The organism is Nonomuraea aurantiaca, assembly GCF_020215705.1.
Lineage (GTDB): Bacteria > Actinomycetota > Actinomycetes > Streptosporangiales > Streptosporangiaceae > Nonomuraea > Nonomuraea aurantiaca.
On the sequence record NZ_JAIWNB010000002.1, the window covers coordinates 227,558 to 284,375 of the forward strand.

50 protein-coding genes (2 of these 50 cut by a window edge) are annotated in these 56,818 nt (G+C 70.7%); 31 read left to right on the top strand and 19 right to left on the bottom strand.

Annotated elements, in window-relative coordinates:
- Positions 1-793: the 3' portion of a family 78 glycoside hydrolase catalytic domain gene (locus tag LDL49_RS06785; RefSeq protein WP_225290059.1), read on the top strand. 1,790 nt of this gene lie to the left of the window's left edge; 793 of the gene's 2,583 nt are visible here — the last part of the coding sequence; its start codon lies beyond the left edge, outside the window; the stop codon is at positions 791-793.
- Between the two features lie 132 nt (positions 794-925).
- Positions 926-2,623, top strand: a complete 1,698-nt coding sequence (locus LDL49_RS06790) for a DUF4434 domain-containing protein (protein WP_225290060.1) — start codon at positions 926-928, stop codon at positions 2,621-2,623.
- An 82-nt stretch (positions 2,624-2,705) separates the two neighbouring features.
- Here LDL49_RS06790 and LDL49_RS06795 read toward each other — a convergent pair whose 3' ends face one another.
- Positions 2,706-3,839 (bottom strand): PLL family lectin, encoded by a 1,134-nt coding sequence (locus LDL49_RS06795; protein WP_225290061.1) that lies wholly within the window; start codon positions 3,837-3,839, stop codon positions 2,706-2,708.
- Positions 3,840-4,099: 260 nt separating this feature from the next.
- Positions 4,100-5,224 (bottom strand): NAD(P)/FAD-dependent oxidoreductase, encoded by a 1,125-nt coding sequence (locus LDL49_RS06800; protein ID WP_225290062.1) that lies wholly within the window; start codon positions 5,222-5,224, stop codon positions 4,100-4,102.
- A gap of 214 nt (positions 5,225-5,438) precedes the next feature.
- On the opposite strand from LDL49_RS06800, the gene LDL49_RS06805 reads away from it, so the two are divergent.
- Together LDL49_RS06805 and LDL49_RS06810 are read left to right on the top strand one after the other, a co-directional pair.
- On the top strand, positions 5,439-6,767 hold the full coding sequence (locus LDL49_RS06805; RefSeq protein ID WP_225290063.1) for a GlnX family signal transduction membrane protein: 1,329 nt from the start codon (positions 5,439-5,441) through the stop codon (positions 6,765-6,767).
- A complete protein-coding gene (locus tag LDL49_RS06810) occupies positions 6,764-7,564 on the top strand; it encodes a transporter substrate-binding domain-containing protein (RefSeq protein WP_225290064.1) in 801 nt (266 codons plus the stop codon). Before LDL49_RS06805 ends, LDL49_RS06810 begins: the two co-directional genes overlap by 4 nt.
- Here LDL49_RS06810 and LDL49_RS06815 read toward each other — a convergent pair.
- From LDL49_RS06815 to LDL49_RS06830, 4 genes are all read right to left on the bottom strand, one after another.
- Positions 7,561-8,571 carry an ABC transporter substrate-binding protein gene (locus LDL49_RS06815; protein ID WP_225290065.1) on the bottom strand — a complete coding sequence of 337 codons (1,011 nt, stop codon included), beginning with the start codon at positions 8,569-8,571 and terminating at the stop codon, positions 7,561-7,563. The two genes, LDL49_RS06810 and LDL49_RS06815, sit on opposite strands and share 4 nt — an antisense overlap.
- A gap of 231 nt (positions 8,572-8,802) precedes the next feature.
- The gene (locus LDL49_RS06820; protein ID WP_225290066.1) at positions 8,803-9,906 is read right to left on the bottom strand and encodes a Gfo/Idh/MocA family protein; all 1,104 of its coding nucleotides are present in this window, start codon (positions 9,904-9,906) and stop codon (positions 8,803-8,805) included.
- Complete coding sequence (locus LDL49_RS06825) at positions 9,903-10,646, bottom strand: sugar phosphate isomerase/epimerase family protein (RefSeq protein ID WP_225290067.1); 744 nt, start codon at positions 10,644-10,646, stop codon at positions 9,903-9,905. Before LDL49_RS06825 ends, LDL49_RS06820 begins: the two co-directional genes overlap by 4 nt.
- A 160-nt stretch (positions 10,647-10,806) precedes the next feature.
- Positions 10,807-11,706, bottom strand: coding sequence for an arginase family protein (locus tag LDL49_RS06830; protein ID WP_225290068.1), 900 nt, complete (start codon positions 11,704-11,706; stop codon positions 10,807-10,809).
- Between the two features lie 29 nt (positions 11,707-11,735).
- On the opposite strand from LDL49_RS06830, the gene LDL49_RS06835 reads away from it, so the two are divergent.
- The gene (locus tag LDL49_RS06835) at positions 11,736-12,272 is read left to right on the top strand and encodes a CGNR zinc finger domain-containing protein (RefSeq protein WP_225290069.1); all 537 of its coding nucleotides are present in this window, start codon (positions 11,736-11,738) and stop codon (positions 12,270-12,272) included.
- Positions 12,273-13,396: 1,124 nt separating this feature from the next.
- On the opposite strand, the gene LDL49_RS06840 is transcribed toward LDL49_RS06835, so the two are convergent.
- The 7 genes from LDL49_RS06840 to LDL49_RS06870 all read right to left on the bottom strand — a co-directional run bounded on the left by LDL49_RS06840 (position 13,397) and on the right by LDL49_RS06870 (position 22,504).
- Positions 13,397-13,720, bottom strand: coding sequence for a hypothetical protein (locus LDL49_RS06840; RefSeq protein WP_225290070.1), 324 nt, complete (start codon positions 13,718-13,720; stop codon positions 13,397-13,399).
- Between the two features lie 73 nt (positions 13,721-13,793).
- Entirely contained in the window at positions 13,794-15,194 is a 1,401-nt protein-coding gene (locus LDL49_RS06845; RefSeq protein WP_225290071.1) for a DUF2207 family protein, read from the bottom strand.
- On the bottom strand, positions 15,194-15,748 hold the full coding sequence (locus tag LDL49_RS06850; RefSeq protein WP_225290072.1) for a LemA family protein: 555 nt from the start codon (positions 15,746-15,748) through the stop codon (positions 15,194-15,196). Before LDL49_RS06850 ends, LDL49_RS06845 begins: the two co-directional genes overlap by 1 nt.
- A 153-nt stretch (positions 15,749-15,901) precedes the next feature.
- Entirely contained in the window at positions 15,902-17,155 is a 1,254-nt protein-coding gene (efeB, locus tag LDL49_RS06855) for an iron uptake transporter deferrochelatase/peroxidase subunit (RefSeq protein WP_225290073.1), read from the bottom strand.
- A gap of 13 nt (positions 17,156-17,168) precedes the next feature.
- A complete protein-coding gene (efeO, locus tag LDL49_RS06860; protein ID WP_225290074.1) occupies positions 17,169-18,308 on the bottom strand; it encodes an iron uptake system protein EfeO in 1,140 nt (379 codons plus the stop codon).
- Positions 18,301-19,152, bottom strand: coding sequence for an iron uptake transporter permease EfeU (gene efeU, locus LDL49_RS06865; protein WP_225290075.1), 852 nt, complete (start codon positions 19,150-19,152; stop codon positions 18,301-18,303). The genes efeO and efeU overlap by 8 nt, the downstream gene beginning before the upstream one ends.
- A gap of 127 nt (positions 19,153-19,279) precedes the next feature.
- Positions 19,280-22,504 (bottom strand): GH92 family glycosyl hydrolase, encoded by a 3,225-nt coding sequence (locus LDL49_RS06870; protein ID WP_225290076.1) that lies wholly within the window; start codon positions 22,502-22,504, stop codon positions 19,280-19,282.
- Positions 22,505-22,736: 232 nt separating this feature from the next.
- Here LDL49_RS06870 and LDL49_RS06875 point away from each other — a divergent pair, with 232 nt between their 5' ends.
- Positions 22,737-24,158 carry an acyl-CoA carboxylase subunit beta gene (locus LDL49_RS06875; protein ID WP_225290077.1) on the top strand — a complete coding sequence of 474 codons (1,422 nt, stop codon included), beginning with the start codon at positions 22,737-22,739 and terminating at the stop codon, positions 24,156-24,158.
- Positions 24,159-24,206: 48 nt separating this feature from the next.
- Here the strand turns inward: LDL49_RS06875 and LDL49_RS06880 are convergent, their stop codons facing one another.
- Genes LDL49_RS06880 through LDL49_RS06890 form a run of 3 tightly spaced genes read right to left on the bottom strand, consistent with a single transcriptional unit; the run spans position 24,207 to position 29,713 of the window.
- On the bottom strand, positions 24,207-27,059 hold the full coding sequence (locus LDL49_RS06880) for a helix-turn-helix transcriptional regulator (RefSeq protein ID WP_225290078.1): 2,853 nt from the start codon (positions 27,057-27,059) through the stop codon (positions 24,207-24,209).
- Positions 27,060-27,089: 30 nt separating this feature from the next.
- Complete coding sequence (locus LDL49_RS06885; protein WP_225290079.1) at positions 27,090-28,940, bottom strand: 2-isopropylmalate synthase; 1,851 nt, start codon at positions 28,938-28,940, stop codon at positions 27,090-27,092.
- Between the two features lie 2 nt (positions 28,941-28,942).
- Positions 28,943-29,713, bottom strand: a complete 771-nt coding sequence (locus LDL49_RS06890) for an AfsR/SARP family transcriptional regulator (RefSeq protein ID WP_225290080.1) — start codon at positions 29,711-29,713, stop codon at positions 28,943-28,945.
- A gap of 228 nt (positions 29,714-29,941) precedes the next feature.
- Between LDL49_RS06890 and LDL49_RS06895 the strand changes: the two genes are divergently transcribed.
- From LDL49_RS06895 to LDL49_RS06905, 3 genes are all read left to right on the top strand, one after another.
- Positions 29,942-30,871: a UbiA family prenyltransferase gene (locus tag LDL49_RS06895; protein WP_225290081.1), complete on the top strand. Its 930-nt coding sequence runs from the start codon at positions 29,942-29,944 to the stop codon at positions 30,869-30,871.
- A gap of 216 nt (positions 30,872-31,087) precedes the next feature.
- Positions 31,088-32,044 carry a sensor histidine kinase gene (locus LDL49_RS06900; protein WP_225290082.1) on the top strand — a complete coding sequence of 319 codons (957 nt, stop codon included), beginning with the start codon at positions 31,088-31,090 and terminating at the stop codon, positions 32,042-32,044.
- Positions 32,025-32,693, top strand: a complete 669-nt coding sequence (locus LDL49_RS06905) for a response regulator transcription factor (RefSeq protein WP_225290083.1) — start codon at positions 32,025-32,027, stop codon at positions 32,691-32,693. Before LDL49_RS06900 ends, LDL49_RS06905 begins: the two co-directional genes overlap by 20 nt.
- A gap of 63 nt (positions 32,694-32,756) precedes the next feature.
- Here LDL49_RS06905 and LDL49_RS06910 read toward each other — a convergent pair whose 3' ends face one another.
- Positions 32,757-33,722: an aldo/keto reductase gene (locus LDL49_RS06910; protein WP_225290084.1), complete on the bottom strand. Its 966-nt coding sequence runs from the start codon at positions 33,720-33,722 to the stop codon at positions 32,757-32,759.
- Positions 33,723-34,056: 334 nt separating this feature from the next.
- Between LDL49_RS06910 and LDL49_RS06915 the strand changes: the two genes are divergently transcribed.
- From LDL49_RS06915 to LDL49_RS06925, 3 genes are all read left to right on the top strand, one after another.
- Positions 34,057-34,905, top strand: coding sequence for a metallophosphoesterase family protein (locus tag LDL49_RS06915; protein WP_225290085.1), 849 nt, complete (start codon positions 34,057-34,059; stop codon positions 34,903-34,905).
- A gap of 2 nt (positions 34,906-34,907) precedes the next feature.
- Complete coding sequence (locus tag LDL49_RS06920; RefSeq protein WP_225290086.1) at positions 34,908-35,594, top strand: 4'-phosphopantetheinyl transferase family protein; 687 nt, start codon at positions 34,908-34,910, stop codon at positions 35,592-35,594.
- Between the two features lie 369 nt (positions 35,595-35,963).
- A complete protein-coding gene (locus LDL49_RS06925) occupies positions 35,964-37,475 on the top strand; it encodes an AfsR/SARP family transcriptional regulator (RefSeq protein ID WP_225290087.1) in 1,512 nt (503 codons plus the stop codon).
- Here LDL49_RS06925 and LDL49_RS06930 read toward each other — a convergent pair.
- Complete coding sequence (locus LDL49_RS06930; protein WP_225290591.1) at positions 37,391-39,001, bottom strand: FAD-dependent monooxygenase; 1,611 nt, start codon at positions 38,999-39,001, stop codon at positions 37,391-37,393. The two genes, LDL49_RS06925 and LDL49_RS06930, sit on opposite strands and share 85 nt — an antisense overlap.
- Here LDL49_RS06930 and LDL49_RS58255 point away from each other — a divergent pair.
- The 19 genes from LDL49_RS58255 to LDL49_RS07020 all read left to right on the top strand — a co-directional run bounded on the left by LDL49_RS58255 (position 38,948) and on the right by LDL49_RS07020 (position 56,107).
- The gene (locus tag LDL49_RS58255; RefSeq protein WP_308016099.1) at positions 38,948-39,082 is read left to right on the top strand and encodes a hypothetical protein; all 135 of its coding nucleotides are present in this window, start codon (positions 38,948-38,950) and stop codon (positions 39,080-39,082) included. The genes LDL49_RS06930 and LDL49_RS58255 overlap by 54 nt on opposite strands.
- Before the next feature lie 57 nt (positions 39,083-39,139).
- Complete coding sequence (locus LDL49_RS06935) at positions 39,140-39,919, top strand: 3-oxoacyl-ACP reductase family protein (protein ID WP_225290088.1); 780 nt, start codon at positions 39,140-39,142, stop codon at positions 39,917-39,919.
- A 123-nt stretch (positions 39,920-40,042) separates the two neighbouring features.
- Entirely contained in the window at positions 40,043-40,333 is a 291-nt protein-coding gene (locus tag LDL49_RS06940) for an acyl carrier protein (protein WP_225290089.1), read from the top strand.
- A complete protein-coding gene (gene fabZ / locus LDL49_RS06945; RefSeq protein WP_225290090.1) occupies positions 40,330-40,899 on the top strand; it encodes a 3-hydroxyacyl-ACP dehydratase FabZ in 570 nt (189 codons plus the stop codon). Before LDL49_RS06940 ends, fabZ begins: the two co-directional genes overlap by 4 nt.
- 3 nt (positions 40,900-40,902) lie before the next feature.
- Positions 40,903-41,967 (top strand): aminomethyl transferase family protein, encoded by a 1,065-nt coding sequence (locus LDL49_RS06950; protein ID WP_225290091.1) that lies wholly within the window; start codon positions 40,903-40,905, stop codon positions 41,965-41,967.
- Between the two features lie 29 nt (positions 41,968-41,996).
- Positions 41,997-44,294 (top strand): beta-ketoacyl-[acyl-carrier-protein] synthase family protein, encoded by a 2,298-nt coding sequence (locus tag LDL49_RS06955; RefSeq protein ID WP_225290092.1) that lies wholly within the window; start codon positions 41,997-41,999, stop codon positions 44,292-44,294.
- Entirely contained in the window at positions 44,291-45,040 is a 750-nt protein-coding gene (locus LDL49_RS06960; RefSeq protein ID WP_225290093.1) for a nitroreductase family protein, read from the top strand. The genes LDL49_RS06955 and LDL49_RS06960 overlap by 4 nt, the downstream gene beginning before the upstream one ends.
- A complete protein-coding gene (locus tag LDL49_RS06965) occupies positions 45,037-46,278 on the top strand; it encodes an NAD(P)/FAD-dependent oxidoreductase (protein ID WP_225290094.1) in 1,242 nt (413 codons plus the stop codon). Before LDL49_RS06960 ends, LDL49_RS06965 begins: the two co-directional genes overlap by 4 nt.
- Positions 46,275-47,141, top strand: coding sequence for an alpha/beta fold hydrolase (locus LDL49_RS06970; RefSeq protein ID WP_225290095.1), 867 nt, complete (start codon positions 46,275-46,277; stop codon positions 47,139-47,141). Before LDL49_RS06965 ends, LDL49_RS06970 begins: the two co-directional genes overlap by 4 nt.
- 35 nt (positions 47,142-47,176) lie before the next feature.
- Positions 47,177-48,082 carry an ACP S-malonyltransferase gene (locus LDL49_RS06975; protein ID WP_225290096.1) on the top strand — a complete coding sequence of 302 codons (906 nt, stop codon included), beginning with the start codon at positions 47,177-47,179 and terminating at the stop codon, positions 48,080-48,082.
- Positions 48,079-48,504, top strand: coding sequence for a holo-ACP synthase (locus LDL49_RS06980; protein WP_225290097.1), 426 nt, complete (start codon positions 48,079-48,081; stop codon positions 48,502-48,504). The genes LDL49_RS06975 and LDL49_RS06980 overlap by 4 nt, the downstream gene beginning before the upstream one ends.
- A gap of 1 nt (position 48,505) precedes the next feature.
- Entirely contained in the window at positions 48,506-49,366 is an 861-nt protein-coding gene (locus LDL49_RS06985; RefSeq protein ID WP_225290098.1) for an ester cyclase, read from the top strand.
- Positions 49,367-49,377: 11 nt separating this feature from the next.
- The gene (locus LDL49_RS06990; protein WP_225290099.1) at positions 49,378-50,166 is read left to right on the top strand and encodes an alpha/beta fold hydrolase; all 789 of its coding nucleotides are present in this window, start codon (positions 49,378-49,380) and stop codon (positions 50,164-50,166) included.
- Entirely contained in the window at positions 50,163-50,768 is a 606-nt protein-coding gene (locus tag LDL49_RS06995) for a 4'-phosphopantetheinyl transferase superfamily protein (RefSeq protein WP_225290100.1), read from the top strand. Before LDL49_RS06990 ends, LDL49_RS06995 begins: the two co-directional genes overlap by 4 nt.
- The gene (locus LDL49_RS07000; protein WP_225290101.1) at positions 50,756-51,751 is read left to right on the top strand and encodes a right-handed parallel beta-helix repeat-containing protein; all 996 of its coding nucleotides are present in this window, start codon (positions 50,756-50,758) and stop codon (positions 51,749-51,751) included. The genes LDL49_RS06995 and LDL49_RS07000 overlap by 13 nt, the downstream gene beginning before the upstream one ends.
- Positions 51,748-52,686: an ABC transporter ATP-binding protein gene (locus LDL49_RS07005; protein ID WP_225290102.1), complete on the top strand. Its 939-nt coding sequence runs from the start codon at positions 51,748-51,750 to the stop codon at positions 52,684-52,686. Before LDL49_RS07000 ends, LDL49_RS07005 begins: the two co-directional genes overlap by 4 nt.
- 2 nt (positions 52,687-52,688) lie before the next feature.
- Positions 52,689-53,867 (top strand): ABC transporter permease, encoded by a 1,179-nt coding sequence (locus tag LDL49_RS07010; protein ID WP_225290103.1) that lies wholly within the window; start codon positions 52,689-52,691, stop codon positions 53,865-53,867.
- A 53-nt stretch (positions 53,868-53,920) separates the two neighbouring features.
- On the top strand, positions 53,921-55,042 hold the full coding sequence (locus LDL49_RS07015) for an ABC transporter permease (protein ID WP_308016086.1): 1,122 nt from the start codon (positions 53,921-53,923) through the stop codon (positions 55,040-55,042).
- Between the two features lie 69 nt (positions 55,043-55,111).
- A complete protein-coding gene (locus tag LDL49_RS07020) occupies positions 55,112-56,107 on the top strand; it encodes a hypothetical protein (RefSeq protein ID WP_225290105.1) in 996 nt (331 codons plus the stop codon).
- Positions 56,108-56,168: 61 nt separating this feature from the next.
- On the opposite strand, the gene LDL49_RS07025 is transcribed toward LDL49_RS07020, so the two are convergent.
- On the bottom strand, positions 56,169-56,818 hold the 3' portion of the coding sequence (locus tag LDL49_RS07025) for a cysteine desulfurase family protein (protein ID WP_225290106.1). The gene runs 505 nt beyond the window's last position; 650 of the gene's 1,155 nt are visible here — the last part of the coding sequence; its start codon lies beyond the right edge, outside the window — the gene reads right to left on this strand; the stop codon is at positions 56,169-56,171.

Here is a 56,818-nt window from a genome sequence, read left to right on the forward strand (position 1 = left end):
CTACCACGCGTGGACCGCGCAGGTCGTGGCCGACACCGCCGAGCTGCTGGGCCGGGGCGAGGACGCGAAGAAGTACGGCGAGCTGGCGGCGGAGGTCCGGGCGGCCTTCCGCCGCGAGTACCTCTCGCCGTCGGGCCGCCTGGTCAGCGACACCCAGACCGCCTACGCGCTGTCCCTGCACCTCGGCCTGGCGGAGACGCCGGAGCAGCGGGCGCGGGCGGGCAAGCGGCTGGCCGAGCTGGTGGACCAGGACGACTACCGCATCGGCACCGGCTTCGTCGGCACGCCGCTGGTCTGTGCCGCCCTTGCCGCGGCAGGGGAGCACGACACGGCCTACCGGCTGCTGACGCAGCGCGAATGCCCCTCGTGGCTCTACCCGGTGACCATGGGCGCGACCACGATCTGGGAGCGCTGGGACAGCATGCTGCCCGACGGCTCGGTCAACCCCGGTGAGATGACCTCGTTCAACCACTACGCGCTGGGCGCGGTCGCCGACTTCCTGCACGGCACGCTCGCCGGCCTGGCCCCCGCCGCGCCCGGCTACCGCCGCATCCGCGTCGCGCCGCGGCCCGGTGCCGGTCTCACCCACGCCTCCGCCGAGCACGAGACGCCGTACGGCCCGGCGGCGGTGGCCTGGTCTCGGACGGACGGCAACCTCACGGTCACCGTCTCCGTGCCTGCGGGGACGACGGCCGAGATCGACCTGCCGTCCAGGGAGCTGGTGGAGGTCGGGTCGGGGATGCACACCTTCACCACGCCGTACCGCGATCCGGCCGACGACCCGGTGGCCTGAGCGGTCCGTGCCGCGGCCCCTGGGTTCGTCGCGCCGTCCTGGGGGTCCGGCCGGGCCACGATAAGGTGCATCGGGTGATCTAACGGGTACGACCGTTCTGGCCGCGAGCGGACACTCGCGCGAGGAGGTCATGTGGTATCCGGGTGGATCCTGCGCGGGTTCGCGGCCGTGGCGGTGCTGGCGGCCACCGTCGTTCCCGGGACGCGGGCCGAGGCCACGACACTTTCTTTGACGCCTGCCACGACACCCACTCCCACTCCTGTTGTGACGCCGGTCGACGCGGGCTGTCCGGCGCGGGACACGCGGGTCGGCGCGCCGTACGCGATCACCGGTTACTGGCTGGTGCCCCGCTCGGACCTGTGCGTCACGCGGCGGACGGTGGAGGCGATCCACGGGGTCGGCGGTGACACGCTCATCACGTTCGGCCCGCGCCTGGTGCCCAGCCGGGTCGACCGGGCGGGGCGGCTGCTGAAGGAGGGCGCGCCCGACCCCGACTTCACCGGCTGCGTCGAGAACGGGCAGACGTGCTACCGGGCCGCTCGGGAGGCGGTTCCGCGCATCCGCCGGGTCTACGGCTATGCCGCGAACGAGCTGTTCGGCGACGGCCTGCTGCGGTGTCCGGGCCTGGACCGGCGGATCGAGGTCGGCGAGCGGGTCTACTACCGGCTGCTGCTGGGCAGATCCTGCTCCCGCGGCCCGTACGACCTCGTGCTGATCGCCACCGACGGCGACGGGCTGGGCAACCTGATGGGGGAGGCGCCCGCGTACGGGATGAAGGTGTTCCCCGGGCTGCCCGCCGCGCCGCAGGACGTCAAGCGGCCGTGGCTGCCCGACCTCACGCACTTCGGCGCCGTGACCGCGCTCACCGAGCGGGTGCTGACGGACTATCGGGGCAGGTACGGGTCGTCGGCGGCGTTCGCCGGGGTGTACCAGTCGTTCGAGCTGGCGGTGAAGTCGCGGCCCAGCGTCGATCCGACCATCGAGCTGTACCAGGCCCAGCACGCCGTGGTGGCTGCCACGCTGCCCGGGAAGAAGATCCTGGTCAGTCCCTACTTCGACGCGCGCAGGGACAAGGGCTTCCCGCCCGAGCGGGTGGGGCCGGGGTTGCTCTCCATCGCCGCGACCGCGCATGGGGCGCCCATGGTCGTCGCCGTACAGGACGGGCGCGGGACGGGCAAGGTGCCCGTCTACGGCCGCGACGAGGTGGACGCCAAGGTCGATCCCCGCCTGGTGCCGATGGTGGGAGACGTGACCAACCGGCAGGCGTACTACGGCTCGACCTACGACTATCTCCAGGCGGCGGCGCGGTCACGGCCGCCGGGGGTGGAGCTGTGGATGAACGCGGAGGCCTTCGAGCCCGCCCCGGTGGCCGGCGAGTGCGGCCGGGCCGACCCGCTGCCGCTGCGCGGCCGGACGACCAAGAAGCGGCTCGACGCCCAGGTCATGGCGGCCGGCGAGGCCGTGACCAAGGTGATCTCCTACGGCTGGGACCCGTTCCTGACCTGCCGGCTCAACTGGATGACCCCGTCGTTGAGCGACGACCTCCACGCTTCCTGGAACGCGCCGCTCATCGTCGGCGCGACGAGGAACGCTACGGGGATCGCGATCACCGGCCGCAACCTCGCGGGCGGGACGATCAAGGTCCAGTACGCCCGCGCCGGGGCGGGGATGAAGACGGTGACCGTCGCCCAGGGACCGGACGAGGCCGGTGCCGCCTGGGTCCCCTTCACCGCGCCCACCGATGTCGATCCCCGCCGCCCGTTCCTCTACATCACCGCGGTGAACGGCACCGGCCGGTCCAGCACCAGCGCCTACGTCATCCCCTCGTAGAGGAACCCGCCCCAGCTCCTGAGGCAGGCGGCCGCCCTGTTGAAGACCTGAGCGATATCCGGCGACGTCGCTCAGGTCGGCCCTATTGCTCCCAGTTCTCGCAGACGAGCCCGTCTGAGGTTCGCATGAAGGCATGGGTCATCGGAGCTGCCGCAGGCGAGGTGTGTGTGTTGGTGATGCCGATGCCCGCGTCGATGATGTGGCCAGTCGAATTCCCGTGATCCTCCCAGACCGGCTTGGCGCCGTCCCACCGGCAGACCCAGACGGAGTTGTTGCCGTCGGTCACGAAGACCCGTGCGTATTGGGAGGCGTTATTCGGGTCCGGGACGCTTATCGCACCCAAAGCGATATTGGCGTAGTGGTCACTCGGCGGGGCGCCCAGCTCGAACCAGGTGTCGTCCTGACAGGCCCAGAGGTCGCCGGTCGATGCGCTCAGGACGAAGGAGCAGGGCCGCGAGAGCTGCCCAGGGCCGCTCTTGATGATCGCCGCGCCGGCTGGTTGACTGATCACCGCGGGGTACCGAGGGTGACCAAGGGCGGTCCATCGTGTGGACACCATGTCCGTGATACCGAGCCACAGCTGCCCGTCGCCGCCCCACACATAGACCTGCAGGGTCTGCTCGCCGGTTCTCTCGTCCGGGACGGCGAGAACTCCCATCGAGGAGCCGATCGCGACGCCGGGCGAACCCAGGTTGTACCAGAGCCAGGACGACCCGTTCCACCAGTTCACCCACCCATTGCCGTCGCTGCCGGTTACGACGGCGAAGGGGGCGAGATCCAGCGTGGGCTTCAGCGCGAGCGTCACCGCACCGAGGCCATTGAAGATGTCGACGCCCGCCGGCTGCCCCTGATCGGACCAGAACCAGTCCAGGCCGTTCCACCAGCGCACCCAGAGATGTCTGTCTTGCACGACGAACGCGTAGGGTCGATGCCCATTCGGGTTGTCATCGAGAGCGATGACACCAACGGGCCGGTCGACCTTTCCCCCTTGGTCGACCCATTCCCAGTTGCCGGCGGGAGTTTTCCAGAGAATCCACAGATGACTGTCGTCCGCTCGCACGAATACGAAAGGACGGGAGGCTGCCGAGACGTTCCTGTCCACGACCGCCACCGCACCGATTCCGTACGTCACCCCAGGGCCGGGCTTGCCGCGAAGAGCCCAGTACCATAGCGTCGGGATGGAGGCGCCGACCCAGGGCAGCGAGGCCACCGCCATGGCTCCGAGGCTGCTCCCCAGAAAGGTTCTGCGAGAGAGCCCTGGCACGACGACGTCCGCTGGGAATCGTCCGCCGCTATTGCCGCCGTCGGATAACGCAGGCTGGTCGTCGGGTCGTTGCTCGTTTGCTGACATGATCTTTTCCTCTCGCGATCTGAGCGCAAATGTCACGGCAATTTGAACGCCAGTCGCTTGACGCGCGATCGGTAGCGAATTGCAGCACCAAGACCGTCCAGTTTCCTTTTCGCGGGCGTCCGGATTTACTCCGTCCGGGTGAAGCGGCCAGGGCGGAAGTCCTCCAGGAGCGGGTGCCCGGTGCCGGTGAGCACCTCGTAGGCGGTGAGCTCGCCGGCGATCAGCCCCAGCGTCGCGCCCGAGTGGGTGAACGCCACATGGCATCCGGGCACCGACTCCAGCTCGCCGAAGACCGGCTCGCCGTCCGCCGGTATGGGTTTGCGGCCGAGTCGCCACGACGCCGCCTGGAGGGTGACATCGCCCTGGAGCAGGGCGGACGCCTCGGCGACGAGCTCCTTGACATACTTCTCGTCGATGGAGCAGGAGCCGTCGTCGTGCTCGGTGATGTGCTCCTCGTACCAGCTGTGGTCGATCGCGAACGTCGACCCGGGGTGGGGGCGCATCGCCGCGCGCGGCGTGTTCAGCACGGTCACGACCTCGGTCTCGACCGGCTCGGTGATGACGAGCATGGACAAGGGGGACGCGTCCGGCAGGTCCACGCCGAGCTCCGCGAGCACCGCCGGGGTCTGCGCACCGCAGGCGGCCACGACGGCGTCGCCACGCCACGACGTGCCGTCGGCGCCGCGCACTCCCCGTGCCCGGCCGTCCTCCACGAGCACCGAGCAGCGGCCCGCGCCGGTGACGAGCCGGCCCCCGCGGCGGACCAGCTCGTCCGCGAGCTCGCGGATCAGGTGGGGGAGGGAGACCCAGCCGTCACCCGGATTGTGGATCGCGAGGCCCGCGCCCACCTGGACCCCGCTGACCCGGTCGCTGGTGTCCGCGCGGCCGATGAGGTGCGACTCGTAGCCGCGAGCGACCTCGTGCGCGTGCCGTGCGCGGGTCGCCTCGGCCCCGTCGGGGGTCGTCCACCACAGGCCGCCGTCGAAGCGCAGCCAGTCCCGGCTCGGGTCGGCGGCGAACAGGGTGCGGTAGCGGTCGATGCCGAGGATGCGCAGGAGATGGTACGAGCCGGACCGGACGCCCGCCGAGTTGAGCCAGGACAACGAACGTCCCGACGCGCCGCCGGCGAGCTCCGACTCGGTGACCAGGACGACGTCAGCGCCCCCGCGTACGAGGTGCACGGCGGTGGACACACCGAGGATGCCACCCCCGAGAACGACGACACGCCGGGCCGCGGTGTGGTCTGTCATGTGACTCCTGACTTCGTAGAGCGGATACGGGCACGTTAGATGACGTGCGACTGCCGACCGAACAGCGGCGAACCAGCCCTCTTCGCCGGCGCGACCGGCGGCCCCTCTTGCGGATCTGTCGCTTCCGCGGCCATGCTCGGATTTCCCAGCACAAGTCGTCCTCGGGAGGCGCGCTGCACACCAACGATCCCGGCGTCTCCCGCCGGAGCGGGCCATGACGGTGACGGCGACGCCTTCGACCGGGCGCAAGGAGTCGGTCTCCGGGCGGGTGCGTACGCTGGCCGGGCTGTCCCTTCTGGCGCTGGCGCTGCTGCTGGCCGCGATCCTGGGCGGCGCGGCGAGTACGGGCGCCGGCTTACGCACCATCGGGCATGACGCCGGGCCGCAGGTGCTCGCCACCACGGGCCTGTATCGGCAGATGTCGGAGATGGACGCGCTGGTGGCCGAGACCCTGCTGCTGGGCAGCGAGTACGGCCCCCAGCAGCAGGCCGACCTGACCACCTATGACCAGCGGCGGCTGGAGATCTCCGAGAGCCTGCTCAAAGCGTACCGGCTGGCCCTGGACAATCCCGCCGAGCAACGTACGGTCGAGTCGCTGATCGAGGGGCTGGGCCGTTACGAGCGGCTGGCAACCCAGGCGCGGCTGCTGGACGTGCAGTCCAAGCACACCGCGGGACAGCCGCCCGACAATGTGGTCCAGGCCTATCAGAAGGCCACCGACCTCATGCACCGCGAACTGCTTCCCCAGGCCTACAACCTGACCTTGGAAACCGGGACGATCGTCCGGCGCGCGCACGTGGCCGAGCGCTCGACCACCTCGCTGGCCCGCTTCGCCGTCATCGTCACCGGGCTGCTCGCGCTGGCCTGCCTGCTGGGCCTGCAGACCTACCTGACCCGCAGGTTCCGCCGGGTCTTCGCGCCGGCCCTGGTGGTCGCCACCGTGCTCACCGGGGCCGGGCTGGTGACGGGCACGGCCCTGCTCAACCGGCAGGGCCAGGCGCTGGACGAGGCCAAGCGCGGCGGTTTCGACGCGGTGCTCACCTTGACCAGAGCACGGGCGATCAGCAAGAGCATGCACGGGGACCAGAACCGCTACCTGCTCGACCGCTTCCGCAGGGACACCTACGAACACGCCTTCCTGGACAAGTCCCAGACGATCGCGGCCGTCGAGTCCACCAGCCTGCCCGACTACCAGAGCAAGCTGCGGGCCGACTTCCAGGGACTGCTCGGCAGCCTGACGGGCCAGGACCGGGAACGCCTCTTCGCCGTCTACCAGAAGTTCCAGCAGGCGGACGCGCGGATGCGGACCATGACGCCCGAAGCGGCGATCAAATACTGGGACGGCGAGCTCACCCAGACCTACGAAAGCTACGACAAGGTGCTGGAGGAGCTGGTCCGGCGGCACGAGTCCGACTTCGAGCGCGCCATCGACAGCGGCGACGGGGCCCTGGAGACGCTGTGGCGGTTGATCCCCGCCGGGCTGGCCGCCGGCGCCCTGCTCATCCTGGTCGGGATCTGGCCACGACTCAGGGAGTACCGGTGAGAAAGCTGCTGATCTGCCTGACGCTCCTGCTCACCGCCTGCGGCGCGGCGCGGCCGGAATCCCTTGTGGACAAGGACGAGCTGATCGTCGCCATCCGCTCCGACGTCCCGCTGATCAGTTTCAAGGGGAAGGACGGCTCGTACGACGGCTTCAACATCGACGTGGCCAAATATCTCATCTCCCGGCTGGGCAAGAAGATCCACTGGCTGGAGATCACCGCCGGAGACCAGCTCACCGTGCTCACGCAGGGGCGTGCCGACCTGGTCTTCGCCCACATGTCGGTCACCCCGGAGCGGAAGAAGGTGATCGACTTCGCCGGACCGTACCACGTCGACTTCCAGGACATCGCCGTACGGCCGGCCGACAAGGACGTCATCCGCGACGTCCGCGACCTGGAGGGCCGCAAGATCTGCTGGGTGCGTGGCACGAACATCGCCCAGCGGATCATCGACGAGCGCCGGGTGAAGGCGATCGCCGTCCCCGCACCCGACTACAACGTCTGCCTGGACATGATCAAGGACGGCAGGATCGACGCCATCTCCACCAACAGCCAGATCCTGGCGGGGCTGCTCACCAAGCCGGGCGTCGATCTGCACCTGGTCGGCGCTACTTTCAACGAGCAACGTACGGCGATCGGCATCCGCAAGGGCGATGTGGACGGCTGTGAGGAACTCAACCGGGCCATCACCGAGATGTACCAGGACGGCACGGCGAACATGTTGCTGGACAAGTGGTTCGGCAAGTCGGGCATCGACCTGTCGGTGGTCTCGGTCCCACAGTTCGAGGGCTGCTCCTAGACGGGCGGTCGGGCGATCTCCGTGCTGAACCTGTCGACGAGTGCCTGTTTGGCGCGCCCGGCGACCTCCACGTCGTACGAGACCAGCTTGACCGTCGCCGGGTCGGCCGCCTTGGAGTGCGCCGGCACCGTGGTGTTGGTGGGCAGGGCGTAGAAGTTCACCAGCGGCCCCAGCCGCTGGGATTCTCCGCTCAGGGCCCAGTCGACGTACTTGCGTGCGCTGTCGGGGTTGTGCGCCCCGGCCAGTACGGCCAGGCCGCCGAGCTCGTAACCGGTGCCCTCCTGCGGGAAGGTCACCTGCAGGTTCGGATAGCCCTGCTCCTGGGCGGCGACGCAGTCGTGGGAGAAGACGACGCCGACCGCCGCCTCCTCCTTGGCCGCCTGCAAGGCGGCCGCGCTGCCGGAAGAGTTGTATCTCAGTACGTTCGGGTGGAGGCCGCGCAGGTAGCCGAGTGCCTTGTCCTGGTCGCGGCCGTTGAGCTCCACCTGCGTCCACAGGGCGGTGTAGGCGGTTCCGGACGTGGCCGGGTGGGCGATGGCGACGCTGCCGCGCAGTCGCTCGTCCAGGAGTTCCCGCCAGGAGTGGATCGGCTGCATGCCGCGCTTGGCCAGCTCCTTGGTGTTGTTGCAGAAGGCCAGCACGCCGGCGTAGATCCCGCTCCAGGCATACTCCGGATCAGCCCAGCCGTGCCGGATTTCACCGGCTTTTTCGGATTTGTACGGCGCTAGCAGTCCCTGACTCTTGGCGGCCACGTAGGAATCGGCCGGACCGCCATGCCAGACGTCGAACTCCTGCCGCGCCCTGGCCGCCTTGATCCGCTCCAGCGCCTCCCCACTCGACAGCCGGACGTATTCGGCCTCCACGCCGGTGGAATCGGAGAACCTCTTGACCATCATCGCGCACCATCGCTCGCTCGCACCGCACGCGACCGTGATCTTGTCCCGCCTCGGCGTCGAACAGCCCGCGGCCAGCAGAATCGCGATCAATGCGATGGCCAACGGCCTCATCGCCACTCCAAAGGGTTCGCCGACGTCTCGCCCACGTGCCGATCCCATTCGACACTCCGTCACGAGAGTCGCGCAACCGATCTCCACCTGTGGCCGGGCGGGGGTGGGAGGGGGGTGGCCACGGGAAAAACCCAGGCGACAACCACAACAATAGTCCCCCAACCTAACCCCACCTGTGGCCGGCCGGTTCACGCTTGGCTGACCAAGCGTGAACCGGCCGGTCTACCACGTCTACGTCAGCGTGGCGGCAAGCGGGTCCCAGTCGTCGGGGAGCGGCGGTGGGGTGGGTGACGTGGTGTGCAGGCGGCGCGCCTCGCCGTCCTCTCCGGCGTCTCCGATGGCGGTCATGATCTCCAGTACGTGCTGGGCGAGCGCGCCCGAGGCCCGGTGCGGGGTCCCGGCACGCAGCGACCTGGCCATGTCCAGGACGCCCAGGCCGCGCCCGGCCGTCGTACCCGTGACGGGCAGTCCCCGCCACTCGGCGTCATGCGGGCCCCGGGCCAGCAGCGGCCCCTCGAAGGTGTTGGGGTCGGGCAGCGACAGCGCTCCCTCGGTGCCGATGATCTCGATCATCTCCCGCCGGATGGGCGAGTCGAAGCTGAACGTCGTGGTCGCGCTGGCGCTGCCCGCGAAGTCGATCAGCGCGTTGACGTGCGTGGGAACCTCCACCGCGAACGCCGTACCCGCCTTCGGCCCAGAACCGATCACCCGGTGGTCGCGGGCCCGCCGGGTGCTGGCCGCGACGCGGGCCGCCGGGCCGAGCAGGGCGACGAGGGTGGTCAGGTAGTAGGGGCCCAGGTCGAACAGGGGACCGGCGCCACGCTGGTAGAGGAACTCGGGATTGGGGTGCCACGACTCGGGGCCAAGGCTCTGGAAGGCGGCCGTGACGCCCACCGGGGTGCCGATGAGGCCGGAGGCGAGCGCCTTGGCCGCCGACTGGAGCCCCGCGCCGAGGAAGGTGTCGGGGGCGTTGCCGACGAGCAGGTCGAGGTTCGCCGCCTCCGCGGTGACCTTGGCCGCCTCGTCCATGTCCAGGGCCAGCGGCTTCTCGCTGTACACGTGCTTGCCCGCGCGCAGCGCCGCGAGCGCCACGGCGGCGTGCGCGGCCGGGATCGTCAGGTTGACGACGATCTCCACCTCCGGCACCGCCAGTACGGTCTCGACGGTGCCGGAGACCGGCACCCCGTGCTCGCGCGCGGCGGTCGCGGCCCTGGCCGTGTCGAGGTCGGCGATCCCGAGCACGCGGACGTCGGGGAAGGAGGACAGCTGACGGAGATAGGTGCCGCTGATCACACCGGCGCCGACGATGGCGACGCCTACGGGTCCGGAGCTCATGAACCGCTCAGCTCGGTGAGGTAGGCGTGGCTGCCCGCGAGCGCCTCGAAGATGTCGCCCGCGCAGCTGTCGAGCTCCACGATCCGCCAGGTGTCCGGGCTGGCCGCGAGGATGTCCGCCACCGGCATGACGCCCTGTCCCACGGCCACGTGCGGCTCCTCCTTGACGCCCGGACCGTCCTTGACGTGCAGCGCCAGGATCCGGGAGGAAAGGTCGCGCAGCAGGGCGGGCACATCGGCGCCGCCCACGGCGGCCCAGTAGGTGTCGATCTCCAGGAACACCTCCGGAGCCAGCAGGTCGGCGAGGGCCTCCAGGGCGTGCCGGCCGTCGATCCGCGGCTCGATCTCCCACCAGTGGTTGTGGTAGCCGATCCGCATGTCGTACGCGGCCGCCTGCTCGGCCAGGCCGTTCAGCAGGTCGGCGGTCCTCGACAGGCCATCGCGCGTGGTGAACTCCTCATGCGCGATGCCACCCGGGATGATCACCAGGTCGGTGCCCACGGTGGCGATGGCGTCGAAGACCTCGGCCGGCTCCTTGCTGAGCAGCGCGTAGGCGTGCGTGCTCGACACGGCCAGCCCGAGGTCGTCGGCCACCTGCCGGAAGCCCTTGGGATCGCCGGTCGGGTCGAAGGGCTCGACGGCCCCGTAACCGATTCCGGCTATCCGGCGCAGCACGTCATCACGGTCGGCGGCCAGTTGGTCCCTTACGGAGTAGAGCTGCACACTGAGCGGCTTGGTCATTCTCAGCTCCCCTGGTGCTTTTAGTCCACAATCTGCACATAATCCTCTGGGGTGGATCAGGCATCGTCAAGGGAGTACGGCCCGTCGTCCCACCAGTCGGGACACCCTCACGGGACGGCCATCGTCGCGGGTCGGGTCGTTCTCGACTGACGGGTGAGTCTCACCGGTCGGTGGCGAGTGCCGACGCGAGGATGTCCACGAGGAGGGCGGCCTGTGCGCCGTCCTGGTCGAGGTCGGGGTCGAAGATGGTGATCTCCAGGCCTGCGGCCCCCGGGAAGCCGAGCAAGCCACGGAGCAGCCCGGCCAGGCCGTCGGCGCCGGGTCCGCCGGGCGTGGGGGAGTCGACCGCGGGCAGCACCGAGGGGTCGAGCACGTCGGCGTCGACGTGGATCCAGAAGCCGTCGAGGTCGTCGCGGACCAGCACCTTCCTGGCGATGTCGAGGGTGCCGGGGCCGAGGTCGGCGGCGGGCACGTAGGCGAGACCGGACTCCTTGACGTCCCGCAGGTCCTCCTCGTCGCGGACGCCGAGCACGATCACGTCCTCATCGGCCACGTACGGGCGCAGGCCGCCGATGTCCGTCAAGTAGTCGTCGCCACGCCCGGTCACCAGGGCGAGGTCCTCCCCGGCCGCGGAGCCCACGTGCGGGGAGTTACCGAGGTGGCGGAAGTCGGCATGGGCGTCCAGGTACGCCAGGCCGTACCGGCCTGCTTCGCGCAGCGCGATGGCCGGGCCGAGCAGGATCGAGCAATCACCGCCGAGGACGATGGGGAAAGCCCCCGACTCGCGGACGGCGGCGACGCGGTCGGCCAGCTTCCTGGCGTACGCGGCGATCGCCGGACCGTTGCGGACGCCGTCGCCCGGCTGCCAGGTGGACACATAGCGAGGCGGAACCACCGCGCCCGCGTCACTCGCGCCGATCCGCTCCCGCAGCCCGGCGTCGCGGAGCGCCCACGGGGCCTTGTAGCAGCCGGGGATCACGCCGGGGACCGGCGGGCGGAGGCCGAGGTTGGACGGGGCGTCGAGGATGGCGAATCTTGTGTCAGGAGTTATAGTGTGCATACTCGTGACGGTAGCAGGAGGGGTCGGAGATGCGCCAGTTCGTCGATACGGGGTTGGTGGCGTTGGATCTGGCCAACACATGGGACGAATACCTGGACGAGCCGGAGCGGCTGCCGGACCCTGCGGCGCTGCGGCGGTTCTGCGAGGAGTTCGGCGAACTTCCTGGTGAGGAGCCCAATCCGGACGCCCTGGCCGCTGTGCGGGAGATGCGCGGGCGGTTGCGGGCCGTGCTGGCCTGCGAGCCGCCGGAGCGGACACGGGCGCTGGCCCGGTTCGCGGCCGGGCTGGCGGCGCGTGCGGACGTCGAGGATGTGGACGGGGTGCCGGTGCTGCGGTTCGTGGCGCTGGACGGCGCGGGGACGGCGGACCGGCTGGCGGTGCGTGCGGTGCGCGAGCTGCTCGACGTCGCCGCCGCGGGGGATTGGGTACGGCTGCGCCTGTGCGCCGCCTCGCCGTGCCGCGACGCCTTCATCGACCGGAGCCGGCCGGGGCGGCGGCAGTTCTGCTCGGCCCGGTGCGCCAACCGCGCCCACGCCGCCGCCTCCCGCGCCCGCCACCGCACCTGACCGGCTCTCCACGCGTCCTGGCTATGGACCAGGCTCAGCGGCTTGAAATCTGATGCATGTGTCGTGAAATGCGGCGAGGCGCCCTCTGAGCTGGGAAGATTGGAGTTCTCTACGCTTCAATCAGCCAGTTCGGGAAGGCGCCTCGTAAGTGCGATTCTCCCATGCTGCGAGCAATACTCACGTGATCTTCGGCGAAGAGCACCTGATCCCCTACGGCGGCCTGGGTCGGCCGCGAGTGGTCGCTGGTGCTTGGCAAGGTTGCTGCACTTTACTGCCGCATCGCGCCGACGGGCGGAATCAAGCGTGACTTTGGGAACGGGTTTGAATCACGCCTGAATCTCGTCCGGGAGCGGGATGATCGATGACGTTACATGGTCTCGTACGATGCTCTGGCGACGTGACACGCGGCGGGGTCACCGTAGGCGTTGGACGGCGGCGAACCCCCCTGACCGGAAGATCGGTATATCCAGGGCCCGTAAATGGTTTTCGTGTAGGGCCAGGAGCCACTGTTACATTCGGCTCTCACTCGATAATAGCCGAATCCTGACTGGCAGGAAGCCGTGGCGAAGTTCTCGCCTGTATTCACGTCGGCATAGCAGTCCCACACTGAAGCGTTAGCAGGGGCGCTGCCCACCGTAGCCGGGATCGCCAGGAAGGCGGCAGCCAGCGATGCGCCGACCACTATCTTTTGTGAGAGCGTCATGCTTCCTCCCGAGGGTTAAATGATTACGGTAACAACTGTTGCCATCGCGTCTTTGATAAAAAGTAGAGGTCAACGTGGTATGCGCACGGCCCCATACTTGCCAGATTGCGAGCTGCTCGTACGATTCTGGCAAGCTGCCGGATCGGCGGCTATCCCGTATCCGCCGACGTATTTCGTTCAATGGATTGACGGAATCAGCGCAGACTGCTACCCAGGGCCGACCTACCGGGCGAACTTTCACCGCAGTCGTTCCTGACGACGGCGCCCGCGACAGCCTCAGCGCTGCGGTGGCGCTGGCGCACGGCCTGCCCGCGGAATCCGCGGTGGAACTGCTCGGCACCGCCCGCGCCGCGTTCATCGACGGGTTCCACGTGGCGGCGTGCGTCAGCGCGGTGTCTACCTCACTTATGAGGAGGAGTCATCACGGGGTGCCCTTCACGGTGAGCCAGATCTGGACCAGGAGCGAGATCAGCAGCAGCGTCGCGGAGATCACCCCCGCGTACCCGCCCTGCCGCCAGTTGGCGCCCCGGGTGAGCTTGCGGGACTCGACGCGAACGGACAGCTGGTTGAGCTCGTTGTCGATTCGCTCGCCGAGGCCTTTCAGGTCGCGTTCGAGCAGCGTGAACCGGCGTTCGTTCGCCCGCTGCTCGGCTATGAACAGCTCCCGTGACATGAGTTTCAGGGCGGCGTCCTGCAGATCGACGATGCGCCGGGCGAGTTCGCCGTTCGAAGGCTCATCGCGCATGGGAACTCCTGACGTTCACCATAGACAGGGTTGCCCATAGTAATAAAATGAATACTTAACGCATACTCAGGTCTTACGACCCCCACTCCGGGCGGACCTCGCCGAGATTGCGTGGGGCGTCGATCAGGTGGTCCTGGGTGTCGGCGTAGTGGCCCCGGTGGGTCGTGCTCCGGAGCACCTCGATCTCGCCGATCCAGCCGACCCGCCGGCCGGCTCGGGCGCGGACCAGGTCGCCCTCCGACAGGCGGCCCCACTGGTCCTCGGCCATGCCGTACGCCTTGAGCTCGCGGCTGCGGCCCTCGTCGATGGCGCACCAGTAGACGTACTTCGGCCGATTCTCGTTGCCGCCCGACCGGCGGCTGCGCAGCCGTACGACCTGGCCTTCGATCCAGGTCTGGCCGGTGAGGTCGAGGAGGGCGCGGACAGCGGGCACGGCGGCGATCGCCAGGCCCACGGCGAAGCCGCCCGGCTGGGTCAGCGCGCGCGGCCACAGGTCGAACGCCGACAGGACGACCAGCACGATCCACGTCCAGAAGCCCGCGAAGAACCCGGCCGCCAGGCCGCGGCCCACGGTGTGCAGGGGCGGCCTGCCCCAGATGAGCCGCGACGGGTAGCGCACGTCCACCGCGTGCCACATGCCGCCGTAGTCGGACCAGGCCCGGCGGTCGTCGGCGGGCACGCTCACCGGCAGGCTGCGGACCGCGCGCGGCGCGAGCCCCAGAGCGGCCGCGTACGCCAGGGGGCGGCCCCAGATGGTCACGCTCGCCGCGGGCTTGTCGGCGTAGCGGGCGTTCGACAGGGTCTCTCGTACGCCCAGCCAGTGCCCCGCCGCCTGGACGCCCAGGTCGGTGCCGCGCTCGCCGTTGAGCCGGCTGGCCAGGTAGACCAGTGCGCCGTAGGCGACGATGCCCGCGCCGATGCCGCCGTCGTGTTCGGGGTCGGCCACGGTGACCGCGACGGCGACCAGGGCGGCGGGCACCAACGCGGACGCGAACAGCAGTGTCGCGTGCGCGCGGCTCCAGCGGGCCTGGGACAGCCCCCGCTGCCGGGCGTCGGCGATGACCTTCTTGCGGAAGCTCTTCCACCAGCGGCCCAGGTTGCGCGAGCCCTCGGCCAGCGCGCCGGTCGCCACGACGCCGTCGCGCGCGAGTGAGCGTACGTGCTCGTAGACGAGCCGCTCGTACGGGTTCAGCCCATCGGCCTGGCGCAGCCGTACCAGGGACAACTCCGGGCCGACCTCCTCGATCTGGACGGCGCCCCGCGCGGCGAGGTCGAGCAGGGTGGCCGAGGCGGCCTCGTCGCACAGGCGCCAGCCACCGGTGATGAGGTCGACCACGGCGGGCGATTCGTCCGCGAGCGCCCCGCTGGGCGGGCCGGGGGTGATGTCCGGGGTGCGGGTCGCGATCGCCAGGGCCAGCAGGAGCAGTGCCCACAAGGCGGTGGCGACGGCCGCCGCGGCGAACCAGACGGTCATCAGAATCGCACCTGTACGGGCCCGCGCTCCTCGCCGGGCGCCTGGAAGTATTCGCGGGCGGTGAACCCGCCCATGCCCGCGACGATGTTGGCCGGGACGGTCTGGATCGCGTTGCTGTAGGTGAGGACGGCGTCGTTGTAGTACTGGCGGGAGTAGGCGATCCGGTTCTCGGTGGTGGCCAGCTCCTCCTGGAGTTCGGCGAAGTTCTGGCTGGCCTTGAGGTCGGGGTAGGACTCGGCGACCGCGAACAGGGTCTTCAGGGCGCCGGTCAGCGCGTTCTCGGCGCCGGCCTGCTCGGCGAGGCTGTGCGCGTCGAGGGCCTGCGCGCGGGCGGCCGTGACGGCGGTGAGCGTCTGCCGTTCGTGGCCCGCGTAGCCGCGTACGACCTCCACCAGGTTGGGGACCAGATCGTGGCGGCGTTTGAGCTGCACGTCGACCTGCGCCCAGGCGTTCTCGACGGCGTTGCGCTTGCGGACCAGCCCGTTGTAGATCACGACGATGAGGACGGCGATCAGCAGAAGGAGTAAGGCGAAGGCGCCAACGGCAATGATCACAACGGCCTCCCTGACGTGTCACTGCGCATGCTTCATGTGAACAGGTCAGGCTTGCAAGCGGCTGTACGTCAGGCGAAGTAAGCGGCCGTACGTCAAGCGAAACGCGCGCCCCAGCCAGGCGAGGAGCGCGCTCCCAGACAGCGTGCGCCCCCGTCAGGCGAAGAGCGCGCGCCCCCAGTAGTCACCCGCGTCCCGCATCCCCGGCGGGCACGCCCACAGCCCGCTGGAGATGTGCTTGATGTACTCGTTGAGGGCGTCGCTCTTGGCCAGCCGCATCTGCACCGGCACGAACTGCTTGCGCGGATCCCGCTGGTAGGCGATGAAGAACAGCCCGGCGTCGAGGCGGCCGAGCCCGTCGGAGCCGTCCACGAAGTTGTAGCCCCTGCGCAGCAGGTGGGCGTCGCCGTTGGTGCTGGGGTGGGCCAGCCGGACGTGGGCGTTGTCCTTGATGAGCGGCCCGCCGTCGGCGCCCTTGGCGGCGAAGTCCAGCGGGTCGAACTCCGCCTTCTTGCCCAGCGGCGCGCCGGCGCCCTTGTCCCGGCCGAAGATGGCCTCCTGCTCGCCCAGCGAGGTACGGTCCCAGGTCTCGACCATCATGCGGATCTTCCGGGTGACCATGTAGCTGCCGCCGGTCATCCAGGCGGGGCCGTCCTGGGCGTCCACCCAGAGCTGCCGGCGCAGCAACTCGGCGTCCTCCAGCTTGAGGTTGTTCGTGCCGTCCTTGAAGCCCATCAGGTTGCGCGGCGTCGCCTGGGCGCGCGAGGTGGAGGACGTACGGCCGAAGCCGAGCTGGGACCAGCGGACCGACACCTTGCCGAAGCCGATCCTGGCCAGGTTGCGGATGGCGTGCACGGCCACCTGGGGATCGTGCGCGCACGCCTGCACGCAGATGTCGCCACCGGATATTTCCGGAACGAGCGCCTCGCCGGGAAATTTCGGGAGATCGGCGAGGGCGGCGGGGCGCTTGTCCGCCAGGCCGAATCGCTTGTCGAAGAGCGACGGCCCGAAGCCGATCGTCAGCGTCAGCCCGGAGGCGGGCAGGCCGAGCGCCTCGCCCGTGTCGTCGGGCGCCGCCTCGGGGACCCCGCCGAGCGTGCCGAACGTGCCCGCCTCCTTGCCCTGCACGAGCCTGGCGGCCGCGGCCGTCCACTCCTGCAGCAGCTCGACCAGGTCCTCCCGCTTGTCGGTGATGACATCGAAGGAGACGAAGTGCAGCCGGTCCTGGGCGGGCGTGACGATGCCCGCCTGGTGCTCGCCGTAGAAGGGGACGGGGTCGGAGATCGAGGCCGCGTGCGCGACCGGCGGCTCTTCGAGCAGCGAGCGCGTGGTCACGGCACCGACGCCGACGGCCGCCGCCCCCGCCGCGCCCATGCCGAACAGCTTCCTGCGGCTCATGCGCTCGCTCATGGTCCTGCCTCTCCTACTTCGTCACGATCGGGGCGACCTTGCTGATCGGCTCGGCCAGCGCGTTGATCGCGTCCGACAGCGCCTTCAGCTCGGCCTTGGACAGCTCGTTGTGCAGCTGCCAGCCGTCGCCCTTCTGGTGCTTGCCCAGGGCGGCCTCCGCCGCGGCGAACTTCTCGTCCAGCGTCTTGACCAGGTCGGGCGCGCGCTCGTCCAGCACGGGGCGGAGCGCCTGCACGGCGGCCCTGGAGCCCTGCAGGTTGGCGTCGAAATCCCACAGGTCGGTGTGCGACCAGGTGTCCTCCTCGCCGGTGATCTTGCCGGTGGCGACCTCGTCGAGCAGCTCCTTGGCGCCGTTGGCCAGGTTGAGCGGGGTCAGCTCGGCGGAGTTGGACTTCGCCACGATGGTCTTGACGTCGGCGATCAGCTTGTCGGCCACCGGGCCGTCCTTGCTGATGTCCTTGGTGATCCAGAGATCCTTCTCGATCTTGTGGAAGCCGGTCCACTTCTCGCCGGCCGCCAGGTCGGCCTCGCGGGCGTCGATCGCCGGGTCCAGGTCGCCGAAGATCTCCGCGACCGGCTCGATCCGCTCCCAGTACGTACGCGCGACCGGGAAGAGCTCCTTGCCCTTGGCGATGTCGCCCGCCTTGACCGCGTCGACGAACTCCTGCGTCTTGACCAGCAGCGTGTCGCTCTGCGTCTTGATGTAGCGCTTGTAGCTGGCGGTGGCCTCGGCCAGCTTGGCGTTGTCGGTGAGCGGCTTGTGCTCACCGGTCACCTTGAGCGCGTTGCGCAGGCCCTTGCCCACCATGCCGGGCTTGCAGACCGTCTCGTACGCCCCGGCGGGCAGCTCGGCGATGACCTCGCGGGTCAGGCCCGGCACGATGTTCTCCACCTCGGCCATGACACGGTCGCCCGGCGCGTACACGTAGAACTCGGTGACCTTGGTGCCACCGTTGGTGATCGTGAACGTGCTGGTGCCCGCGGGCACCTCGGCGGTGGCGACCTTGCACTCGGTGTCGGAGGCGGCCACGCTGATCTTCCCCGGCTTGGCCGGTGCGGCGGAGCCGGTCGTGGCCGGTGTCCCGGAGCCGCAGGCGGCCAGGGTGAGCGCGCCGAACGCCAGGACGAGGCCGCGGGCGGTGGAATTAAGCATGACGCTCCTGTTCGGGCGCGGCGGTGGACTTCGCCGGGGCAGAGGTCGACTGGGGGCGGCGCAGGAAGAGGATGAGGGTCGGCACGAGGTAGAGGACCCAGGCCAGGGCCTCCAGCACGCTCGGCTGAGGAGTGATGTTGAGCATTCCGGCCAGCAGCGCGCCGTACCAGGAGTCGGCGGGCAGGATCGCGCTGATGTCGAAGGCGTAGGTGGTCAGGCCCGGCAGGATGTTGGCCTCCTGCAGGTCGTGCACGCCGTACTTGAAGATGCCGGCGGCCACCAGGATCAGCAGCAGGCCCGTCCAGGTGAAGAACTTGGTGAGGTTGATCTTCAGGGCGCTGCGGTAGATGCCCCAGCCGATCGCCACCGAGGTGAGCAGGCCCAAGGTGATGCCGATGAGTGGCGACGCGGTGGTGGTGGCGCCTTGGACGGAGGCGAAGAACAGCAGTGCCGTCTCCAGCCCCTCGCGGGCCACGGCCAGGAAGGCCATCACGACCACGGCGAGCGAGCCCATCTCGAGCGCTTCCGTGAGCTTGCCCCGCAGCTCCTTGGAGAGCGCGCGGGCCATGCGGCGCATCCAGAAGATCATCCAAGTGACGAACACCACGGCCAGCAGCGAGGTGATGGCGTCGAAGAGCTCCTGCCCCGTGTGGCCGAGGTTGGCCGCCGTGAAGGTCAGCAGCGCGCCGAAGCCGACGGCCAGCGCGAGGGCGGCCACGACGCCGATCCAGACGTGAGGCAGCTTGTCCTTGCGGTCACTTTTGACCAGGAAGGCGATCAGGACCGAGACGACTAGTGTCGCCTCCAGTCCTTCACGCAGTCCTATGAGGTAGCTGGCGAACACCGACACTCCCGCACGCTGTAGGAAAGGCTTACCTAAATTAGGGCAGGTGGAGCCTACCTAATGCAAGCGCGGTGTCGCACAAAAGAGCGGCTCCCCCATGCGAGGCAGGGGGAGCCGCGGCGGAAAATCAGGCGAAAGCCCAGGTGAAGATGTGCATTGCCCCCTCCTGGACGGGCGAGAAGGTGATGCTCTTCACCCTCTTGGCCGGGTCGAGCGCGATCGGCTGCGCCGCGAAGACGTACGAGCCGAGCGGCCGCAGCATCCACGAACCGTTGTAGAGCTGGTATGGCGTCGAGGCCACGACCTGGTTGCCGTATCGGGGCTGGCCGCCGCCGAAGTCCAGCATCCAGTCACTGAGCCCGAGCTTGCCGGTGCCGGTGGAGCCGTCGGTGTAGGTGACCGTCGCGGTCACCTCCGACCAGCCGTTGGTGGTCGAGCCCAGGAAGGCGATCTTCGTGGCCCCGGCGGGCGCGGCCACCTCGATCGGCTGGGTCCCCACCTTGACGTTGTCCCATTCGCCCGGCTTGCGGTTCGGCCAGGTGAACTCGAAGCCGTTCCAGGCCACCTTGCCGCCCGGCTTGAGGCCGGCCGCGGCCAGGGCCTGCCCCGAGTAGCTGAAGGCCGCCGCGTCGAGGTTGGCCAGCCCGGACTCGGCGTCGTCGCCGATGCCCGCGAGGTTGTGCGACCACTCGGGCGTGCCACGGCTGGCCACGTTCAGCCGCACGCTGGCCGTGAGGTCGCCTGCGGACGTGGCGCCGCCGGAGTAGGCCGGCGCGGTGACGGAGATCGGCACGGTGACGAAGCCGAGCGCGGTGCCCGACGCCACCGAGACCTGGACCGCCTGGGCGGCCTTGCCCAGCGCCGGGACGCTCAGCGTGCCGCTCGCCGGGGTCACGGTGATCCCGGCCGGCGGCTTGGCCTGCCACGTGACGGTGCCCGCGGCGCCCGTGGACTGCACTGCGAGCGTGGCCGCGAAGGTCCCGCCCGGCTCGACCGGCCCGCTTCCGGGGTTGAACCCGGCGAGGTACGTCTTGGCGCCCTCGTTGAAGCTCGGCGGCGCGTTCGCCGTGCCGGTGCCGAACGTGGTGTTAGGGGAGGCACCGAGCGTGAGGTCGAGCCGGCCGCCCTGCAGGGCGAACGACTCGGGCAGCCACGCCTTGCCGGAGGCCGTCCCGTTGACCTTGAGCGACTGGATGTAGCGGTTGGTGGAGCCGGGGGAGTAGATGTCGATGTTGCCTTGAGGCCGCTTGATGTTGATCTTGTCGAACAGCGGGGTGTTGACCAGCAGCTCGGCCCGGCCGGGGATCGCCGGGAACAGGCCCATCGCCGACCAGACGTACCAGGACGCCATCGCGCCCAGGTCGTCGTTGCCGACCAGCCCGTCAGGCCCCGGCTTGAACAGCTCCTGCTGCACCCGCCGCACCAGGTCCTGGGTCTTGTACGGCTGCCCGGCCCACGCGTACAGCCACGGCGACGGCAGCGCGGGCTCGTTGCCGAGGTAGGCGTAGGGCTCGTTCGGCCCGGCGTTGAGGGCCTTGAAGTAGGCGTCCAGCCGGGGGATGGCCTTGGCGTTGCCGCCCATCGCGTCGAACAGCCCGCGCGGGTTGTGCTGGACCATCCAGTGGTACTGGGCGCCGTTGCCCTCGATGTAGGAGTCGGGGCTCGCGGGGTCGAAGGGCGAGGTGAACGACCCGTCCGCCATCTTGGGCTGGATCCAGGAGTTGGCCGGGTTGTAGGTGTTCTGCCAGGACTGCGAGCGCTTCATGAAGGTGGCGGAGACGTCGCGGTAGCCGAGCCGGGCGGCCAGCTGGGCGATGCCGAAGTCGGCGATGCCGTACTCCAGCGTCATGGACGGGTCCGAGACGACGTAGCCCTTGTTCATGAAGGCGGCGTTGCCGGGCCGCTCGTCGTACTTGATCTGCGGGTGGCCGATGTCCATCCCGCCGACCCGCTGGGCCGCCGTGACCATCGACTTCATCGCGTCGGCCGCCGGGAAGTTCCGGGCGCCGAAGGCGTACAGGCTGGAGACGATCGAGTGGTACGGGTCGCCGACCATGACGCCGGTGATCTCGTTCTGCAGCGACCAGCGGTCCCAGACGTCGCCGAGCAGGTGCGCGTTCTCGTACATGGTCTGCGCGATGTCGCTGCCCACGGCCGGGTCGAGCAGGGCCAGGAGCTGCACCTCGCTGCGGTAGACGTCCCAGCCGGAGAACGTCGCGTAGTGGTGGCGGCCGGCGGCGACGGTGTGGAGTTTGCCGTCCGAGCCGGTGTAGGTGCCGTCGGCGTCCTCGGCGACGTGCGGCTGCAGCAGCGCGTGGTAGAGGTTGCTGTAGAAGGTGCGCCGCTGGTCGGCGGTGCCGCCGGAGACCAGCACCTGGCTCAGCCGGTCGTTCCAGACGGAGGCGGCGTTCAGGGCGACCGAGTCGTACCCGGTGGCGCCGACCTCCGCGTCGAGGTTCTTCTTCGCGCCGTCCACGCTCACGTACGACAGGCCGACCCGCATCTGCACCGGCTTGGCGCCGTCGAACTCCAGGTAGGCGCCCGAGCCAGGGCCGTTCACGACGACGTCGCCCGCCGTCACGGCCTCCGCCTCGGCGACCTTGGCAGCGGAGGCGTTCTTGATGGACAGGGCGCTCGGCTGGACGAGGTCGTCCTTCCACGTGCCGTACGACGTGATCGGCTGGTCGAAGGTGGCGTGGAAGTAGACCTTGTAGCGCATCGGCGTGCCGCAGAAGCCGCCGGTCTGCACCCAGCCCTGGACGGTGTTGCCACTGATCTTGGTCTCGCCGTCGTCCACGCCGTTGATCGAGCCGCTGGTGTTCAGCAGCAGCGTGCCCGGCTTGCCGGCGGGGAAGGTGAACCGCCCGACACCGGCCCGCTGGGTCGCGGCCAGCTCCGCCTTCACCCCGGTGTCCAGGGTGGTGGTGTAGGAGCCCGGCGTGGACTTCTCGTTGTCATGCTTGTACGTCTGGACGTAGTCCATGCCATGCGTAGCAGGCGACTTATCGATTTTTCCGGAGATCGGCATCACGGGGAAGTCCTGCGCCCCGGTGCACCCGGGGCCGGAGATGTGGGTCATGGAGAAGCCGCGTAAGCGGTTGTCCTCCCACTTGTAGCCACCTCCGGCGTTCGCCACCGTGTCGGGGCTCCACTGCATCATCCCGAACGGCAGGACGGCGCCGGGGAAGTTCATCCCGGCCCCACCGCCGTGACCGAAGTCGGGACCCGCCTCCTGGGTGCCGAGGAAAGTGTTGACCAACGCGACCGGATACGGTTCTGGGACGGTCCCCGGAGCGGCGGTAACAGCGGCGCCTGCCGGGATCGCCGTCGCGGCCACGAGGGCGGCGACCATCGGTAAAGACCACAGAGACAAGGTCGTCCTCCAGGGTTGAGATCATTTCATGGCAGCGTGAATCGCCCTCGCGCGTCAATGTGCAGAAGTTCCGGCCACAAGTTGCCACCGGCCTGACGCCCACCGGCGGAGTTGCTAGGGGTTGGCTGATAACGGCGCCCTTGACAAATTCGGCGTTACTCCTGGTCGATTCACGACTTCTGGTCGATTCACGGCAGCAGGGAAATGGCCTATGTCCACTGTTCTGGTCGAGCAATCCGCAGACACCCGATCGCCGTCCGTCCGCCTCGCGCGGCTGGCGGATCCCGGCTCTCTCAGGCCGCTGCACGCCGCCGACGACAGCGGTGTCCAGGCCGTGTCCGGCCTGGTCGGCGGCTCGCCCATCGTCGCCTACTGCACCGACGCCACGCGGATGGGCGGCGCCCTGGGCGCGCCGGGCGCCCGCCACATCGTGGCCGCCATCGAGGCCGCCGTGCGGCTCGGCTGCCCGGTGATCGGGTTATGGCATTCCGGCGGGGCCCGGCTCGCGGACGGTGTGGAATCCATGGACGGCGTGGGCCGGATGTTCGCCGCCATGACGAAGGCGTCCGGGGTGATACCGCAGATCTCCGTTATTCTCGGGCCCGCCGCGGGCGCCGCGGCTTATGGCCCGGCGCTCACCGATATCGTCATCATGGCCGAATCAGGACGCGTCTTCGTGACCGGTCCCGATATCGTGCGGAGCGTCACCGGCGAGAAAATCGACATGGCCGGACTCGGCGGTCCGGAAGCCCATGGCGGCAAATCCGGGGTCGCCCACATCGTCGTCGGAAATGAGGACGAGGCATACGCGCGGGCCCGCCGCCTGGCCGGATTCTTCGCCCGCCCCGGCGGCTTCGATCTCGACCTGCTGCAGGACGACTGGGAGGACCTGGGCGCGCTGCTGCCCGAATCGCCGCGCCGCGCCTACGACGTACGGCCCCTGGTGCACGGCGTCATGGACCGCGACGAGCGCGGGCCGGTCTTCGAGGAGCTGCAGCCCCGCTGGGCGCCGAACATGCTGGTCGGCCTCGGCCGTCTCGGCGGCCGGACCGTCGGCCTGCTCGCGAACAACCCGCTGCGCAAGGGCGGCTGCCTCGACTCGCTGTCGGCCGAGAAGAGCTCGCGCTTCGTCCGCATGTGCGACGCGCTGGGCGTCCCGCTCGTCGTCTTGGTGGACGTGCCCGGCTACCTGCCGGGCGTCGGGCAGGAATGGGGCGGGGTCGTCCGGCGGGGCGCCAAGCTGCTGCACGCCTTCGCCGAGTCGGTCGTGCCCAGGGTCACTCTCATCACTCGCAAGTCGTACGGCGGCGCCTACATCGCCATGAACTCCCGCTCCCTCGGCGCCACGACGGTCTTCGCCTGGCCCGACGCCGAGGTGGCGGTGATGGGTGCCGAGGCGGCGGTCGGCATCCTGCACAGGAAGGCACTCGCCGCGGCTTCTGAGGCCGAGCGGCCCGAGCTGCTGGCCCGGCTGGTCGAGGAGCACCAGCGGATCTCCGGCGGGGTCGAACGGGCGATGTCGCTCGGCGTGGTCGACGAGGTCATCGCGCCCGCGACCACGCGCTTCCGGCTCGCCGAGGCCCTCGCCCGCGCTCCGCACACGAGAGGACGGCATTCCAACATCCCCCTGTGAAGCCCCCAAGCGAGAACCCCCGAAAGACGCGTTTCGGGGGTTCTCGCGTCAGCTGAACACCTGCGTCCGCATGGACTCCTCGCCCGTGAGGCTGGCCGGCAGCTCGGTGCGCCGGGTGACGTTGAGCTTGCGGTAGATCCGCGTCAGGTGCTGCTCCACCGTGCTCACCGTGATGAACAGCTTCGCGGAGATCTCCCTGTTGGTGTAGCCCTCGGCCGCCAGGGCCGCCACCCGCCGCTCGGCGTCGCTGAGGATCCCCGTCACGCCGGGGGAGTTCGCGGCGGCCCGGTCACGCTTGCCGCCCCGGTTGAGCGCCAGGGTCAGCGGCTCGGCCTGGCATTCCACCGCGAGCAGCCGGGCGCGCCTGCCGAACATGCCCGCCCGCCGGTACTCGCCATTGGCGTGGTAGGCCGCCGTCAGGTCGAACAGTGCCCTGGCCAGCTCGTACCGGTCGCCGCCCGACTGCAGCAGGTCCGCCGACTTGCGCAGCAGCATCGGGCGGTGCCGTGTCTCGCTCACCGCCGCCAGCAGGCGCATCGCGATGCCCTGCACGCGCCTGGACTGCTGCCCGCACCGGGCGAGCTGCTCGTCGATCAGGCGGCGCGCCTCCTCCTGGTCGCCCAGGCGGATCAGCGCCTCGGCCGCGTCCGTACGCCAGGCGATGAACCCCGGCACGTCCAGCTCCCACCTGCGCATGAGCTCGCCGCAGAGCTGGAAGTCGCGCAGCGCCTGGTGCGGCTGGCCGGCCATGAGGTTGAAGCGGCCCTTGCCGTGCAGGTACTGCAGGCCGAACCTGGTCTCCAGCATCGCCTCGGGCACCGGCTGGTTGAACAGCCGCACATGGTCGTCCAGCCGGCCCATCGCCGCGGCCGCCAGCAGCAGGCTGCCCAGCGGCCCGCCGACGGCCACGCCCCAGCTGGTGGCCGGGATGATCTCCAGGGCCCGCTGCGCGTCGTAGGCCGCCGCGGCCAGGTCGCCCCTGCGCAGGCCGATCTCCGCCCGGATGGCGGACAGCCGGGCCTGCCTGCTCGGGGCGCGCCGCGAGGCCGCTTCGTCGATGAACGCGTCGCACCAGGGCGCCGCCTTGCCCGGCCGGTCCGTGTAGGTCAGCGCCAGCAGCGCGGTCTCCACGGTGTCCATCGTCATCTCGTCCAGCCGGGAGCCGCGCAGGATGCGCTCGGCCGTCGCCACGGTCTCCTCCCGGGGACCCTGGGTCAGGACGCTGGCCAGCACGCCGGCCGACTCCATCCGGCGGCCGACGACGACCGACGAGGCGGCGTTGCTCGCCTGCTCACCGCTGACCTCCGGCAGGTGCGGCAGGAACGAGGGGTACAGGCTGCGGAACCACGGGCGGGCCGCGGCCAGCTCGGCCACGGTCTCCTGGTCCAGCTCGGCCAGCTCGTTGAGGTGGGCCAGGACGTCCTTCGCGTCCGCCACGTGCCCGTGCCACAGCAGGGCCTTGGCCAGCACCACCGTGTCGCCGCCGCCCAGGTAGCCCTTGTGCAGGGCGTCGGTCAGTTCGGCCAGGTGCGTGGCGGGGGCGCTCGGGTTGATCCGCCACTCCGCCCGTACGAGCGTGGTGGTGATCCTGGCCCGCCGCCGCTCGTCCACGCAGGCCCGCCAGGCGAGCTTGAGGTATTCGATGGCCGACTCCACGCCGTCGTCGCGGAGCGCCTGCCGCGCCGCCTCCTCCAGGACCGAGATGGCCCAGGGGTCGCCGGCGTGGCTGGCCTGCAGCAGGTGCTCGGCGACGACGGCCGCCGGGGCGCCGCTCTCGTACGTCAGCTCGGCGGCCCGCCGGTGCAGGTCGATGCGCTCGGCGGCGTCGAGGTCGGCGAGCACGGCCGCCCTGGCCGCCGGGTGGCGGAAGTGGCCGTGCTCCAGCACACCGGCGCCGGTCAGCGCCTGGATCGCCTTGGCGACCGCCGCCTCGCCCTCCTCCAGCAGCCGGCCGGTCGCCGTCTCGCCGCCCGCCTGCCGCCCGCCCGGCAGGTCGCCGCTGCTCAGCAGCTTGATGACGGCGCTCTCGCCGCCGCCGAGCAGCCGGCCGATCGAGGCGGGTTCGCCCAGGACGGCCAGCGCCCTGGCGACGACCGTCATCCGGCGGTCGGCGCGGCGCAGGCAGGCCACCGTGCCCTCGCCGTACCTCGCGCCAGGAGCGCCGGTGGCCTGGAAGTCCTCCACGAGCGCGGTCACCAGCAGCCGGTTGCCGCCGCTCAGCGCGTAGCAGTCGGCCGCGAACCGGCCGGCGGCCTCGGCGCCCGCCCGGACGGTCACCCACAGCTCGACCTCCTCGGCGGACAGGTGGGTGAGCCGGATGGGCCGGCAGTGCGGCTGCCGCAGCACCTCGGTGTGGAAGAGCGTCTGGACATGCGCGCTGTGGTCCGGCGCGCTGAAGACCAGCATGACCTGGGCGAACTTGACCCGCCGCGCCAGGTAGGCCAGGCAGAGCTGCGAGGCCCGGTCGGCGTGGTGGACGTCGTCCACGGCGATCACCAGCGGGCAGCGCTCGGACAGTTCGAGCAGGGCCGCGCAGAGCGCGTCGACGATCTGCACGTCCATGTGGTCGATGGCCTCGGCCTGCGGGTCGCTCGACAGCTGCGAGCTCATGCCCTCGTGCAGCAGGTTCATGGTCGCGGCCCGCTGCTCCTCCGTCAGGGGCGCGTTGTGCAGCAGCTGGGCCAGCACGCCGAGCGGCAGGCCGCTCTCGGACACGGATCCCGTGGCGGTGAGCGGTAACGCCCCGTGCTCGAACGCCTGCTCCGCGAACGCGTACAGCAGCTCGCTCTTGCCGGTCGCGATGGCGCCGGTCACCATGGCGATCCGGCCCTTGCCGGCCACCGTCTCGCGCAGCAGTTCCTCCAGGGAGGTCAGGCCCTCCCGCCGTTCGTCCATGGCCATGATCGGCCTCCCCTTTTTCGGCTGTCGATGTCAGATTCGGCTGGGTGTCAGAAGGGCAGCTTGCGGCCGGACGGGGTGCGCAGGTCCAGACGGCCTCGGGTGCGGGGTCCGCGCGGGCGCTGCCGGTGGATTCTCTTCAGCATCGCGGGTCTCCTTGTCATCGGTGAGTCGTACGTCGGGTTTGTCCGGGGTGCGGAGTACGTCGGGGGTGAGGCGGGCGCGGGCGGCGCGGACGGCGGAGTAGGCGGCCGTGGCGATGTCCGCGTCGATGCCGGCGCCCCAGGTGACGGCGCCACCCATCCGGCATTCGGCGTAGATCACGGTCTCGTCGCCCGAGCGGTCGCCGGGCCCGCCCGGCTGCTCGTGGTCGAGCGGGCGGCCGGTGCGGTGCACCACGCGGACCTGGATGCCCCAGGGCGCCAGCACCGAGCCGAGCGCGCGGCAGGCGTCTGCCCGGTCGCCGCCGACGTCGAAGCGCCCGTCGATGTACAGCGCCGCCGTCACCGGCTCCCGCCCCACGGGCAGGGGCTCCGACGGGTCGCCGTGGAAGAGGTACTCGGCGCGGAAGATGGCCCCGATCCGGCTCGGCGACAGCTCGCCGCCCACCGCGTCGGCCTGCGCCTGCACCTTGGCCGACAGGTCGGCCTGCATCCCGCGCGGCAGGTCGAGCCCGTGCCAGGCGCTCATCACGTAGGCGACGCCGCCCTTGCCGGACTGGCTGTTCACCCGCACGACCGCCTCGTACGTGCGGCCCACGTCCTTGGGGTCGACGGGCAGGTACGGCATGCGCCACGGCAGCTCGGCGACGTCGGCGCCGCTCTCGTCGGCCGCCCGCTCCAGGTCGTCGAAGCCCTTCTTGATGGCGTCCTGGTGGGAGCCGGAGAAGGCCGTGTAGACGAGGTCGCCGCCGTAGGGATGCCGGGGATGCACGGGCAGCTCGTTGCAGAGCTCGACCGTGCGCCGGATCGCGTTGATGTCGGAGAAGTCGATGCCCGGGTCGATCCCGTGGGCGTACATGTTCATGCCCAGCGTCACCAGGCAGACGTTGCCGGCGCGCTCGCCGTTGCCGAACAGGCAGCCCTCGATCCGCTCGGCGCCCGCCAGCAGGGCCAGCTCGGCGGCGGCCACCCCGGTGCCGCGGTCGTTGTGCGGGTGGATGGACAGGCAGACGTGCTCGCGGCGCGACAGGTTGCGGTCGAGCCACTCGATCTGGTCGGCGAACACGTTGGGCAGCGACCGCTCGACCGTCGTCGGGAAGTTGAGGATGATGCCGCGCCCCTGCTCCGGCTGCCAGACGTCCATGACGGCCTCGCACACCTCAAGGGAGAAGTCGAGCTCGGTCTCGTTGAAGAGCTCGGGGGAGTACTGGTAGCCAAGGTCGCAGTCGCGCAGCGTCCGCTCGGCGTACTTCATCATCAGGCGTGTGCCCAGGACGGCCAGGTCCTTGCACTCGGCGCGGCTCATGCCGAAGACCACCTGCCGGAAGAGCGGCGACGTGGCGTTGTACACGTGGATCATGGCCCGGGGCGCCCCTTCGAGGCACTCCACGGTCCGCTCGATCAGCTCGTCGCGGGCCTGCGTGAGCACGGTGATCCGCACGTCGTCGGGGATGAGGTCGCGCTCGATCAGCAGGCGGACGAAGTCGTAGTCGTTCTGGCTGGCGACGGGAAAGCCGACCTCGATCTCCTTGTAGCCGATTTCCACCAGGAGGTCGAACATCTTGAGCTTCCGCTCTGGGGTCATGGGGTTGGCCAGCGACTGGTTGCCGTCGCGTAGATCGGTCGATAACCAGCGGGGCGCCGCCACTATCCGATTGCTCGGCCAAGTGCGGTCGGTCAGGTCTACGGGGGTGAATCCGGCGTAACGCTCAAAGCCTTTCATCGTCAGACGTCCTTTCCTGAATGACTTCCCGTGGGAGCGGTCAAATGAAGGTTTTGGATGTCGAAGGCGGGCTCCACACCCAGCTCGGCTTCCAGCAGCGCGCGCAACCCTTCATAGGCGCGCCAGGCGTCCGCGCGCCGGCCCGCGCGGCCGAGTGCCGTGATGAGCTGGGTATGGAAGTTCTCGTTCAAGGGATAGGCGGCCACGAGCACGCGGAGTTCGTCGATGAGTTCGCCGTGCAGGCCCAGCCGGATCCTGGTCTCCAGGTGCGTCTCCACCGCCCGCAGCCGCTGCTCGTCGAGCGCGGTGGCGCGCGGGCCGAGCACCGCTCCCCTCGGCACGTCGGCCAGCGGCGGGCCGGACCACATGGACAGCGCTTTCCTAAGGACCAGGTCGGCGGCCTCGTGGTCGCCCGCGCGGTGGTGGCCGGCGGCCCGCTCGACCAGGCGGGGGAAGACGAGCGCGTCCACCCGTCCCGGGTCGGCGCGCAGCAGGTAGCCGGGAGCTCGGGTGACGACCAGCTGGGCCACCGCCGGGCCCATTCTCAGCAGAATTCGGCGGAGGTGGTAAATGTGCGTCTGCAGCGTCTTGACGGCGTCTTTCGGCTCGTTCTCGCTCCACAACTCACGGATAAAGAGATCGACGTCCACGACCTTTCCGGCGTTGAGCGCGAGTAACGCGAGCACCTGCCGGACCTTCGGGCCCGCCGGAATATGGGACTGGCCGCGGTCGTCGACCATCTCCATGGGTCCCAGCAACTTGAAATCCGGCATCAGATTCCCTAACGTGAGGATTATCCGGCCGGTGAGGGGGAAATTTGATTCCGTGCCCCGGCCGACGACCTCAAGCTATAGGGACGGTCGTGACCGGACAAGGCGGATCCCCAGGAGTTCGGGGCGGCGCGCCGAGAGTAGTACGGGGGGTATCTAAAGTACCAATGCCGACTACAACTTTCGGATACCGCCCTTACCCGATCCCTTACTGCGGGCCACAATCCGGTCATGGTCAGCTTATCGGTGTCGAATCAAGCGCCAGGTGTCTCCGCCCTGCGATCCAGTGCGCGGGTGCTCCGGCTGTGCTTCGTCGAGGCCCGTCCTGCCGTGCTCGCCGTGTCCACCCTTCGATTCATGACCGGAGCCGTGCTCGCCCTTCCGGTCTCGCCGGTGCCGGAACCGGCGAAAGTGCTGCAGGGGGCCACCGCCTGGGTTCTGTCGATCTTCGCCATCTACCTGCTCAACGGCGTCACCGACGTCACGGAGGACCGGGTCAACGGGTCCGGCCGGCCGATCGCCCGCGGTGACCTGGCCCCGCGGGCGGCGGCCGCCGTCGCCGCCGTCGCCGCCGGTCTCTCGATCGCCGCGACCACCGGCCTGCCCCCGGCGCTGACCTGGATCGTCGGGCTCAACCTGGTGCTCGGCTACCTCTACTCGGCCCCGCCGTTCCACCTCAAGAGCGGCTCCGCGGGCACGGTCATGGTGCTGTGCGCGTCGGGGCTGCTGTCGTACTGGGGCGGGCTGACCGCCGTCACCGGCGGCGAGAGCTTGTCCACGCCGACGGGCCTGATCGTGTTCGCGGTCGCCGCGACCTGCTGGATGACGTTTGTGGGCGTACCCGCGAAGGATCTGTCCGACATCGAGGGAGACGCCGCGGCGGGCCGCCGGACCATCGCGGTGACCTGCGGAGAGCGGAGGTCACGTCATTTCATGTACGTCGCCGCGCTCACGCTGGCCGCCGCGCTCGGCGTGGCCGTCGTGTTCTTCCGCGTGCCGCTCGCCGGCGTCTGCCTCGCCATGGTGACGGGCACGGTCGCGGTGATCGCGGCGGGCCGATCGGCCGCCAAGGGCGGAAGTGATCAACAACGCCGGCCTTACAGGGCGTTCATGGCGACGCAGCACCTAGTTCACATTACCGCGCTGATCTCTAATATCTGACCTTATATGTTGCTTTGGTGGGGCACCTGCGAGATAGTTGGGGCACGCGCGTCCCATGGCCAAGGGGGCTCCTTGGATGCGGCATACGATGCTGAGAACGACCCTGCGAGATTCGTTGATGCTTGTCGAGAAGAAATCCTCAGGGAATTCGAGTCACAGCTCCAGGCCACCGGCAACGCTCTCTCCGCAGATCCGCGCGCCACGCACCAAGCCCTAATGACCGCCGAGTTCGTCCTCGACGATGTGGCGGCCACGCTCCGTGCCGGAAAAGTGCAGGTCAACGAGCTCTATAAGTTCCACGCATGGGAAGTCGGCACTACTCGCGCCTCGACCGGAGTTCATCCGAAGGCTTCTCTTGAGGCGGGCTCGCTTTTTTTCCGGGTAGCTCTGAGTCACCTCGCGCGACGAATAGCCGTCGAGGCCGACTCGCCGGCCGAAGCATTCACGCTCGTGGCCACCGGAATGGAGGAGAGCCTCTCCCGGCGAATCCGCGAGTCCGCCGAGAGCTATCACCGCTTCCTGCTCAACCAGGTGCAGGAGGCTCAGGGGGAGGAGCGCCGCCGCATCGCCCGTGAGCTGCACGATCGCATCGGCCATGGCATCAGCGTCGCGCACCAGCAGCTCGCCCTGGCGGAGGTGCACCGGGCCAGCGACCCGGCCAGGGCGGAGGTCAAGATCGGGGTCGCCCAGCAGGCCATCCAGGAAACGATGGAGAACCTGCGGCAGATAACCTCCGAGCTGCATCCCCAGGTTCCCGTACGGAGTCTGGAGAAGGCGTTGCTCGGTTTCCTGGAGGCGGTCGAGGACGATGTCGTGTCCGTCGGCCTCGATGTGAACGGTGACGAGTCATGGGCGGAGCCGAGGGTTCTCGACGAGGCGTTCCTCATCATCCGGGAGGCCGCCCGCAACGCCCTCAGCCATGCCGGGCCCTCGGTGATCCTCATGCGGGTGGACATCGCGCCGCACGAGCTCAGCGCGACCGTCCAGGACAACGGGCAGGGCTTCGACCCGACGTGCGCCCGCGAGCGCGGCGGTGTGGGCCTGACATCCATGCGGGAGCGCGCCGAGTTACTCGGGGGCAGCGTGGCCATCTCCAGCGCCCCCGGCAACGGCTGTCTCGTCGAGCTCCTCATCCCTCTCAAGAGACAGCCCCATGAACCGGACCGCGGGTAACACCAAGATCAGCGTCGCCATCGTGGACGACCATGCGCTCTTCCGGGAGGGCCTGCGCGAGATCCTCGAGGCTTCCGGAGAGATGAGCATCGTCGGCGAGGCCGGCGACTCCGCGACCGCGCTGGCCGTCGTCGTCGAGACCCGGCCCGACGTGGTCCTGCTCGACGTGGAGATCCCCGGTGACGAGGTGACCGAGACCGTCACCCGGATCCGGTGCCTGTCTCCGGAGACGCAGATCATCATCCTGAGCATGTACGACGGGCCGCAGCTCCTCACCAGGCTGCTGGCCGCGGGCATCCGCGGCTACCTGCTCAAGAGCGTCCACCGGCATGAGCTGATCGCGGCGATCAGGAGCGTGTACGAGGACCCGGCGCGGGTGGTGCTCGCGGTGTCGCGCCACAGCCTCGCGCACGTGGAGGGACCAGCGCCCGGCGTGCTGTCGCAAAAGGAGCAGGAGGTGCTCCAGCTGGCCGCCCAGGCGCTCAGCAACGGCCAGATCGCCCGCCGGCTCGGGCTCGCCGAGGCGACCGTGAAGCGGCACATGCGCAACATCTTCGTCAAGCTCAACGCCGTCTCCAGGATCGACGCCGTCAACAAGGCGCTCGCCGCGTCCCTGATCTCGCCCCAAAGCCGGAACGATCCCGACTGAGCCCGACCCCCGTGCCCAGTCGAGCCCTGAGCCCTGAGGTCAGTGCGCCGCTGGGCTTGGGGATCAGAGCAGGAGCGCGCCCGACTGGCGCGCGCCGCCGGCCGGGAGGATTTCGGCCAGCCGGTCGCGGATCTCGGGTGCCAGGCGTACACCGGAGGCGGCCAGGTTCATCTCCAGGTGCACCTGGTCGCGGGTGCTCGGCACGGGCACGACGTGATCGCCGTGGGAGAGCAGCCAGGCCAGCGCCAGCCGGCCGGCGCCCAGGTCGAGCTGGGCCGCCGCGGCCTCGATCTGCCGCAGCGGAGGCGTGCTCAGCCGCAGGTGCTCCTGCTGGAAGCGCGGGTCCTCGTGCCGCCAGTCGCCGGCGCCGAGCTGGAGCGGCGACCTGATCCGGCCGGTGAGGAAGCCCCGGCCGAGCGGGCGGGCGGCGACCACGCCGAGGCCGAGCCGCCGCGCCTCGTCGAGGAGCCCCGGCGGGGCGTACGGGCCCCAGAGCGAGTACTCGACGGCGAGCGCGGTGACGGGATGCACGGCATGCGCCCGCCGTACCTGGTCGACCGTGGCGTTGGTCAGCCCGAGATGGCGGATCCGGCCCGCCCGCACGAGCTCCGACAGCCGGGACATCGCCTCCTCCACCGGGACGCGGTCGTCCAGGCAGTGCAGGTAGTACAGGTCGACGCAGTCGACGCCGAGGCGTTGCAGCGACGCCTCGCAGGCCCGCTTCAGGTAGTCGGGGCTCGCGTCGAACTCGATCGGCTCGCCGGGGCCGCCGCGGCGCACGCCGCCGCGCGTCGAGACCACCACCTCGTCGCGCCGCCCGGCGATGGCGCGGCCCACGAGGCGTTCCACCTCTCCGGCGGCGTAGAAGTCGGCGGTGTCCAGGAGCGTCACGCCGCCGTCCAGGGCACGGCGGATCAGGCCGAGCGCCTCATCGCCGTCGATGGGGCCATAGGCGCCGCTGAGGGCCAGTGAGCCGAGTCCGATGTTCGAGATGTCCGGTCCATCCCGTCCCAGCCTCGTGTAACGCAATTGGACCGCCTTAGTGTGCCAATCGCAGACTGCTGCATTTCTATTGATACCTAGCATCCCTCAAAGGGTGGTCAAAGACCGGTCAAAGTCAGTTCTGGTGGTACGGATCGGCTTTGCGCTGAGGGGGAAGCTAGGTATTTATCCTCTTATGTATACGTTTTGCGGGACCCCCTGGATGACACGAGTTCTGCCCGTACCCGCTGAGCTGGGAACTCCTTCGGAGATGTCCCTGACCTGCGACGACCCCTAGGCGTCCCCCTACTTCCGAGGATCGCGCCCCATAAAGTAGTTAAGTGTGCTTTCGCAGAGATATGCTGCTGTATAAGCTGTGCTGGTGGTCCTTGGAAGCGCGGGTGGTGGGAGGTTGCTGGCGGTCAGCGACCTCCATGTGGGCTTCTCGGAGAACAGGACCGTCGTCCAGAACCTCTTTCCGTATTCGGATGACGACTGGCTGCTGATCGCCGGAGATGTCGCCGAGCGGTTCGCCGACATCGAATGGGCGCTGACCCTTCTCAAGAGCCGTTTCTCCACGGTCGTCTGGACGCCCGGAAACCACGAGCTGTGGACGCCGCGCGACGATCCGATCCAGTTACGGGGCGAACACCGCTACCTCGCTCTGGTGGAGATGTGCCGGGGCCTCGGCGTGCTGACGCCGGAGGATCCCTATCCGGTCTGGACGGGACCCGGCGGTCCGGTGACCGTCGCTCCGCTATTCCTGCTCTACGACTACACCTTCGGCGCGAACGGCGCGGGCAAGCGCCTGGCCCTGGAACGCGCGCACGAGGCGGGCGTCGTCTGCACGGACGAGTATCTGCTGCACCCGGACCCCTACCCGACTCGCGACGCCTGGTGCCGGGCGCGGCTCGCGGAGACCCGGCGCCGCCTCGGCGAGCGGGATCCGCGCCTGCCCACCGTCCTGGTCAACCACTATCCGCTCGTCCGCGAGCCGACCCGGATCCTGCGGCACCCGGAGTTCGCCCTGTGGTGCGGCACCGAGCGGACCGCCACCTGGGCCCGGCACTATGACGCGGCCGCGGTCGTCTACGGGCACCTGCACATCCCTCGCACGACGTTCCACGACGGGGTGCGCTTCGAAGAGGTCTCTCTGGGCTATCCGCGCGAGTGGGTCCCGCGCGGGCGCACCGGCGGCCCGCTCAGGACCGTACTCCCAGCTCCGGAGTGAACATGATCGAGCACATCCTGCCCGCGACGGTCAAGGCGTACGACACCTTCGACGACCCGCCCGGGACGACGCTCTTCCCGGAGGAGGAACGGCTGATCGCGCGGGCCGTGGACAAGCGGCGCAGGGAGTTCACGACGGCGCGGCTGTGCGCGCGCAAGGCGATGGAGCGGCTCGGCGTGGCGCCGGTGCCCGTGCTGTCGGGGCTGCGCGGCGAGCCGCTGTGGCCGCCGGGCGTCATCGGGAGCATCACCCACTGCGCCGGCTACCGGGCCGCCGCGCTCGCCCAGGCGGCGGGGACGATCGGCATCGACGCCGAGCCCGATGAGCCGCTGGCCGAAGGCGTCGTGGCGGCCATCTCGCTGCCGCAGGAGCGCGACATGCTCCGCGCTCTGTCCGCCGAGCAGCCGGGGGTGAGCTGGGACCGGCTGCTGTTCTGTGCCAAGGAGTCGGTCTACAAGGCGTGGTTCCCGCTGGCGAAGCGGTGGCTCGACTTCCAGGAGGCGGCCATCACGGTGGACCCGGTGCGGCGTACGTTCACCGCGCGCCTCCTCGTGCTCGGGCCCCGCTGGCAGGGGCGGCGGCTGGGCGGCTTCACCGGCCGGTGGATGACCGGCAACGGCCTGATCGTGACCGCCATCGCCGTCCTGGCCCCGCAGCCGGCCGTTCAGAGCAGCGGTCAGGCGCGGTGAACTTTCCGCTGGAATGCGAAAGGCCATCACACCATTCGGTGTGATGGCCTTTCGCAATCCGGGGTGCAACGGCGGAAGAACTGTGCATCGCCTCCCGAGCGGACAAAGTGCCGGTCAATCCGTCTGAGTTGAATCCTAGGACCGCCGGAATAAGTTTCCGACCCCTAGGTGACCCCTGGAGACGACCATGGGGTGCCGATTCGGCGCCACCCCTATCGAGCGGGGTCGGCATGCCGTCAGGGGCCGCTTAGGGGTGACTTGGCCCGGGAGCCGTTACTAGCTTTGTGAGTAGTGCATATCCCGAGTTATCGGCGGGAGAGATTCCCACATGGCGCGACAATATCTTCATCTGGCCGGGACGGAACGCTGATGGCACTCGAATTCCACGTCCTCGGCCCGCTCCGGGTGTTCGACGACGGCGAAGAGCTGCAGATCTGCGCGAACAGGGAGCTGGCGATCCTGGCCAGCCTGGTCCTGAACGCCAACCGGGTCGTCAGCGTCGACCGGCTGATCGAGACCGTCTGGGCCGGCTCGGCACCGCAGAGCGCGGGCCGGCAGGTCGCCATCTGCGTGTCGCGGCTGCGCAGGACCCTCGGCGCCGCGGCGATCGAGACCTCCAGCCCCGGCTACCTGCTGCGGGTCGCGGCCGACGACATCGACTGGCTCCGCTTCGGGGCGCTGGTGGCGCGGGCGCGCGGCCAGGCGGCGGGCGGGGCGCGCGAGGACGCCGTCCTGCTGCTGCGCGAGGCGCTCGCGCTGTGGCGGGGCAACCCCTTCGAGGACATTCGCGGCCTGCGGTACGACGTGGCGCGGATGGAGGAGTCCCGTCTGGAGGCCCTGGAGGCGTGCCTTGAGCTGGAGATCGACCTGGGGCACCATCACCGGGTGATCCCCGAACTGCTGGCCCTCGTGGCGGAATGCCCGTTCCGGGAGCGGGTCCGGGCCCAGCTCATGCTGGCGCAGTACCGGGCCGGCCGGCGGGCCGAGGCGCTGCGCACCTACCAGGAGACGCGCCGCTACCTGCTGGAGCAGATCGGCCTCGAACCGGGCCCCGCCCTGCGGCGGCTGCACGACCAGGTCCTCCGCGACGAGTCCGGGCTCATGCGGCCCGCCGCCCCCCGGCCGTCCGGCGCGGGGCCGGTCGTACCGTCGCAGCTGCCCCCGCAGGTGCTGCCGTACGTCGGCCGCACGGGCGAGCTCGCCGCGCTGGACGCGGCGCTGCGGCCCGAGCCGGAGGTGGCGGTGCCGGGCACGATGGTCCTGAGCGGGCCGCGCGGGGTGGGCAAGTCGGCGCTGGCCCTGCGCTGGGCGCACGGCAGGATCGACTGGTTCCCGGACGGGCAGCTGTACGCCGACATGCGCGGCGTGTCCGCCGCCGCGGTCGTCGACCGGTTCCTGCGGGCGCTCGGCGTGCCCGCCCAGGACATCCCCCTCGACCCCGCCGAGAAGCTGGCGCTCTACCGCAGCTGTACGGCGCGCAGGCGGCTGCTCGTGGTGCTGGACGACGTCAAGGACAGCGCCCAGGTGCTGCCGCTGCTCCCCGGCGGCGCGAACTGCCGGGTGATCGTCACCAGCGCCGACCCGCTCGACGACCTCGTGGCCAGGCAGGGCGCGCACCGAGAGTTCGTCCGCCCGCTCCCGGCCGAAGCGGCGCGGGAGCTCGCCGACATGCTCGTCGGCGCGCCCTACACCCCGACCGTGGCCCAGGCCGTCACCGACCTGGTCGCCACCTCGTCAGGGAACCCCCTGTCCGTACGCCTCGGGGCCGCGCAGATGCGTTCGCGGGCGCGCCACCATCACGACCTGGCCAGGATGGCGCCCAACGCGCCGGCCAGCGCGGCCTGCGACGCCGCGCCGCCGGGCGAACGCCAGCCGACATGACCGTCAGGGCGGACCAGCACGGCACCGGTGTCGCCGACGCCGTACTCGTCCGCCCAGGTCGGGGAGGTGAGCGGGGCGTCGGGCTCGCTCTCGCTCGCGCGGGAGATCTCGACGACGGACAGCGTGACCCCGAGCCGGTGCGCCGCCTCCTTGGCGGGCTGGACCCACCCGCTGCCGGTCGGGGTCATGAGGGTGAAGGCCGGGCCCAGCAGGTCGAGCGTCGACACCCTGCCTTCCCGGGAGGTCAGCCAGACGTGGGGGGCGCGGTGGCCGGGGCGGGCCGTCGGGACGTAGGTCCGGTAGGGATCCGCCGGCGCCGGGTCCGGCGTGCCGTCGGGCACCACCGCGGCCGACTCGTAGTGGAAGCCCAGGATCAGGCCCTCGGAGCTGCGGCGCTCGGCCTGCTGCTCGATCGCCTGGCCCATCGACAGCCGCCCTTGCATCATGCGCAGGGTGATCAGGGCGTTGGTCAGGCTCTCGTCCACCGTCCTGACGGCTATGGGGCGGCGCTCGACCTCGTACGTGGCCAGCAGCTCCGCATCGGCCGTCCCGGTGAGGACGGCGGCCAGCTTCCAGGCGAGATTGTGCGCGTCCTGGATGCCGCAGTTCATCCCGAACCCGCCCTGCGGAGTGGTCGCGTGCGCGGCGTCGCCGGCCAGGAAGACCGGGCCGCCGCGGAACCCGGTCGCCACCACCGCCTGCTGCAGCCACGGCATGACCCCGACGATGGTGACGGGCAGGTCGGGGAGGCCGACGGCCGAGCGTACCGCCGCCACGCACGCCTCCTCGGTGAAGTCGGCCGCGCTGCCGCCGGCGCTCGGGTCGTAGCCGGTCTGGATCATCCAGCGCCGCTTGTTGTCGACCGCCTCCACCGCGCACGGCGGGTCGCTGCGCAGGAACGACAGCGCCACCCGGCGGTCGGCGGGCAGCGCGCCGAGGTCGGCGTCGAACATGACGCTGACCATGTGCCCCAGCGGCGGCGGCCCCACGACCTCGATCCCGAGCCGCTCCCGGATCCCGCTGCGGCTCCCGTCGGCCGCCACGAGATAGCGCGCCCGGACGAGCACCGATCCGCCATCGGGCGTGGTCGTGGGCTCGATGGTCGCCGTCACGCCGTCGGCGGTGCTGTGGAAATCCGTCATGGCGGTCGCGAAGCGGACGTCGGACCGCGGGTGGGACTCGGCGACCCGGCGGAGGATCACTTCGAGGATGTCCTGGGAGCAGAGGTAGGTGTAGGTGGGGCTCTGCGGCGCGTCTCGGTCGATCGCCGCCGCGGCCCGGACGAAGTCATCGGAAGCCAGCGAGGTGCCGACGCCGACCGCCAGCACGTCCTCGCGGGGCATACCCGCGCTCTCCACCTCCTCGGCGATTCCCCAGGCGCGGAAGATTTCCATGGTTCTGGTGGAAATGAGGCGCGCTTTCGGGAAAATCGCCGTCCCTGGGTGCCTCTCCACGAGAAGGGAGGATATTCCGTGACGGGAGAGCTCGATGGATGCCGCCAGGCCGACCGGCCCGCCACCGACGATAAGAACCTCAACATCGACCTCGTGCATGTTGTTAGCGTCGTATATCTGCTTATCGCCGTCAATGCAGGGATAACCGGATGATACAGGCGTGATACACGCCTTTAGTAGCTTTATCGGTGCAGGTACCAATTGTTTGGTATGCGCATTGTCAAACCCCTGGAGACGATGATGCTCTTTGCCGAAGGCTCCGTGGCCCTGGTTACGGGCGGGTCGCGCGGCATCGGCCGGGCGGTCGCGCTCGACCTGGCCCGGGAGGGTGCCCACGTCGTGGTCAACTACGCCCGTTCGGAGGCGGACGCCGAGGAGGTCGTCGCCCTGATCGGGAAAGAGGGCGGCAGCGCGACGGCCGTGCGGGCCGACGTCACGGACGAGGCCGAGGTACGGCGGATGTTCCAGGGCGTACGAGCCGACCACGGCCGCCTGGACGTGCTGGTGACGAGCGCCGGCATCACGCTGGACCGCTATCTCGTCGCCATGAGCCTGGCGCAGTTCCGCGAACCCATCGACACCAACGTCACCGGCACCTTCCTGACCTGCCGGGAGGCGCTGCGCATCATGCAGCACCAGCGGCGGGGCGCGATCGTGACCGTGTCCTCTACCAGCGGGCTGGACGGCGGCTTCCCCGGCCAGACGAACTACGTGGCCTCCAAGGGCGCGATCATCGCCTTCACCCAGGCGCTGTCGAACGAGGCGGCCCCGCACGGGATCCGGGCCAACGTGGTGGCGCCCGGGTTCGTGAGCACCGATATGACGCGCAAGGTGCCCGCCAAGATCAGGAAGGACTACGAGACGCGTATCCGGCTGGGCCGCATGGGCCGGCCGGAGGAGATCGCGACGATCGTGAGCTTCCTCGCCTCCGACAAGGCGTCGTACATGTCCGGCGCGGTGGTGGTCGCCCACGGCGGCGGTCTCGGCTGACCGCCTGCTGAGCCCACCCACTTGCTGAGCCCACTCACCTGCTGAGCCCACCCGCTGTGAGCCGATCCCGCCACGAACCAGTCCCCGACCGCAAGCCCCTGTCACGAGGCACATGGAGGATGGATGACCCTCGACCAGCTCCGCGCGAAGGCCGCCGAGCGCCGGCAGACGTGCACCCAGATCAAGAAGATGATCGTGTCCCGGCTCGACCTGGAGATCGAGCCGGACTGGATCACCGACGACCAGCCGCTCTTCGGGCGCGGCCTCGAACTCGACAGCCTCGACGTCCTGGAGTTGTACGTCGCCATCGAGGCCGAGTTCGGCGTGGCGCTGTACGACAGCGAGATGGCCGTCTTCGGCTCGGTCTCGCGGCTGGCGGACGAGGTCAACCCCGCTTTGCGGGCCACGCCATGACCATCGGCGCCACCCAGCTCGCCTCGGCCACGGCGGCCGCCACGGCAGCGGGCACGGCGGCGGCCTCGGCTGCGGCGGAAGCCGCTACGGCGCAGGTGGTCAGGTCGGCGGCCACGGCGACCGGGCTGAACCATGACCAGATCAGGCAGGTGCTCCCGCACCGCTGGCCGATGCTCCTGCTCGACCGGGTCAGCAGGGTGGAGCCGGGCGTCAAGGGCACCGCGACCAAGAACGTCGCCGGGACCGAACTCTGGTTCCAGGGCCACTTCCCGACCGCGGCCGTGCTGCCCGGCATCGTGATCATCGAAGCGCTGGCCCAGCTCGCCGGGGTGGTCTTCGCCCTGGCGGGCGCGAGCGAGATCAGTTACCTGGCCGGGGTCAGGTCGATGCGGTTCCGCCGTCCCGTCGTCCCCGGCGACCAGCTGATCCTGTCAGCCGAGCGGACCGGGGGCGGCGCCGGGTTCGCCGAGTACCGGGTGTCGGCGCGGGTGGACGGCCAGGTCGCCGCCGAAGGAAACCTCACGATCGCCGATCCGGCGGGTCAACGTTCCGTACGAAAGGTGTGAAGCATGGCTACCGTCCTCGCGAACCTGCATCCGGAGGGCACCGTTTACGGCGAGGTGGGCGACAGCTCGGTCCCGCTGCGCTTCTCGGAGTCGGCCGATGAGTACCGGGTGCTCAGGGAGCGCGCCGCCGTCCTCGACCTGGGCGGGAACCGCCTCATCGAGATCACCGGGCCCGCGGCCGTGGACTTCGCGCAGCGGCTGCTCGCCCGCGACGTGGAGTACCTCACCTCGGAGCGCTGCATGATGAGCCTGGTCCTGGACGAGTCCGGGCAGGTCGTCGACCAGGTGCTGGCCTTCGGCCGGGAGAACGGGATCCTGCTGGAGAGCTCCTGCGGCGCCGGTACGCGCCTGCTGGAGCACCTGGAGGAGCACAACGACGAGGGCGTGGTGATCACCGACCGGTCGGCCGACCTCACGGTCCTGGCCCTGGAGGGGCCGTACGCCTGGGGCGTGGTCGGGCGGCTGATCGACGGCGAGCTGGCCTCGCTGCCGTTCGAGTCGGTGGTGGAGACCGAGTGGAACGGCACCGAGATCATCTTCGCCCGGACCGGCTTTACCGGCGAGTACGGCTACCAGATGATCGTGCCCGTCGAGGCCGCGGCCGAGCTGTGGTGCCAGGCGCTGGAGCACGCGGGCGCGGCCGGCCAGGAGGCCCTGGAGCTGGCCATGCTGGAGGTACGCCAGCCGATCCCGCGCCACGAGGCGACGGCTGGGGCGAGCGTGATCGAGATCGGCGCCAACTGGCTGGTCGACGTCACCAAGGACGAGTTCGTCGGCAGGGACGCGGTGCTGGCGGCGTTCGAGTCGGGCCAGGGCCGCCGCACGGTCGGCTTCACCGGCGGCGACGCCATCCCTGAGGCGGGCGCCAGGGTGCTGGCGGGCGGCCAGGACATCGGCGAGGTGGTGCACGCGGTACGCAGCGCCGGTCTGGGCGCCACGCTCGGGCTGGCCAGGGTCGACGCCGAACTGGCCGCCGCCGGGCTGGAGTTCACCGTGGACGGCGTCGAGGTGACCACGTTGACCAGCCCGTACATCGTGCCCAAGAGCTGGAGCATCCCGATCATCTGATCGGCCGGCCTTCTGAGAGGGAGAGAAGCATGGCGCTGCGGCCTGTCGTCGTCACCGGCCTGGGCATCATCTGTGCGATCGGCCGCGATCCCGCGGAGTTCTGGCAGCGGCTCATGGCGGGCACCGGCGGTCTCACGCCGGTCCTGGACGAGTCCTTCGCGGTGTTCGAGGCGCGGCACGCGGGCCAGGTGCCCGACGAGTGGATCGACGGGGGGCTACCGGACTCCGATGCCGGCCTGGACCGCACCGCCCGGCTCGCGCTGATCGCCGCCCGCCAGGCGATCGAGCAGGCGGGCCTGGCCGGGGCGGACCCCGACCGGTTCGGCATCATCCTGGGCAAGTGCCAGGCGACCCCCGACGCCGCGGGCCGCTACCAGCCCATGCACCGCACCGAGGACGTGGTCGCGGACCGGCTCGGCATGCGCGGCCCGCGCATCCTGGTGTCCACCGCCTGCGCGGCGGGCGGCAACGCCGTCGGGCTGGCCAAGGACAAGATCCTCACCGGTGAGGCCGACGTCGTCCTGGCCGGGGGCGTGGACCCGCTGCTCTTCGGCACGTACGCGGGCTTCGCCGGGCTCAAGGCATTGAGCACCGGCCCGTGCCGGCCGTACAGCCACTCCGACGGGCTCAACCTCGGGGAGGGGGCGGCGTTCCTGCTGCTGGAGCCGCTGGACCGGGCGCTCGCGAGAGGCGCCACGCCGTTGGCGGAGGTCGCCGGCTACGGCCTGTCGGCCGACGCCTACCACGCCACCGCGCCTGACCCCACCGGGCGGGGAGGGGCGAGCGCGGTACGGCGGGCGCTCGCGGACGCGGGCCTGACCACGGACGACGTGGGCTACGTGAGCGGCCACGGCACCGGCACCCCCGCCAACGACGCCATGGAGGCCAAGGTCATGCGGGTGGTGTTCGGCGAGCGGGCCGGGCGGGTCCCCACCAGCAGCATCAAGTCGTTCGTCGGCCACACGCTGGGCGCCGCGGGCGCGGTGGAGGCCGTCGCGAGCGTGCTGGCCCTGCGGCACGGCACCGCGCCGCCCACCATCGGCTTCGCCGAGGACGCCGTACCGGGTGACCTGGACTTCGTGCCCAACGTGGCGCGGGAGCTGCCGATCGACACCGTCGTGTCGAACAACTACGCGTTCGGCGGCAACAACGTCTCGCTGGTGCTGACGACGCCGCGGGCGGCGCGGGAGTACGACGAGCTGCCGGCGGCGGCGGCCGTGATCACCGGGCTGGGACCGGTCACCGGGCTGGGCACCGGCATCGGCGAGGTGGCCGAGGCGATCGTCACCGGGCGCCAGGCGGCCGGGCGGCCGCCGTCGCTCGACGGGCGGACGTTCGCTCCGCGCTCGCTGTGGCGGCACATGAACCACCTGTCCAGGATGGCGATCGCCGCGTCCCGGCTGGCCTGGGAGGACGCCGGGCTGCAGCTGCCCAGGAAGGAGCTCGACGACGTCGGGCTGGTGTTCGCCACGGGCGCCGGGTCGGCGGAGAGCACCGGCGGGTTCGACGAGAGCATCGCCGCCAACCCGAACAAGCCGGCCGTGCTGAGCTTCTCCAATGTCGTGCTGAACGCCACCGGCGGCGCGGTCTGCCAGACGCTCGGCCTGCGCGGGCCCACCACCACGATCTGCAACGGCGGCGCCTCGGCCTCGATCGCCCTCGACTGCGCGCTGGAGATGATCAGGGTGGGCAAGGCGGACGTGGTGCTGGTGGTCGCGGCGGACGAGACGGTCGCCACGACCGCCGTCGACGCCGTGGTGTCGCCGTACGACCGGCGGCATTCCGGCACGGTTCCCGGGTCGGCGGCGGTGGCCTTCGTGGTGGAGTCGGCCGAGCACTGCGCGAGACGCGGCGGCCGGCCGTACGCGCGGGTCATGGGGACCGGCCACGCGAGCGGCGGGAACCCGACCACGACCGACCCCACCACGACAGGCCAGGCGGTCGGCGGGGACCTGGTCGCGCGGGTGCTCGCCCGGTTGCCCGGTGCCCGGCCCGAGCTGGTGGTCGGTGCGGGCACCGGGGTTCCGGACGACGCCGAGGAGGCGGCCGTGGTGCTGGCCGCCCTGCCCGGCGCGGTGCTCACCACGTCGGCGGGACTGACCGGCGACTGCCAGGCCGCCACCGGCGCGATGAACATCGCCATGGCCGCCCTGGCGATCCGTGACTGCATCGCGCCCGCCCTCACCGGGCTTGTCGAGCCGCACGCGGGCGATCCGGCCTCGTACGTGACCAAGCCGGACCTGCCCGACCCGATCGGCCAGGCGCTGGTGCTGACCGCCGCGCCCGGCTCGGTGCGCGGCGCCGTACTCCTGGGGGCGGCGTCGTGACTGTGACCCTGGGTCCCGCGCAGGCACCCCCCTTCGACGTGGCCGAGACGGACCGGCTGCTGACCACCACCCGCTCCGTGCGGCGGCGGCTCGACCTGGACCGGCCCGTGCCCCGCGAGGTCGTACAGGAGGCCCTCCAGGTCGCCGTCCAGGCCCCGACCGCCAACAACCACCAGAACTGGCGCTGGCTGGTGATCACCGACCCGGCGGTCAAGGAGCGGATCGCCGAGATGATCTCGACCTCCTGGACGTTCCATCGCAACGACATGTGGACGAACGCCGGCAGACGCCGTAACAACCGGCAGGCCCGCAAGAACTACGACTCGGCCGAGGCGCTGGTCGAGACCATCGGGCGGGTGCCCGTCCTGGTCATGCCCTGCGTCCTGGGCCGCCCGCCGGACATCGAGGCCATCAACACGGCCTGGGACCGGCGGATGGCCGACAAGGTCCCCGAGGACCCGGGACACCTGGTCCAGCACGGCCCGATGCGGGCGAGCATCTTCTACGGCTCCATCTTCCCGGCGATCTGGTCGTTCCAGCTGGCGCTGCGCAGCCGGGGCCTCGGCAGCACGATCACCTGCATGCACGTCCCCCACGAGCGCCAGGTGGGCGAGCTGCTCGGCATCCCGACCGGGGTCACCCAGGTGTGCCTGATCCCGGTCGCCTACACGCTCGGCACCGAGTTCCGGCCGGCGGATCGGTACGGGGCCCACGAACGTACGTACTGGGAAAGGTGGGAGGCATGACCGTCGACTACGCCGACGTCGTCATTGCCGGAGGCGGCATCGCGGGCGCCTCGGCGGCCTGCAAGCTGGCCGCCGGCGGGCTGTCCGTCGTGCTGCTGGAGAAGCAGGAGGAGTACCGGGACCTGGTCCGCGGCGAGTGGCTGGCCCCCTGGGGGATCAGGGAGGCGCAGCGGCTGGGCGTCTACGACTGCTTCGGGGCGGGCGGCGGCTGGGAGATCCGGGAGTGGATGACCTGGGACGAGGCCGTCACCGAGGACGAGGTCGAAGCGGTGGACATGACCCGCTTCATCCCCGGCATCGGCGGGCCGATGTCGTTCCCGCACCACCAGGTGTGCGAGCTGATGGCGGCGCAGGCCGTGGACAGCGGCGCCCGGCTGGTGCTGGACGCGGCCCGGGTCACCGTGACGCCGGGCCGCGAGCCCGTGGTGACCTACCAGACCGCCGAGGGTCCGCAGGAGATCCGGGCCAGGATGGTGCTCGGCGCCACCGGCCGGGGCAACACCGTCGGCCGCCAGATCGGCGTCCGGATGCGCAACTCCATGCATCACTGGGGCGGCGGCATGATGGTCGAGGGCATGGACGGCTGGCCCGCCGACGTCCAGGCCATGGGCACCGAGGGCGACGTCATGTTCATGGTGTTCCCGCAGGGCTACGGCCGGGCCCGCCTCTACCTGAACTTCCCCACGGTCAACAAGCTCCGCTACCGCGGCCCCGGCGGCGTCGAGCGCTTCCTGGCCGCCTTCGAGCTCGACTGCCTGCCCGACAGGGGCAAGGCGGTGACCGAGGCCGTACCGGCGGGGCCGCTGTCGGTGTGGCCGTCGGTGTCCAGCGTCCCCGAGGGGCCGCCGCTGACCGAGGGCGTGGTGCTGATCGGCGACGAGGCCGGCAACGCCGACACCGTGCTCGGCACCGGGCTCTCCTGCGCGCTGCGCGACTCCCGTACCGTCTGCGACATCCTGCTCGGCGGCGACGACTGGTCGCCCGCGGCGTTCGCGCCCTACCTGGAGGAGCGGGACTTCCGCCTGGAGCGCCTCGACTTCGGCGCGTCGATCATCAGCAGGCTGCACGTGGAGTTCGGGCCCGCCGCCACGGAGCGGCGGCGCCGGGTCCGCAAGCTCATGGCCAAGAACTTCGCCGCGCAGGTGACCGGGCTGCTCAACATGGTCGCCCCCGAGGACGTGCCCGAGTTCGGTTTCAGCGAGTTCTTCGCCGAGCGGTTGTTCAGGGAGACGGCATGAACAAGAAGAGGATCCAGGTCAACGACGTCGAGCTCGCCTACGTGGACGAGGGCGAAGGCGATCCCGTCATCCTGCTCCACGGCTTCCCCGACTCCTCCTACCTGTGGCGGCACCAGATCCCGGCCCTGGTCGAGGGCGGCTTCCGGGTGATCGCGCCGGACCTGCGCGGGTTCGGCGACTCCGGCAAACCGCAGGAGATCGAGGCGTACGGGATGCAGACGATCGTCAACGACGTCGTCGCCCTGACCATGAAGCTCGGCATCCGCCGGCCGCACATCGTCGGCCACGACTGGGGCGCGGCCATCGCCTGGATGTACGCCTTCCTGATGCCCCGCAGGCTCGACCACCTCGCGGTGCTGTCGGTCGGGCACCCGGGCGTCTTCGCCACTCCTTCGCTGGAGCAGCGGGCGGCCTCCTGGTACATGCTCTTCTACCAGTTCCCCGGCGTGAGCGAGGAGCTGCTGCGGCGCAACGGGTGGCGGCTGTTCAAGGAGATCATGGGCCGCGACGGCGACTACGACCGCTACCTGCGCGACCTGGCCCGGCCCGGCGCCCTGACGGCGGGCCTGAACTGGTACCGCGCCAACCGCTCGCCCGAGGCCGAGCTGCGCCCGGCCCGCCCCTTCCCGCCCGTGCTGGCGCCCACGCTCGGCATCTGGGGAGCGGGGGACAAGGCGCTGCTGGAGGAGGGCATGTCGGCCTCCGGCAAGTACGTGAAGGGGCCGTGGCGCTACGAGCGCGTCGAGGACGCGGGCCACTGGCTCCCGCTCGACGCCCCCGATGAGGTGAACAAGCTGCTCCTCGGCTTCCTCGGCACCGAGCAGGCCGCGCACGAGGAGAGGCGACCGCGCAGGCGGCTGTAGGCGAAAGGGAGTTTGGGCGAAAGGAGTGCTGCGCAATGCTTGGATTTCTCTTCCCAGGACAAGGCACGGTCCGTGTCGGTATGGGTGCGTGGCTGCGTCGCCGACCCGTGGCGCGAGCGCGGCTCGACGAGGTTGACGCGCTGCTCGCACAGCCCATCACCCCGCTGTGCGCTCGCGGGCCGCTGGAGCGGCTGGTGGCGACCGAGCACGCGCAGGTCGCGGTGACCGCGTGCAACCTGGCGGCGCTGGCGGTGCTGCTGGAGGAGGGATTCGAGCCGCTCGTGGTCGCCGGGCACAGCGTCGGCGAGCTGAGCGCGCTGCACGCGGCGGGCGTGCTCACGCTCGCCGACACCGTACGGCTGGTCGAGCTCAGGTCCCGGCTGATGGCCGAGGTCGGCGTCACGGGCGGGATGCACGCGGTGATGGGGCTGCCGGTCGAGGAGGTCGAGGCACTGGCCGCCGAGGCGGGCTCCGCGGACGAGCCGCTGGTCGTGGGCCTGGAGAACGCGCCGGGCCACGTGGTGGTCTCCGGCGCGCTGCCGGCCCTGGACCGGCTGGGCAAGCTCGCCACGCGGGCCAGCAAGATCGTGCCGCTGCGGGTGGGCAACGCCTTCCACTCACCGCTGATGGCGGCAGCCGTCCCCGCCTGGGCCGAGGCGGTGCGGGCCGCCCCGATGAGCGCGCCCCTCGTGCCCGTGGTCCCGAACGTGACCGGCGAGCCCACCACCGACCTCGCCACGCTCAGGGACGCGCTGGTCGCCCAGCTCACCGGGCGGGTCCGGTGGACGGACACGGTGAGCGCCGTGGAGGAGTTCGCCCCCGGCGTCGAGGTGGGCGACAGCAAGGTGCTCGCGGGCCTGTCGCGCCGGGCGGGCGCGCGCTGCCTGAGCCTGGCCGAGCCCGCCACCCTCCGGCGATTGTCCAGGGAGATCGCGGCATGAACCGGTGGGGCAGCGCGATGGTCGGCTTCGCCGGGCTCTCCCGGCCTCAGGAACTGGTCGGCGACATGCGCCTCGAAGAGGTGTACACGGCGGCCGAGCGCCTCCGGTCCGGGTACGGCCGCACGCTCCAGCACTGGGCCGGGCGTCTGGCGGGCAAGTACGCGGTGCTCCGCCTCCTCGGTGTCTCCGCCACGGCCGAGCACCTCGGCCAGGCGGAGGTGCTGCCCCGGCCCACCGCCAACTGCGCGAAGACCGCCGTCTGCCACACCGGGCACCCGCCGGCCGTCCGGCTCGCCGGGGCGCTGCGCGCGGCGGCGGGGCCCGGCCAGCAGATCCGGCTCTCGCTCAGCCACACCGACGGCAAGGTGCTCGCGGTGGCCGTCGCCTCCGCGCGCCTGCCCGAAGACGAAGACGAGGCATGACATGGACGCCAGGAAGGCCGCCGAGCGGCACCTTGAGGCGTGGCAGGCCGCCGACCCCGAGGCCGTGGCCGCCACCGCCGCCTCCTACAGCGACCCCGACACCGGCGGCGAGCTGAGCGGGGCCGCGCTGGCCGCCCACGCCGCCGGCACGCTGGCCCGCTTCCAGCGGCCGAGATTCCTGGTGGACGAGGTCGTCGGCGACGGCGAGGCCGTCACGCTCTGGTGGACGCTCCAGGCCGACCACCGCGCCCCCTACCTGGGCATGCCCGCGGTCGGCGGGACCGTCGGCGTCCAGGGGAGCGACCTGGTGACCCTCGGCCCGGATGGTCCGCGCGTGCGGCGCCGCTTCGACCGGCTGGCGGTCGCGGAGGCGCTTGGCTACTCGGCGCGGTTCGTGCCGGCGGCCGACGCGGAGACGGGCGGGATCAGGCAGTTCGGCGTCAGCGCGCGCGTCCCCTCCGGGCGCACCGAGCCGCCGGGCGTGCTGACCGTGACCTGGCTGGAGGTCCGCGACGACGCGGAGGCGGCGGACGTGGACCTGCTCAGCGTGGAGGTCGTCAAGTCGCTGCGGGCCTCCAAGGGTTTCCTCGGCCTGGCGACGTTCGACGTCGGCGACCGCAAGTTCACCGTGACCGCCTTCGACCGCCCCGAGTCCGTCCGCGCGGTGCACGCCCGGCCGCACCAGCGGAGCATGCGCCGCTTCTTCAAGGGCGGCTTGTGCACCCGGGTGCTCACCAGCGTCTGGATCCCCTCCGACATCCGCGAGTACGCCCGCTGCCCCGACTGCGACACCGTCGTCCGGGTCGGACCGGACGCCGCCTGCGGCTGCGGGTGGATCCCGGGCGACGCCTCCCTACTGTGACTGGAGCCTTCATGTCCGACTTCACCACCGAGCACCGGCTCGGCCACCGCGAGGGCGGGCCCGCCGTGGTCTTCATGTCCGCGCTGTTCGCCGGCGGCTGGATCTGGGAGCACCCCTACCGCTACCTGGCGGAGGCCGGCGTGCCGGTGCTGCGTACGCACGAGGCGATCTGCGCGCTCGACCGCCGGGTGGCCGGCTCGATCGAGCGGCTGGGCGACGCGCTGCTGCACGCCTGCGACGAGGCGGGCGTCGAGGACCTGGTCCTCTGCGCCAACTCGCTCGGCGGCCTGGTCGCCATCGACCTGGCCGGCCGCCGCCCCGAGCGGATCAAGGGCATCGTGGTGAGCGGCGCCCCCGGACTGACCCCCGACCCCGACGTCGGGCTGAGCTTCGACCGCCGGGCCAGCGTGCAGCCGTTCGGCGACGACTTCGGCGTCCGCATGGTGTCCGCGCTCTTCCACGGTACGGAGCCCTACTTCACGCGGGCGCAGATGGACGAGGTCGGCACCATGCTCCGGCAGCCGGAGGCCATGGTCAGCATGGCCCGCAGCCTCAAGGCCACCCGCCGCTACCAGGTCAAGCCCGCGCTCGACAAGGTCCGCTGCCCCTCCCTGTACGTCTGGGGCAGGCACGACCGGATGACGCCGGTCGGCCCGTGGCTGGAGCTGCTCGCCGACTACCCGGAGAACGACGTGGTGGTGGTCGAGGAGAGCGGGCACATCCCGATGATCGAGCGGCCGGCCGAGTACAACGCCGTGCTCGAACCGTTCGTGGGCCGCTGCGCGAAGGTCGCGGCATGACGCTGTCAGCCGGGCAACAGCTCACCCGACCGGCCGCCCCTCCGGTTCTGCCGCCCGTGCTGGTGGGTGTGGACATCGTGGACGCGGACCGGCTCGCCAGGGCGGCCGGGCGCGGCGGCGCCGTGTTCACCGACCACCTCACCACGCCCGCCGAGCGCGAGCTGGGCGCGGAGGAGGTGGCCTTCTCCGTCAAGGAGAGCTTCATCAAGGCGGTGGGCGGGCGTCCGCCCGGCTTCACCTGGCACGACTTCGAGGCCCGCGCCGGGCGGCCCGCCGCCTGGGCGCGGCGGCTGCTCGACGAGGCGGCCGCGGAACTGACCGCCTCGACCGGGCTCGCGCTGACGGGCGGCTCGTCCTACGCCCTCCGGGGCGCGAGCGAGCAGGCGGCCCTGGTACGGCTGGCGCCGCGCCGGGGCCGGGTGGCCGGGGCGGCCCGGTGGGGGATGGGCGCGGGGCTGCTCGTCTCCCTGGCGATCGTGTACGCCGACGGTTTCGGCGATGGGTTCGGCGATGGTTACGCCGACGGTTTTGGCGACGGTTACGACGACGCTTCGGGCGGCGGTTTCGGCGGCAGGGAGGGAGACCCAGGATGTCCCAGGTGAAGCCGGGTGAGTCGATCCAGCGGGCGCTGGACGAGGCGGGCGCCGGCGCGACGATCGAGCTGGCGGCGGGCACGTACGCCGAGAACGTCTGGATCAGGCACGACGGCGTGGCGCTGACCGGCGCCGGGGCGGGCCGCACGGTGCTGGGCCCGGGAGACTCCGTGCCGGCGGGGATCCCGAAGCTGCACGACGCGGCGGCGGACGTCGTCAGCGGCATCAGCCTGCACGGCGTCCGCGACGTCACGATCACCGGGCTGAGCGTGCGCGGCTCGACCGGCGCCGGGATCTACGCCCACACCGTGACCGGCCTGACCGTCCGGGACGTCGAGACGGCCGGCAACGCCGTCTGGGGCGTCTACGTACGCGAGTCGAGCCGCTGCGAGGTGACCGGCTGCACCACGTCGGGCAGCCAGTACGGCGGCATCGCGCTCAGCTTCTGCCCCGAGGCCGATGGGCTGGTGGCGGACAACGAGAGCTTCGCCAACGCCTTCGGGATCTTCGTCGACAACTCCTCCCGCGTCAGGGTGCTGCGCAACTCCTGCCACGGCAACGCCGCCGGGCTGCTGATGCTCAACCAGACCTACGAGGGCGAGCCCGACGGCGGCGTGCGCGACTGCCTCGTCTCGGGCAACGACCTGTACGGCAACGGCCTGGCCGCGGGCGGCGACGCCCCCGACGCGCTGGGGGCCGCGGGCCCGCCGATCTCCGGCGTGGGCCTGGCGCTGATCGGAACGCACCGGGTCAGCGTCGTGGACAACCGGATCCACGACAACCAGCCCAGCGGCGAGTCGGTCATGGGCGCCGCGTTCGTCATGGGCTCGTCCAAGGACTGGGGAGGCGACGACGCCATGGACAACCACATCCTGTGGAACCGGGTGACCGGCAACAGCCCGCTCGACCACCAGCTCGGCGTCGACCTGGAACGCCAGGTCTGCGCGGGCAACATCAGCGACAAGGGTGAGCCGGACGGGTGGGGCCGATGACCGCCACGCTGGCCTGTACCGGCCTGAGCAAGAGGTTCGGCGACGTGCTCGCCGTACAGGATGTGGGGTTCGCCATCGCCCCCGGCGAGGCGTACGGCCTGCTCGGGCCGAACGGCGCGGGCAAGACGACCACCATCTCCATGCTCGTCGGCCTGCTCAAGCCCGCCACCGGGAACGTGACGGTGTGCGGCACGGACCTCGCCGCCGAGCCGCTGGCGGCCAAGGCGAAGATCGGCTACGTGCCGCAGGAGATCGCGCTCTACCCGGAGCTGACCGGGCGGGAGAACCTGCGCTTCTTCGGCCGGCTGTTCGGCCTGCCGCGACGGGAGCTGGCGGCGCGCATCGACGAGGTGCTCGACCTGGTCGGGCTGTCGGATCGGGCCGACGGCAAGCTCGGCACGTACTCGGGCGGCATGAAGCGGCGGATCAACATCGGCGCGGCCCTGCTGCACCGGCCCGAGGTGCTCATCCTGGACGAGCCGACCGTCGGCGTCGACCCGCAGAGCCGCAAGGCCATCCTCGACGGCGTGGAGCGGTTGGTCGCCGACGGCATGGCCCTGCTCTACACCTCGCACTACATGGAGGAGGTCGAGCGGGTCTGCGACCGGGTCGGGATCATCGACCACGGCCGGATCGTCGCCGAGGGCACCCGCCACGAGCTCGTCGCCATGGTAGGCAGCGCCGACACGATCGAGCTGATGCTCGACGGCGACGTGGACGGCGCGTTCGACAAGCTCCAGGCGCTGGAAGGCGTCGTCGAGGCGGTCAGGACCGGCACCGGCTCGGTGCGGCTGCTCGCGGAAGGCGGCCGCTACGTGCTGCCCGCGATCATCACCGCCGTGGACGGCCGCGCCACCGTGACCGCCGTCGAGGTCATCGAACCCGACCTGGAGGCCACCTTCCTCCACCTCACCGGCAGCAAGCTGCGGGACTGATCATGCTGAGACCCCTGATGTCCGTGGCCGCCCTGGAACTGCGTACCCGCTTACGCGATGGAACGGCCCTGGTGGTCGCGCTGATCGTGCCCATCGCGCTGGCCACCCTGTTCGGCCTCGCCCTGGGCGGCGACGATCCGCCGCTGCGGGCCACGATCGGCTTCGTCGACCTCGACCGCGGCGAGTTCTCCGCCAGCGTGCGGCGGGAGGTCATGTCCAACGAGCAGCTCAAGGGCACGCTGACGCTGCGCGAGCTGCCCAGCAGGCAGGAGGCGCAGCGCTCGCTCGACGCCGGTGACATCGGGTCGGCCATCGTGTTCCCGCAGGGGTTCACCAAGAGCGTCGGCGCGGGTTCGGGCGGCCAGGTCGCGGTGCTCACCTCCGCCGAGTCGCCGCTGGCCGGCGTGGTGGCGAACGCCATCGTCGACCGCATCTCCTCGGTGGTGGACGCCCGCACGCTCGCGGTCCGCGCCGCGCTCGCGTACGGCGTGGCCGGAGACCGGGTGAAGGAGCTGGTGGAGCGCAACGGCGCCGCCGGGCCAGGACTGAGCCTGGCCGACGACCCCATGGAGGGTGGCAAGATCGACCTGTCGGTGTACTACGGCTCCGGCATGGCCGCCCTGTTCGCCTTCTTCGTGGTGGGCGCCTCGTTCAGGAGCCTGCTCACCGAGCGACGGCAGGGCACGCTCAACCGGATGCGGGCCGGGCCGATCCCGCAGTGGACGCCGATCGCCGGCAAGGCGCTGGTGGGGTTCGGGCTGGGCGTGGTCAGCGTCGTCGCCACCTGGGCGTCCTCCTCGCTCATCTTCGGCACCAGCTGGGGCGACCCGGTGGCGGTCTTCGCGCTGCTGGTCGCGCACGTGCTCGCCGCCGCCGCGATCACCATGCTGGTGGCCAGCCGGGCCAAGACCGACGCCCAGGCCGACGGGGTGACCATGGTCGTCTCGTTCGTGATGGCGTTCTTCGGCGGCAGCCTGGTGCCGCTGTACAACCTGCCCGGGTTCCTGCAGAAGGTGGCGCTGCTCACCCCGAACGGCTGGACGTCGACCGGGCTGATCCGGCTCGCGGGCTCCGGCGGGGGACTGACCACGGTGATCGTCCCGATCGGCGTGCTGTGCGCGATCGCGCTGGTGGCGGGCGGCCTGGCCGCGGCCGGCTTCAGGAAGGGGCTGCTCGGATGAGGCCACAAGAGGCTGCGCGGATTCGGATAAGGCCACGTCCCATCCTCGCGCTGGTGGCGGCGAACCTGCGCCGGCTCTCCCGCGACAAGGTCGGCCTGTTCTTCATGGTGATCATGCCGTTCGTCAACATCGTGTTCGTCGGCATGGCGCTCGGCGGGGGTGCCGTGGGGGCCGCCAAGCTGCCCGTCGGCGTCGTGGCCGACGGCTCCGACCCCGTCTCGGCCGCCGTGCTCAAGGAGCTGCGCGCGCACCCCGACCTCGCCATCACGACCGTGGCGACCAAGCAGGACCTCCAGTCGGGCGTACGCGAAGGGTCCCTCGCCGCCGGGCTGGTGATCCCGGCCGGCTCGACCCGGCTCGAACTCGTCATGACCCAGATGAACGGCAGCGGCATGGCGGCCCGCAGCGCCGTCGACGTCGCGGTCGGCCGGGTGGCCGCTGTACTGGAAGCCACCAGGGCCGTCGAGGCCGCGGGCGCCACGCCCGCGCAGGCCGCCGCGCGCGTGCGCGAGGCACAGGCCGGCTCGGGCCGCGTCGCGGTCGTCGGCTCCGGTACGCCCGGCGCCACACCCAGAGGCTTCGCCTACACGGCCCCGGCCAACCTGCTGCTGTTCACCTTCATCAACTCCATGGCCGTCGCCGCCGCGCTCGCCGAGAGCAGGCGGCTCGGGATGCTCCAGCGCGCGATCACCGCCCCGGTCAGGCGCCGGTCGGTGCTCGCGGGGGAGGCGCTGAGCAGGTTCGTCGTGGCCGTCGCGCAGTCGCTGTTGATCATGGTGGTCAGCTCGCTGGTGTTCGGCGTGTCGTGGGGCGACCCGCTGGGCGTCGCCGCGGTGGTCGGCTCGTTCTCGCTGGTGGCCACCGGTGCCGCGATCCTGGTCGGCACCCTCGTACGCTCGCCCGCGCAGGCGCCCGCCATCGGGCCGCCGCTGGGCATCGTGCTCGGCATGCTGGGCGGCTGCCTGTGGCCCAGGGAGTCGGCGGGGGACTTCCTCAACTCGATCGGCTACCTGTTCCCGCACGCCTGGGGCATGGACGCGCTGCTGGCGCTGACCAAGCCCGGCACGGGCCTCGGCACGGTCCTCCCCGAGGTCGCCGTGCTCTCCGGGATGGCGGCGGCGCTGCTCGGCCTGTCGCTGTTCCTGTTCAACCGCCGCACTCGAACCTTCACCTGAGAGTTCCGTTTCAACCGTCGCACCCGAACCTTCACCGGATGAGTTCCGTTGAGTTGATGGGAGATCACGATGACGACTATTCCGTTGTATCCGGGGATGGCCCCCGTGGGCGGCGACCACGCCACCGACGTTTACCGTTACGCGGCCCGCAAGGGCGCGATCGAGGCGCTCGAGGTGGCCGCCGTCGATCTCGGCATTGGCCTGCATGAGATGCACGAGGCGGTGGCCCATCTGGTGGAGAACCGCCTGCTCATGATGGAGGACAGGGCGGGCCGCCGGTTCGTCCCCGTGGATCCCGAGGTGGCCGCGGCCTCGCTGGTCTCCTCCGTCGAACGGGAGATCTACCAGCGCCGGGAGCTGATCGACCAGATCCGCGAGCGGATCAGCGTGTTCCGCCAGGACTACACCGGCAGGACCTCGGCGCCCAGCGCGATCGAGTATCTGGTGGGGTCGATGGAGGTCCGGGGCTTCCTCAAGACGGCCGGTGACTCGTGCCGGGACGAGGTGCTGGTGCTCCAGTCGAGCCTGACCGACGCGGACGAGCTGTCGCAGGCGTACTCACCGCTGCTCGGGCGGGGGATCACCGTGCGCATCATCTGCCAGCACCGCAACCGGGCCGATCTCGCCACCCGGATGCGGATGAAGAAGCTGATCGACGCGGGAGCCGCGGTGTGCACCGTGAGTCACATCCCGCGCTCGGCCGTGGTGTTCGACCGGTCGCTGGTGGTGCTGTTCGGGCTGTCGGACGGGGAGACCAACGTGGCGCGGGTGCACAACCACGGGGTCGCGCAGTTCCTGCTGGACCTGTTCAACCACCTGTGGGAGACGGCCACGCCGCTGGAGGGCATCGAGGCCGGGTACGCCGACGTGGCCGACGACCTCCAGCAGGCCATCGCGGCGCTGATGGCCAAGGGCTACACCGACGAGGTCGTGGCGCGCAAGCTGGGCATGTCGGTACGCAGCTGCCGCCGGCACATCGCCACGCTGATGCGCGACCTCGACGCGACCAGCCGCTTCCAGGCCGGGGTGCAGGCGGCCAGGAAGTTCCTGCCCAACGGCGCGTGACAGGTGACTGCTCGTTGGCTTGTTCGTGCGGGCCCGCCCCCGGCGGGCCCGTCGCCGTACGTCATGTGGCCTGCATCGCGACCGACACCTCGGCCAGGTCCAGGGCCCGCTCGCAGACCAGCTCGACACCCCGCACCAGCTCGTCGAACGCCATGCGCGGGTCGAGGCACATCCGGATGGAGCTGTTCGCGTCCTCGGCGCTCACCCCGATCGCCGTCAGGACGTGTGACGGCTCCTGGGAGTCGGAGTTGCACGCCGACCCGGTGGACACGGCCACGGTACGCAGGCTGGAGACCAGGCTCTCCCCCCGGACCCCGGGCAGCACCAGGTTGAGCACGTGAGGCACTCCGTTGAGCGGATCGCCGTTGATCCGGACACCCGGGAGCCGGGTGGTGATCAGTTCGAGGGCCGCCTCGCGCAGCCGTACGGCCCGCATCCAGTCGTCGTCGAGCCGCCGCAGCGCCAGCTCGCACGCCTTGCCCAGCCCCACCACGAGGTGGGTCGGGATGGTCCCGCTGCGCAGCTCGTACTGGCCGCCGCCATACGTGATCGGCCGCAGGCGCACGCCGGGCCGCACGTACAGGGCGCCGATGCCCTTCGGGCCGTGCACCTTGTGCCCGGAGATCGACAGCGTGTCCACCCCGGCCTCGACCACGTCGATCGGGATCCGGCCGACCGCTTGGGCGGCGTCCACGTGCAACAGGCAGCCCA

What these genes read in the sequence shown, in the direction of transcription:
- LDL49_RS07020 (WP_225290105.1), top strand. Translation starts at nt 55,112, where the DNA reads ATGACGACTATTCCGTTGTATCCGGGGATGGCCCCCGTGGGCGGCGAC.
- LDL49_RS06815 (WP_225290065.1), bottom strand. Translation starts at nt 8,571, where the DNA reads ATGAGGCCGTTGGCCATCGCATTGATCGCGATTCTGCTGGCCGCGGGC.
- LDL49_RS06825 (WP_225290067.1), bottom strand. Translation starts at nt 10,646, where the DNA reads ATGACCAAGCCGCTCAGTGTGCAGCTCTACTCCGTAAGGGACCAACTG.
- LDL49_RS06880 (WP_225290078.1), bottom strand. Translation starts at nt 27,059, where the DNA reads ATGGCCATGGACGAACGGCGGGAGGGCCTGACCTCCCTGGAGGAACTG.
- LDL49_RS06890 (WP_225290080.1), bottom strand. Translation starts at nt 29,713, where the DNA reads ATGCCGGATTTCAAGTTGCTGGGACCCATGGAGATGGTCGACGACCGC.
- LDL49_RS06985 (WP_225290098.1), top strand. Translation starts at nt 48,506, where the DNA reads ATGGACGCCAGGAAGGCCGCCGAGCGGCACCTTGAGGCGTGGCAGGCC.
- LDL49_RS06870 (WP_225290076.1), bottom strand. Translation starts at nt 22,504, where the DNA reads ATGGTCGCCGCCCTCGTGGCCGCGACGGCGATCCCGGCAGGCGCCGCT.
- LDL49_RS06840 (WP_225290070.1), bottom strand. Translation starts at nt 13,720, where the DNA reads ATGCGCGATGAGCCTTCGAACGGCGAACTCGCCCGGCGCATCGTCGAT.
- efeB (WP_225290073.1), bottom strand. Translation starts at nt 17,155, where the DNA reads ATGAGCGAGCGCATGAGCCGCAGGAAGCTGTTCGGCATGGGCGCGGCG.
- LDL49_RS06800 (WP_225290062.1), bottom strand. Translation starts at nt 5,224, where the DNA reads ATGACAGACCACACCGCGGCCCGGCGTGTCGTCGTTCTCGGGGGTGGC.
- LDL49_RS06845 (WP_225290071.1), bottom strand. Translation starts at nt 15,194, where the DNA reads ATGACCGTCTGGTTCGCCGCGGCGGCCGTCGCCACCGCCTTGTGGGCA.
- LDL49_RS06965 (WP_225290094.1), top strand. Translation starts at nt 45,037, where the DNA reads ATGACCGTCGACTACGCCGACGTCGTCATTGCCGGAGGCGGCATCGCG.
- LDL49_RS06925 (WP_225290087.1), top strand. Translation starts at nt 35,964, where the DNA reads ATGGCACTCGAATTCCACGTCCTCGGCCCGCTCCGGGTGTTCGACGAC.
- LDL49_RS06875 (WP_225290077.1), top strand. Translation starts at nt 22,737, where the DNA reads ATGTCCACTGTTCTGGTCGAGCAATCCGCAGACACCCGATCGCCGTCC.
- LDL49_RS06900 (WP_225290082.1), top strand. Translation starts at nt 31,088, where the DNA reads ATGACCGCCGAGTTCGTCCTCGACGATGTGGCGGCCACGCTCCGTGCC.
- efeO (WP_225290074.1), bottom strand. Translation starts at nt 18,308, where the DNA reads ATGCTTAATTCCACCGCCCGCGGCCTCGTCCTGGCGTTCGGCGCGCTC.
- LDL49_RS06905 (WP_225290083.1), top strand. Translation starts at nt 32,025, where the DNA reads ATGAACCGGACCGCGGGTAACACCAAGATCAGCGTCGCCATCGTGGAC.
- LDL49_RS06975 (WP_225290096.1), top strand. Translation starts at nt 47,177, where the DNA reads ATGCTTGGATTTCTCTTCCCAGGACAAGGCACGGTCCGTGTCGGTATG.
- LDL49_RS07010 (WP_225290103.1), top strand. Translation starts at nt 52,689, where the DNA reads ATGCTGAGACCCCTGATGTCCGTGGCCGCCCTGGAACTGCGTACCCGC.
- LDL49_RS06835 (WP_225290069.1), top strand. Translation starts at nt 11,736, where the DNA reads ATGCGCCAGTTCGTCGATACGGGGTTGGTGGCGTTGGATCTGGCCAAC.
- LDL49_RS07000 (WP_225290101.1), top strand. Translation starts at nt 50,756, where the DNA reads ATGTCCCAGGTGAAGCCGGGTGAGTCGATCCAGCGGGCGCTGGACGAG.
- LDL49_RS06920 (WP_225290086.1), top strand. Translation starts at nt 34,908, where the DNA reads ATGATCGAGCACATCCTGCCCGCGACGGTCAAGGCGTACGACACCTTC.
- LDL49_RS06935 (WP_225290088.1), top strand. Translation starts at nt 39,140, where the DNA reads ATGCGCATTGTCAAACCCCTGGAGACGATGATGCTCTTTGCCGAAGGC.
- LDL49_RS06795 (WP_225290061.1), bottom strand. Translation starts at nt 3,839, where the DNA reads ATGGCGGTGGCCTCGCTGCCCTGGGTCGGCGCCTCCATCCCGACGCTA.
- LDL49_RS06805 (WP_225290063.1), top strand. Translation starts at nt 5,439, where the DNA reads ATGACGGTGACGGCGACGCCTTCGACCGGGCGCAAGGAGTCGGTCTCC.
- LDL49_RS06990 (WP_225290099.1), top strand. Translation starts at nt 49,378, where the DNA reads ATGTCCGACTTCACCACCGAGCACCGGCTCGGCCACCGCGAGGGCGGG.
- fabZ (WP_225290090.1), top strand. Translation starts at nt 40,330, where the DNA reads ATGACCATCGGCGCCACCCAGCTCGCCTCGGCCACGGCGGCCGCCACG.
- LDL49_RS07005 (WP_225290102.1), top strand. Translation starts at nt 51,748, where the DNA reads ATGACCGCCACGCTGGCCTGTACCGGCCTGAGCAAGAGGTTCGGCGAC.
- LDL49_RS06895 (WP_225290081.1), top strand. Translation starts at nt 29,942, where the DNA reads ATGGTCAGCTTATCGGTGTCGAATCAAGCGCCAGGTGTCTCCGCCCTG.
- LDL49_RS06940 (WP_225290089.1), top strand. Translation starts at nt 40,043, where the DNA reads ATGACCCTCGACCAGCTCCGCGCGAAGGCCGCCGAGCGCCGGCAGACG.
- LDL49_RS06885 (WP_225290079.1), bottom strand. Translation starts at nt 28,940, where the DNA reads ATGAAAGGCTTTGAGCGTTACGCCGGATTCACCCCCGTAGACCTGACC.
- LDL49_RS06970 (WP_225290095.1), top strand. Translation starts at nt 46,275, where the DNA reads ATGAACAAGAAGAGGATCCAGGTCAACGACGTCGAGCTCGCCTACGTG.
- LDL49_RS06995 (WP_225290100.1), top strand. Translation starts at nt 50,163, where the DNA reads ATGACGCTGTCAGCCGGGCAACAGCTCACCCGACCGGCCGCCCCTCCG.
- LDL49_RS06950 (WP_225290091.1), top strand. Translation starts at nt 40,903, where the DNA reads ATGGCTACCGTCCTCGCGAACCTGCATCCGGAGGGCACCGTTTACGGC.
- LDL49_RS06955 (WP_225290092.1), top strand. Translation starts at nt 41,997, where the DNA reads ATGGCGCTGCGGCCTGTCGTCGTCACCGGCCTGGGCATCATCTGTGCG.
- LDL49_RS06830 (WP_225290068.1), bottom strand. Translation starts at nt 11,706, where the DNA reads ATGCACACTATAACTCCTGACACAAGATTCGCCATCCTCGACGCCCCG.
- LDL49_RS06820 (WP_225290066.1), bottom strand. Translation starts at nt 9,906, where the DNA reads ATGAGCTCCGGACCCGTAGGCGTCGCCATCGTCGGCGCCGGTGTGATC.
- LDL49_RS06980 (WP_225290097.1), top strand. Translation starts at nt 48,079, where the DNA reads ATGAACCGGTGGGGCAGCGCGATGGTCGGCTTCGCCGGGCTCTCCCGG.